Genomic DNA, 56025 nt, shown 5'->3' with positions numbered 1-56025 from the left:
TTCAAGACCGCCGCCTGATCCGCCGTCCCGCTTCAAGCCCCCGCTTCAAGCCCCGACTTCATGCACCGACGCCGCGCAAGACGGCGAACCTCAAGGGATACTCCATGAATCAGAATGCCGATGTGGTGGCGACGGGCGCAGGTGTCGCTGCCCATACGATCAGCGGGGGGCTCGTCGACCCGTTCGTCTTCCGCTTCGCGATCTTCGTGCTGGCGATCTTCGTGGGCTATTACGTCGTGTGGTCTGTCACCCCGGCGTTGCACACGCCCCTGATGGCGGTGACGAACGCCATCTCCTCCGTGATCGTCGTCGGCGCCCTGCTGGCAGTCGGGGTCTCGATGCACAGCGTGCTCGGCGGCCACTCCGGCGTCGCACGCTTCTTCGGCTTCATCGCCCTCATCCTGGCCTCGATCAACATCTTCGGCGGCTTCCTGGTCACCCAGCGCATGCTGGCGATGTATCGGCCGCGCGCCTCCATGACGCCCAAGAAGCACTGAGCGCCATCATGTCCCTGGATCTCGCCCAGCTTCTCTACCTCGTTTCCGCCATCCTGTTCATCCTGGCGCTTCGCGGCCTGTCCTCGCCGAGTTCGTCGCGGCGCGGCAACCGGATGGGCATGGCCGGCATGGCCATCGCCATCATCACCACGCTCGCCGCCGCAGCGCCGCACGGCTTCGGCGGCTGGGTGCTGGTCGTGCTCGGCCTCGCGATCGGCGGCAGCATCGGCGCCGTCGTCGCCCGCCGGGTCGAGATGACCGCCATGCCGCAGTTGGTAGCCGCCTTCCATTCGGGCGTCGGCCTCGCCGCCGTTTGCGTCGCCGCCGCCGCGAGCTACGCGCCACAGGCCTTCGGCATCGGCTTTCCCGGCCACATCGACAGCGGCTCGCTGGTCGAGATGTCGATCGGCCTCGCCATTGGCGCGGTGACCTTCACCGGCTCGGTCATCGCCTTCGCCAAGCTCAACGGCAACATGTCCGGCCGCCCGATCATGCTGCCGCAACGGCATGTCATCAACGCGGGCCTCGCCGCTGCGTTGGTGCTGCTGGTCATCCTCTTCATCGTGACCCAGTCGCATTTCTTCTTCTGGCTGATCGTGATCGCGGCGCTCTCGCTGGGCGGGCTCATCATCATCCCCATCGGCGGCGCCGACATGCCCGTCGTCGTTTCGATGCTGAACTCCTATTCCGGCTGGGCCGCCGCCGGCATCGGCTTCACCCTCGGCAACCTCGCGCTGATCATCACCGGGGCGCTTGTCGGCTCGTCCGGCGCCATCCTCAGCTACATCATGTGCTCGGCGATGAACCGCAGCTTCATCTCCGTCATCCTCGGCGGCTTCGGCGGCGAAACGGCGGCGGCGACCGGCGAGGTCGAGACGCGGCCGGTGAAGCAGGGCGCCGCCGACGACGCTGCCTTCATCATGAAGAACGCCGGGCAGGTCATCATCGTCCCGGGCTACGGCATGGCGGTCGCCCAGGCGCAGCACGCGCTGCGGGAGATGGCGGACCGGCTGAAGGAGGAGGGTGTGCAGGTGCGCTACGCCATTCATCCGGTGGCGGGGCGCATGCCCGGCCACATGAACGTGCTGCTCGCCGAGGCGAACGTCCCCTATGACGACGTTTTCGAGCTTGAGGACATCAACGCCGAATTCGGTCAGGCGGACGTGGCCTTCGTGATCGGCGCCAACGACGTGACCAACCCGGCCGCCAAGACGGACAAGAGTTCGCCGATCTACGGCATGCCGATCCTGGAGGTCGACAAGGCCAAGACCGTGTTGTTCCTCAAGCGCGGGATGGGTTCGGGCTATGCCGGCGTCGAGAACCCGCTGTTCTTCAAGGACAACACGATGATGCTGTTCGGCGACGCCAAGAAGATGGTGGAGCAGATCCTAAAGGCGCTCTGACGAAACCGCCTCCGCTGCTTCAGCGGCGGGGGCGCCGGCTCCTCAGCACAGCCTCGAATTGAGCCATGATGGGCGCGAAGTTGCCTCGCAGGCTATCGACCGTCATGCCGCTCCGGCGCATCCGCCAGAGTTGGACGCGAAGCGCCACATAACCCAGCAGCGCCGCGCCGATCGCCACGGGAACGAGCACCAGGGCAAGCGACAGTGCCAACCCGGCAACGACGACCGACCCGAATATTACGGCGGCGAGGGCGAAGCCTTTCGTCAGGGCGCCGCTGCGTGGCGGCACCCAGCCCGGCGGCCGCGTCTGGCGGTTAGCGTCCACAAACGTTCCATCGGGACGCATATCGATGTCAAAGGGGCGACGTTCGATCATGAATGGTAGATTGACCGCCGCCGGGACGCTTTTCAAGCGTCCTCTACGTGACGCCTTTGTAATGAACCCGACGGGTGCTCGATCGACGGCCTCTCCCGCACCGCCACCAGGCACAGCATCTCGAACAGCACCTGAGCCGCGATCTGCGCCGTGTTGCTGGTCGCGTCGTATTGCGGGGCGACCTCCACCACGTCGCCGCCGATGATGTCGAGCCCTCGCAGCCCCCGCAGCAGCGTCAGCACCTCGCGCGGCATGAGCCCGCCGACCTCCGGCGTGCCGGTGCCCGGCGCGAACCCCGGATCGATCGAATCTATATCGAACGACACGTAGACCGGCCCGTCGCCCGCCAGCCGCCGAGCGACCTCCACGTAGTGCCGCATGCCGTGTTCCTCGACCTCCTCGGCATGGACGACGGTCATCCCGCTGTCGGTCGAGAACTCGTAGAGATATTCGGCGGTGCCCCGGATGCCGATCTGCAGCGTCCGCCTTGGATCGACCATGCCGTCCAGGACTGCATGCCGGAACGGCCCGCCGTGATGGAAGCGCGACCCCTCGTAGGAGCCCGCGGTGTCCGCATGGGCATCGATATGGATGAGCCCGACCGGCCGCGTCTCGCCGACAGCCCGCAGGATCGCCTGGGTCATCGAGTGGTCGCCGCCGACCGACAGCGGTATCACGCCCGCCTGCACCACGCTCCGCAGCGCCGTCTCGATATCCTCGTGGCAGCTTTCGAGGCTATAGCGCGATCGCAGCGGCACATCGCCCACATCCGCCACGCGCAGCATGGCCTGCGGCGCGACCCTCAGCACATGCTCGTAGGGTCCGATCCGTTCGACCGCCCGCACGGCGCGCGGCCCGAGGCGGCAGCCGCTGCGGTTGGTGACGCCGAGGTCCATAGGCACGCCGATCAGCGCGACATCGAGGTCGGCGAACCCCTCCAGCGTCCCGAAGGCGTTCTGGCGATAAGGGGCGTTGAGGAAGGTCGCGGGGTCCGAGTAGGGCAGCTTGCGGCGGCCATCCGCGCTGATCGTCTTCGACGCGATGTCCTTGAAATGAGGGTCGAATACGTGCCCGCCGCTCAGTCCGGCATACTTGTCCCGCAGCCGCCGCAGGTTCGCATCCCCATCGTCATCCGCCATGATCCTGTCCTCCCCACGCCCGATCCTCGGTAGAGAGTTGAGCCTCAACGTTCAACCGGCGTCGCAGGTCAGGGCAGCCTTTCGAATGAGGACTGGCGCGGTCCGGAATGGGCCTGTAGAACTCGGCCCATGCTGAAGCTGTCGAAACTGACCGATTATGCGGTTGTGGTGCTGGTTCGTCTTTCGGAAGAAAGCGGCATCCAGACCTCGGGCGGTATTGCGGCTGCCACGGGCGTGCCGGAGCCGACCGTCGCCAAGGTTCTCAAGACCATGACCGCGGCTGCCCTCGTACTCTCGCAACGTGGTGCTCGGGGCGGTTACCGGCTTGCTCGCCCGCTCGCCACAATCTCGATTGCTGAAGTCATCGTGGCGATCGACGGTCCCATCGCTCTCACCGCCTGCGTCGAGCATTCGTCGACCGCCTGTGAGGCTTCCAGACTTTGCCCGGTCAAGGGGCGCTGGGACACGGTGAACACTGCCATCCAGGATGCATTGTCCGCCATCAGCCTGGCCGACATGCGCGCCCCTGTTTTCTTCCCGCTTCCCGCGCACCATGTGCCGGAACGCCCGCTTCCCGCTTCAACTACAGCTTTTGTCGAGTGAGGCCATGCCAGCAGTTGCAGAGACCCTAGAGACCGTCCGCTCCGTCACCGGCTCCACCTACAAATGGGGCTTCGAAACCGACCTTGAGATGGATGTGGCGCCCAAGGGCCTGACCGACGACACCATCCGGCTGATCTCGGAACGCAAGGGCGAGCCTGAATGGCTGCTCGCGTGGCGCCTGAAGGCGTTTCACGCTTGGCAGACGATGGAGGAGCCGCACTGGGCAAAGCCGGGCTATCCGACCATCGACTACCAGGACATCCACTACTATGCCGCGCCCAAGCGTGGTGGTGGTCCGAAGAGCCTGGAGGAGGTCGATCCCGAACTGCTCCGGACCTACGAGAAGCTCGGCATTCCTTTGAAGGAGCAGGCGATCCTGGCGGGCGTCGAGCCCGGCGACGAGGACCGTCTGCCGATGGCGGTCGATGCGGTGTTCGACAGCGTCTCGGTCGCCACCACCTTCAAGGCGACACTCGCCAAGGCCGGCGTGATCTTCTGCCCGATCAGCGAGGCGGTGCGTGAGCATCCCGATCTCGTGCGGCAGTATCTCGGCAGTGTCGTGCCGGCGGGCGACAACTACTTCGCCGCGCTGAACTCGGCCGTGTTCACCGATGGCAGCTTCGTCTACATCCCCAAGGGCGTGAAGTGTCCGATGGAGCTGTCCACCTATTTCCGCATCAATGCGCGGAATACGGGGCAGTTCGAGCGCACGCTCATCATCGCCGAGGACGGCGCGTCGGTCAGCTACCTCGAAGGCTGCACGGCGCCGATGCGGGACGAGAACCAGCTGCACGCCGCAGTTGTTGAACTCGTCGCGATGGACGACGCGAAGATCAAGTACAGCACGGTGCAGAACTGGTACCCCGGCGATGCGAACGGTCTTGGCGGCATCTACAACTTCGTGACGAAGCGCGGCGCCTGCCGTGGTGCGCGCAGCCGCATCAGCTGGACGCAGGTCGAGACGGGCTCCGCGATCACCTGGAAGTATCCGTCGTGCATCCTGATCGGTGATGGCAGCGTCGGCGAGTTCTACTCGGTCGCGGTCACGAACAATCATCAGCAGGCCGATACCGGCACGAAGATGATTCACATCGGGCGCAACACGAACAGCACGATCATCGCCAAGACGATCAGCGCCGGGCATTCGGACAGCACGTATCGCGGCCTCGTCCGGATGATGCCCAAGGCGCAGAACGCGCGGAACTTTACCCAGTGCGACAGCCTGCTGATCGGCGATCAATGTGGCGCGCACACGGTGCCCTACATCGAGAGCCGCAACGCGACTGCGAAGATCGAGCATGAGGCGACGACATCGAAAATCGCCGAGGACCAGTTGTTCTATTGCCGCAGCCGTGGGCTGTCGCAGGAGGACGCCGTCGGTCTCATCGTCAACGGCTTCTGCAAGGACGTGCTGAAGGAGTTGCCGATGGAATTCGCGGTCGAGGCGCAGAAGCTGCTCGCCGTGAGTCTCGAAGGTTCCGTCGGCTAATCGAGATGAAAGTTTTTCGTTCTTTTTCCAAAAAGAACATCGCTTGCTTCTACTGAGGACTGTTTGGACAAGATGCTGGAAATCAGAGGCCTGACGGCGACGATCGATGACAAGGAAATCCTGAAGGGCATCGATCTCACGATCCCCGAGGGTGAGGTTCATGCTGTCATGGGCCCCAACGGCGCCGGAAAATCGACGTTGTCTTATGTCCTGTCCGGCCGTGAGGGTTATGAGGTCACTGGCGGCACGGCGACCTTCTTCGGTCAGGACATCCTGGCGATGGAACCGGAGGAGCGTGCGGCTGCCGGCCTGTTCCTCGCCTTCCAGTATCCTGTCGAACTGCCGGGTGTCGGCAACGCCAATTTCCTGCGCACGGCCTTGAACTCCATCCGCCGCGCGCGGGGCGAGGCTGAACTCGACGCCGTGCAGTTCCTCAAGCTCGCCCGTGCCTCGGTGAAGGCTCTGGCAATGTCGGAGGATATGCTGAAGCGCAACGTCAACGTCGGCTTCTCCGGTGGCGAGAAGAAGCGCAACGAGGTGTTGCAGATGGCGGTATTGAAGCCGCGTCTCGCGATCCTCGACGAGACGGATAGCGGGCTCGACATCGACGCCCTTCGAATCGTGGCTGATGGCGTCAACGCGCAGCGCGGCCCGAACTTCTCGGCGCTGGTGATCACGCATTACCAGCGGCTGCTCGACTACATCGTGCCGGATCGCGTCCACATTCTGGCATCGGGCCGCATCGTGCGGTCGGGTGGCCCCGAACTCGCCAAAGAGCTGGAAGCGCACGGCTATGCCGGCCTCATCGGCGAGCCAGCGGAAGCCGCCTGATGCGCGCCCCGACTCACACGCCGGATGAGGCGCTGACCGGCTTCCTGACGCGCTACGACGGGCTTCGCGCGCAGCTGCCGGGCTCGGCGACGGCACGCGACGCCGCTGCCGAGGTGCTGCGTGAGCGTGGCTGGCCCACGCCGCGCGACGAGGCCTGGCACTACACCAACATCCGCGCGCTTGCCGGCCTCGACTTCCACGAGGCGCTGGACGGACCGGATCTCGGCGCACACCTGATCGGGCTGCTCCCGGCTGTGATTGGCCCCCGCCTAATCTTCGTCGACGGGCGCTTTTGCGCTGAACTCTCCATATTGCCACAAGACATCGAGGTTGGCTCGTTTTCGGGCGAGGGCACCTTTGGCACGCTCGCGCGCCCGGCGCGGGACCGGCTGGTGGCGCTCAACACCATGCTCGCCGAGGATGGCGCGATCATCGACGTGCCGGCCGGTTTCGACGGCGGCTTCCTGATGCTGGCGCAACTCACCAGCGGGCGGCATCGCCGCGTCGGCAGCCATCCGCGCCATCGGCTGCGGCTGGGCGTGGGCGCCAAGCTCGTGCTGCTGGAGGTGTCGGCTGGTGAGGGCGAATACCTCAACAACCCGGTCATCGAGATCGAGGTTGCGGAGCGTGCCCATCTCACGCATGGCCGTTTGCAGCAGGACTCGCAGGAGGCTTTCCACCTCGGCACGGTCTATGTCGATGTCGCGGCCGAGGGCGTCTACGACGGTTTTTCGCTGGCGCTTGGCGCCCGTCTCGGCCGCACGGAGATCCACGCGCGTCTTGGTGGGCCGGAGGCGGCCGTGCATCTCAACGCCGCGCAGATCATGGGCGGCACGCAGCTGAGCGACTTCACCACCGCCATCGCGCATGATGCGCCGAACTGCGCCTCGCGCCAGACGGTGAAGTCCGTGTTGACGGGCAAATCCCGCGCCGTTTTCCAGGGCCGGATCGAGGTCGCGCGCATCGCTCAGAAGACTGACGGCTACCAGATGAACCAGGCGTTGCTGCTCTCGCCCGATGCCGAGATCAACAGTAAGCCGGAGCTGGAGATCTACGCCGACGACGTGAAGTGTAGCCATGGCGCGACGGTCGGCGCGCTCGACCCCGAGCAGTTGTTCTATCTACGCAGCCGCGGCATTCCCGCGGATGCTGCCCGCATGATGCTCGTGCGCGCCTTCCTGACGGATGCTTTCGAGGCGGTCAGTCATGAGGGTCTGCGCGCGGTGTTCGAGCATGCGGTCGAGGGCTGGTGGAATACGACCGGCCACAACGCGGAGGTTTCCTCGTCATGAATGTGATCGCCCGTCCGGTGCCGCGCGACATCGCGAGCCTGCGCTCCGATTTTCCGATCCTGTCGCAGACGGTGCGCGGCAAGCCTCTGGTGTTTCTCGATAGCGCCGCCTCGGCCATGAAACCGCGCGTGGTGATCGACGCCATGGTGGGCGCGATGGAGACGCAATACGCCAACATCCATCGCGGCGCGCATTGGATGAGCGAGCGCACCACCGAGGCTTTCGAAGCGACGCGCGACTCCGTGGCGCGCCTCATGAACGCCGGTTCGCGCGACGAGATCATCTTCACCCGCAACAGCACAGAGGCGATGAACCTCGTCGCGCACAGCTATGGGCGCGGCGTGATGAAGCCCGGTCAGGCGGTGGTGATCTCGGAGATGGAGCATCACTCCAACATCATTCCGTGGCAGCTTCTGCGGGACGATCACGGCATCGAACTTCGCGTTGCGCGCGTCACCGACAGCGGCGAACTCGACATGGAGAGCCTTGCGGGCCTGCTGTCTGACGGCCGTGTGGGGCTGGTTGCGATCACTCATATGTCGAACGTTCTTGGCACCTACACGCCGGCGGAGCGGATCGTCGCGCTCGCTCATGAGCATGGAGCGAAGGTGCTGCTAGACGGCTCCCAGGCCATCGTGCATCGCAAGATCGACGTGCAGGCGCTGGATGTCGATTTCTATGCCTGGACCGGCCACAAGCTTTACGGGCCGACGGGCATCGGTGTGCTCTACGGCAAGCCGGAACTGCTGGAGGCGATGCCGCCCTTCATGGGCGGCGGCGACATGATCTCTTCCGTGACGTTTGAGCGCTCCACCTGGGCGCGGGTGCCGCACAAGTTCGAGGCTGGAACGCCCGCCATTCTCGAAGGCATCGGCCTCAACGCGGCGATCGGCTATGTGGAGGCCATCGGCTACCAGTCGATCGCGGCTCACGAGGCGGCGTTGACCGAGCATGCGCTGGCTAAGCTGGCGACAGTCGAAGGCCTGACGGTTCTGGGCCGCGCGCAGGACCGGGGAGGGGTCATATCCTTCACCCTGGAAGGTGCGCATTCGCATGACGTGGCAACCTTGCTCGATCGTTCGGGAATTGCCGTCCGGGCCGGTCATCACTGCGCGGAGCCGTTGATGCATCGCTTCGGTTTGGACAGCACCGCCCGGGCGAGCTTCGGGCTTTACACGACCACTGACGAGATCGACTTTCTGGCTGAAAGTCTCGGCCGTGTCCGGGCGTTCTTCGCCTGATGGACATGGAGGAGGAGGGGATGATGGATCAGACACCGAAGCTTGAGAGTGCTGCCGAGGATCAGGCCGTGCATCACGCCTGGACGCCGGAGGGCGAAGTGCCGCCTGCGCCCAAGGGTGTCGACGAGGACGAGGTCATCGGTGCGATCGCAACGGTCTATGACCCCGAGATCCCGGTCAACATCTACGAGCTTGGCCTGATCTACGCGGTCGACATCTCCGATGACGGCAAGATCAAGGTCGAGATGACCTTGACCGCGCCCGGGTGTCCGTCGGCGCAGGAGTTGCCGGTGATGGTGCGCGAGGCGATCATGGCCTTGCCGGGCGTCACCGCCTGCGAGGTGGAGACCGTGTGGGATCCGCCATGGGACATGACCCGGATGAGCGACGAGGCCCGCTTGGCCATGAACATGTTCTGATGGAGGCCGATATGAGTGCTTCAACTGAAACGACAACGGCTCCAGCGAAACCTGCCCGCCGCGCCTTGCCGCCGCTGATGCGCCTGACGGAAGCGGCCGCCGCGCGTCTGGCGAAGATGTATTCCGGGGCTCAGGCCGGGATGCTGCTGCGGATCAGCGTCAACACCAAGGGCTGTTCGGGCATGGCGTACGACATGAGCTGGGTCGAGGCCGCGGGTCCCACCGACGAGGTGGTCACCGACAAGGGGCAGACCGTGCTGGTCGACCGCAAGGCCAGCCTTTTCCTCATCGGCACGGAGATGGACTACGTGGTGGACAAGCTCACCTCGGGCTTCACCTTCACCAATCCGAACGAGAAGGGCCGTTGCGGCTGCGGCGAAAGCTTCCACGTCTAACGTGACGGCTGGATGAGGTCCCAACGGTTGCCCCACCGGTCCGCGAAGACGGCCACGCTCCCGTAGGCCTCGTGGCGTGGCTCCTCGAGAAACGTCACGCCCCGCGCCTGATAGGCGGCATAATCCCGCTCCAGGTCGTCAGTCATCAGCACGATGAGGACACGACCGCCGGCTTGTGAGCCGATTGCGTCCCTCTGCCTTTGCTCCCGCGCCTTCGACAGCCGGATCGCAGCGCCCCCTCCGGACGGCGTCACGACAACCCACCGGTCCCCATTGGCCCGCGGCTCGTCCGTCGTCAGCAAGAACCCCAGCGTCTCCGCAAAATAGCCAATCGCCGTGTCGTAGTCGTCCACGAGCAGCGTGACGGAGGCGATGTGCTGGAGCATGGGGCCCTCTCTTCTGTCCATCAGCCTGATACTGTCATGGTCTCGCGCCGGCCGAGCGGAATCACTCGCGAAGCGCTCGCATTAGTGCTATATAGAGTACCGTCTTTAGTACTGGATAGGTGCCATGGTAAATACCGTTCTATCGGAGACGACCGCCAGTGTCTCCGATCTGAAGCGAGATCCGATGGGCACCGTCGCCGCCGGGGATGGATTTCCCGTTGCCATCCTCAACCGGAACGAGCCGGCCTTTTACTGCGTTCCCGCCAAGGCGTTCGAAGCCATGATGGACCGGCTCGACGACATCGAGTTGAACGCGATCGCGGATGCCCGCAGCGCGGAAAAGGCCGTGAAACTCTCGATCGATGACCTATGAGCTGGCGTTTCTCGAACCGGCTCTGAAGGAGTGGCGCAAGCTCGACGGCCAGACCAAGGACCATTTCAAGAAGAAGCTCCGCGACCGCCTCGAACAGCCGCGCGTGCCGTCAGCCAAGCTCGTGGGCCATCCGGATCGCTACAAGATAAAACTGCGCCAGATCGGCTATCGCCTGGTCTACGAGGTGCGGGATAGGGAGGTCATCGTTCTGGTCATCGCGGTCGGGCGCCGGGACCGCGATGCAGTCTATCGTCTTGCCGCCCAGCGCGACGACTGATCCCCCCTGTCAGCTCACTCCCGGTGATGAGACGGCGCCAGCGCATAGACCGGCGTCGGCAGCCCCTCCATCCGCGCCTTCAACTGCAATGCCAGATACTGCGAGTAGTGCCGCGACTGATGCAGGTTGCCGCCCTGGAACCACAGCCCCGGCTGTTGCGTCGGCTTCCACATATTGCGCAACTCGCCCTCCCACGGGCCCGGGTCCTTCGTGGTGTTCGAGCCGAGGCCCCAGCATTTTCCAACGCGATCCGCGGTTTCCTGGTTGATCAGCTTCGCCGCCCAGCCGTTCATCGAGCCATACCCGGTAGCCGACACGACCAGATCCGCCGGCAACTCGCTGCCATCGCTGAACACCACCGAGTTCTCCGTCAGATGGTCGACCGCCACGCCGCTTTTCAGCTTGATGCGGCCATCCGCCACGAGTTCCGATGCGCCGACATCGATGTAGTAGCCCGAGCCACGGCGGACGTATTTCATGAACAGCCCGGACTCGTCATCGCCGTAATCGAGCATGAAACCGGCTTTCTCGAGCCGCGCGTAGAGATCGGCATCGTGCTCCCGGATCGCATCCGTCGTCGGCTTCTGGAATTCGTGCATGATGGCGTAAGGCACCGACGCGTTGATCAGATCGGCCCTCCACGTCGTGATGCCACGCTCCAGCGCGTCCTCCGAGTAAAGCTGGCTCGTGCCGAACTTGAACAGCGACTCGGACGGCGACACATGCGTCGAGGAGCGCTGCACCATCGTGACCGACGCCGCGCCATGCTCCCACAGATCCGCGCAGATATCGTGCGCCGAGTTGTTGGAGCCGATGACGACACAATTCTTGCCGCGATAGCCCTCGCCGCCGCGATGCTGGCTCGAGTGATGCAGCGTGCCCCGGAAATGAGACGCGCCGGGAACGTCGATTACATTGGGAATGCCGGACATGCCTGTCGCCAGCACAAGCTGCGTCGGATGCAGCGTGATGCTCTGGCCGGCGCGGTCGACGACGACCTCCCAGCGGCCTTCATCCTCGTCGTAGCGCGCGCCGGTCACTTCGCTGCCCGTCCAAACGTTCAGCTCCATGACCTTCGCATACATCTCGAGCCAGTCGCCGATCTTGTCCTTCGGCGAGTAGACCGGCCAGTCATCGGGAAACGGCAGGTAGGGCATGTGGTCGTACCAGACCGGATCATGCAGGCACAACGACTTGTAGCGGTTACGCCAGCTATCGCCGGCGCGCGGGTTCTTCTCGACGATGATCGTTGGCACGCCGAGCCGCCGCAGCCGCGCGCCGAGCGCCAATCCACCCTGACCGCCGCCGACGATCACGGTGTAGGGCTGGCGGCTGAAGCCGAGCGTCTCCTCCTCCTCAAGCCGGCGTTCCAGCCATGTGCTGCGGCCCTGATGGACACCGTGCTCGGCCCCGAAGGCGCGGTGGCGGCCTTTCTTTTCCTCGTGGCCGCGCAACTCCTCCATCGAGGTCAGCAGCGTCCAGGCGCGGCCGTCGCGCAGCCGGACATGGGCGACGCCGCGCGCCTGCGCCGTTTCGAACCGGAACCAGCCGGTGACGACGCCATTGGCCTCGGTCGCCTCGTCGATGACGGTGAGGTGGCTCGGCGCGGTGTCGGCCAGACGCGCGTCGAGCATGGCCTGGATCGCGGGACGGCCTTCGCTCGTGGTGATGTTCCAGGTGAAGGTCAGCAGGTCGCGCCAGTAGCCATTTTCGGTGAACAGCCCGGCAACCGCTGCGCTATCCCGCGCCTCGAACGCCTGGCCCAAGGCGGCCACCCAGGTTTCCACCTGTGCCCGTGGTTCGCTCATCCCTGTCTCTCCCGCTCTTGGCGACGTTTCTGAAACGGCAGCTTCAGCAGGCGGCCGAGGCTCGTCAAGCGCGCTGCACGCCCACCGGCTTTGCGGCGGCATTGAGCAGGCCGAGCGCCTCGATGGCGGGTGGGAAACACGGCCGGTCGATATAGCGCCCGGCGCCCCGCACTGTCCGCAGATCGCCCCTATGCCAGACGATGCGGCCCTGGCTGATCGTCGTTGCGGCGAGGCCGGCGACCTCCATCCCCTCGTAGACGTTGAAATCGATCTTCTGGTGGTGCGTCTTAACCGAGATGGTGCGGCTGCTGTCGGGGTCCCACAACACGAGATCCGCATCCGCGCCAACCTCGATGGCGCCCTTGCGCGGGTGGATGTTGAAGATCTTCGCCGTGTTCGTGGAGGTGATGGCCACGAACTCGGATGGCGTGAGCCGCCCGGTGCGGACCCCATGGTGCCAGAGCACGCTCATGCGGTCCTCGATCCCGGCCGTGCCGTTGGGAATGAGGGTGAAGTTGTCGCGCCCGCCGGCCTTTTGCGGTGCACAGAAGGCGCAATGGTCGGTCGCCGTCGTCTGCAATTGACCGGACACCAGACCGGCCCACAGCGCCTTCTGATGGTGCTTCGGCCGGAAGGGCGGGCTCATCACATAGGCGGCGGCGGTCGCGAAGTCCGTGTTCTGATACACGCTCTCGTCGATGACCAACTGTTGCGCCAGCACCTCGCCGTAGACGCGCTGACCCTCGGCACGGGCGCGGGCGATCGCCGCCGCCGCCTCCGCGGTCGAGACATGCACGATGTAGACCGGCGCGCCGAGCAGCCCGGCGATGGCGATGGCGCGTTGCGCGGCCTCGCCCTCCACCGCTGGCGGGCGTGACAGCGCATGGCCCTCGGGGCCGGTGATGCCTTGCGCGAGCAACGCCTTCTGCATGAAGGCGACGGCCTCGCCGTTCTCGGCATGGACGGTGGGGATCGCGCCCAGTTCCAGCGCGCGGCTGAAACTCCGCAGCAGGATGTCGTCATCCACCATGATGGCGCCCTTGTACGCCATGAAGTGCTTGAAGCTGTTCACCCCGTGCTCGCGGGCAAGAGTGCCCATCTCCGCATGCACCTGCTCGGACCAATGGGTCACGGCAACGTGGAAGCTGTAATCGGCGGCGGCTTTTTCGGCCCAGCCGCGCCAGGTGTGAAAGCTGTCGAGCAGCGAGGCGCCCGGCCCCGGGATCACGAAGTCGATGATCATCGTCGTGCCGCCCGCGACGCCCGCCGAGGTGCCCGAGAAGAAGTCCTCGCTCGCGACCGTGCCCATGAAGGGCAGTTCCATATGCGTATGCGGATCGATGCCGCCCGGCATCACCAGCAGGCCCCCGGCATCGAGCGTCTCGGCACCCGCCGGCGCCTCCAGATCCGGACCGATCGCCTGGATCATGCCTCCGTCGCACAGGACATCGGCCCGGTAGCGCCTGTCGGCCGTCACGACCTCGCCGCCGCGAATGAGAAGGGACATGGGGCTCTCCTGAAGGGAACTCTGCGACCCATCGTGGACCGCCGCACGAGGATTTGGAAGAAGGAGAGCCACTTGCGCAGTCGCCCGGATGACCATAGCGTCTGCCTCAAGAAGCGGCTCGTCAGAAGCCGCCGGCCGAGTTGGGCGATGGGGAAGCGAAACGTGGCCCAGCCTCTGCTGGCACTTTCGGCGATAGAGAAGCGCTACGGCGGCGTCCGAGCGCTACGCGGTGTGGACTTCACCCTCCACGCCGGCGAGAGCCACGTGCTGCTCGGCGAGAATGGCGCGGGCAAGAGCACGTTGATGGGGATCATCAGCGGCGCTGTGCAACCCGATCACGGACGCATGACCCTCGCCGGCGAGACGGTGAAGTTCCTGACCCCGCGCGATGCCCATGCGGCAGGCATCGTCATGATCCCGCAGGAACTCGACCTCGTGCCCGGCCTCGACATCGCGGCGAACCTCTTTCTCGGCCATGAGATCACCCGGCTCGGCGTCATGTCCCGCACCGAGATGGCGCGGCGGGCGCATGACCTTCTGCATCGCGCGGGTGTCCGGCTCGACCCCAAGCTCCTTGTGTCATCACTGCGGATGGGCGAGCGCCAGCTTGTGGCAATCGCCAAAGCCCTGGCGGCGGAGGCGCGGATTCTGATCCTCGACGAACCGACGGCTGCCCTCTCCGCCGCCGAGGCCGAGCATCTTTTCGAGACCGTTCGCCAGCTCAAGGCGCGTGGTGTCGGCATCATCTACATCTCGCATCGCCTCGAGGAGGTGCCGCTCATCGGCGACCGCGTCACCGTCATGCGGGACGGCCTCGTGGTGGGCGAGGCGCGGCCGGACGCGCCGCAGGCCGATCTCGTGCGCATGCTCGTCGGCAAGAGTTTCCAGGATCTGTTCCCGCCCCGGGCCGCGCAGATCGGCCGTCCGCTCCTGGCGCTCGACCACGCCCGCTTCGTGCCGGCGGTGGAGCGCGCCGGCTGGCAGGCGCCGCGCGATGTGTCGCTCACCGTGCATGAGGGCGAGGTGGTCGGCCTCGCGGGCCTCATGGGCGCCGGCCGGACCGAGTTGTTGTCGGCGCTCTATGGGTTCGAGGTGCGTGGCCGCTGGCAGGGCAGCGTTCTTGTGGACGGGAAGGCTGCGGCGCTCGGCTCCATCGCCGCCGCCCGCCGTGCCGGCATCGGCTATGTCACGGATGACCGGCGCAGCACGGGCCTCGTGCTCGGCCAGTCGGTTGCCCGCAACATTGTCATGTCGACGCTGGCCCGCATCACGCCCTGGGGTTTCGTGTCGGCCGCGCGCGAACAGGCGGAGGTGAGCGACGCGCTCAACCGCTTCGATGTCAGACCGCGCCTGCCGTCCGCGCGTGTCATCAACCTCTCCGGTGGCAATCAGCAGAAGGTCGTCTTCGCGAAGGAGTTGCTGGGCAGTCCGCGTCTCCTCCTGCTCGACGAGCCGACCCGCGGCGTCGATGTCGGCGCAAAAGCCGAGATCTACCGGCAACTGCGCGATCTGGCGGCGAGCGGTCTCGGCGTTCTGGTGGCCTCCTCCGAACTGCCGGAGTTGATCGGTCTCTGCGACCGCATCGTTGTCATGCACGGTGGCGTCACCGTCGCGAGCTTCCCGGCGGGTGTGAGCGAAGAGACGTTGCGGCATCATAGTCTGGGTGAGGCGCTGGTTGCATGACAGAGACGATCGCCACCACGGCGCCCGCCCCTCGGCCGAAAGAACCCTCTGAGCTACCTCATTCGTTTCCAGAGCCTGCTCGGGCTCATCCTGGTGCTCATTGGCGGCATTATCTTCTCGCCGCGCCGGCACGGCCATATCCTGTTTCTCCAGACCGAGAACGTCGCCAACATCGTGCGATCGATTTCGGAGACCGGCATTCTCGCGCTCGGCATGACCTTCGTGATCATTGCCGGCGGCATTGATCTTTCGGTCGGCGCCGTTCTCGGCCTTGCGAGCGTGCTGACGGCATCGCTGTTCATCAACCAGGGTTGGGGCTTGGGCAGCACGCTGCCGCTGGTCATCGTCGTCTGCACGCTGTTTGGCCTGGTGCAAGGTTTTCTGTCCACGCGCCTGCGTATCCAGGCTTTCATCGTGACCCTCGCGGGTTTGCAGGCGGCGCGCGGCCTCGCTCTGATCGCCTCCAACAACACCTTCATCAACATCAATTACGGCCAGGGGCCGGGCAACGCGCCGCCTGCGTTCGCGATCCTCGGCGAGCGTCTGCTCGGCGACACCTTCCCCGTCGCCACCCTGGTCTTCCTCGTTCTGGCGGCGCTCGCGACCTTCCTGCTCGATCAAACCCGCTACGGCCGTTACGTCTTCGCGGTCGGAGGGAACGAGCGGGCGGCGCGGCTGTCCGGCATCCCGGTGCGCTGGGTCAAGATTTCGGTCTACGGGCTGAGCGGGCTTTGCTCCGGCATCGCAGGCATCGTCCATGCCGGACAGTTCAGCTTCGGCAGTCCCAATGACGGGACGGGCTACGAGTTGAGCGCCATCGCCGCCGTCGTCATTGGCGGCACGGATCTCTTCGGCGGTGCGGGCAGCATGATCGGCACCATCGCGGGCGCCGTCATGCTCGGAGCGCTCGCGAATATTCTCCAACTCAACGATGTCAGCGCCGCCATGCAGCTTCTGGCGACCGGCGCGATCATCGTTTTGGCGGCGGGCCTGCAATCGCTGGTCGGCGTGCGCGACGGAAGCTCAAGATAAACCAAGAACAAGGAAAATAGCCGATGAAACGGTCCAAGATTCTCAGCACGACGGGCGTCGCCGCGATTGCGCTGGCCGCATTGTCCTTTGCGTCGCTCGCGCAAGCGGCCCAGCCTCTTGCCAAGACGTGCGGTCCCAACAACCAATATCTCATCGGCTTCAGCCAGGCGAACTTCAAGGAGCCGTATCGGGCGCAGGTCAACCACGAGATGCAGGCGCTGGTGAAGAACTACCCGCAGTTCAAGCTGGTGATCGCGGACGGGCAGGCCAACGACAATACGCAGGTCTCGCAGGTCGAGAACTTCCTCACCCAGCAGGTCGATATCCTGTTCATTTCGGCATACGAGGCGGCGCCGCTGACGCCCATCGTCAGCCGCGTCTACAAGTCCGGCATTCCGGTCATCGAGTTGGACCGCAGCACCGAGGGCCAGGACTATACGAGCTTCGTGAGCGGCGATAACCGCGCCATCGCCAAGCAGGCCGGCGAGTATGCGGCAACGCTTCTGCCGGATGGCGGCGACGTGGCCATTCTCGAGGGCTTGCCGAGTTCATCCCCCGCGATCGAGCGGCTGCAGGGCTTTGAGGCCGGCGTCGCGAGCAACCCCAAGATCAAGATCGTCGCGGTGCAGCCGGTCGACTGGATGCAGGACAAGGCCGTCACGGTATTCTCGGCGATGTTGCAGGCGCATCCCGATATCAAGCTTGTCTACACAAGCAACGACCTCGCGGCGTCCGGCGCGTACATCGCCGTCAAACAGGCCGGCAAGCTCGGCCAGGTGAAGATCATCGGCACCGATGGGCTACCCGGGCCGTCGGGCGGCATCCGGTCTGTCGCCGATGGCGAATGGGCGGCGACATTCGTCTATCCCACGGGTGCCGCTCAGGCGCTCGACCTCGCCAAGAAAATCCTCATCGACTGCGCAACATCGGTGCCGCGCCTCGTCACCGTGCCGACGATGCGGATCGATCCCAGCAATGCGAAGGCGATCTACGAAAAGGGCAGCTGACGCAGGTTTCCGCACTCCAGGCGACCGGAAAGGCGCGGAGCATTTCCACGCCCGCGCAGCCGAGCGCGCCAGCGTGGACCCGGTGCGGCAAGCACTTGTCCAGTTGCGGGCCTTGCAGGTCCGTTCGGCCGAACAACATTGGTAGTCCCGATGGTGCCCGAGGGAGTTAGGGCCCAGACAACAGGCAAAAGGACGACGACAATGGGTGACGGTATTCTTCTCTGGCTTCTGGGTATTCCCATTCCAATCATCATTCTTCTTCTGCTGTTCTTCCATTGATCGGACTCTGACCATGGCAGTCATCACCACGTCTGAGCCCCTGGCGGCCGGGCAGTACGGTAGCGCCGCGACAGCGCCGGAAGCGCCACTATCGGCCGTGTCCTGGCCGGCGGTGTTTGCCGGTGCCTTTATCGCTACCGCCTTCACCATCATGCTGCTCGCTCTGGGGTCGGGCTTTGGGCTCGCCTCGGTCTCGCCTTTCACCGGCAACCCGTCGGCCACCACGTTCACGGTGCTGGCGGCGATTTGGCTCATCATCGTTCAGTGGGTCTCGTCGGCGCTCGGCGGCTACATGACCGGCCGCCTGCGGACCCGCTGGACCGCGGTCCACACCCGCGAGGTTTTCTTTCGCGATACCGCCAACGGTCTGCTGAGCTGGGCCGTCGCCTCCGTGTTCGTTGTGGGCATCGTGGCAAGCGGCGCATCCTCTCTGCTCGGCACCGGCACGCATGCGGCCGCGACCGCTGCCAGCAGCACCGCGCCTTCCGCCTACATGCTCGACACGCTGTTCCGGCCCGCCAATCCCGGCGGCACGCAGGCGACAGCGCAGGACCGCAGCGAAGCGAGCGGCATTCTGGCGCAGGGCGTGACCGGCTCGGTTGACCAGTCGGACCAGACCTACCTCGCGCAGCTGGTGGCGGCGCGAACCGGCGTCACACTCGCCGATGCGCAGGGGCGGGTGACCAACGCCGTGGCGCAGGAGCAGGTAGCGGTGGCGAAGGCCAAGCAGGCGGCCAATGCCGCGCGCAAGGCGGCTTCCGGCTTCGCACTCTACACCTTCGTCTCGATGCTCATCGGCGCCTTCATCGCCGCGGTGTCCGGGGCGATTGGCGGGCGTCTCCGCGACCACGTCTGAGCCTTGATGTGAGGTTCGGGCGCTCCCGTCTGAACCTCACGCTCGGTTGATTTCGTTGACACCTCGTGCCGCTTTCAGCAGCATTCCCCTTTGGGGCGGGGCGGGGGTCGGATGTCGGCAGGGTTGGATGACCGTGTTGCAAACGGATTGACGGCGGCCGAGGTCGCCGCCCGGCTTGGCGAGATGACGCCGCCGCTGACGCCGGACGAGGCGCGGGTCGAGGCAGACCGCTGCTACTACTGCTACGATGCGCCCTGCGTCGAAGCCTGTCCCACCGGCATCGACATCCCCGGCTTCATCCGCAAGATCAGCACCGGCAACCTGCGCGGTTCCGCCGTCACCATACTCGAGAGCAATATTTTCGGCGGCAGCTGCGCTCGCGTCTGCCCGACAGAGGTTCTCTGCGAGGAGGTCTGCGTCCGCCAGGTCCAGCAGGGCAAACCGGTCACCATCGGCTCCCTGCAGCGCCATGCCACCGACTTCCTCATGGCGACGGGTGAGCACCCATTTACCCGCGCGCCGCTCACGGGCCGCCGCGTGGCGGTGGTCGGCGCCGGACCTGCCGGTCTCGCCTGTGCCCATCGGCTGGCGATGCTCGGTCATGAGGTCGTGGTGTTCGAGGCCAAGCCCAAGCCCGGCGGCCTCAATGAATACGGCATCGCCGCCTACAAGGTGGTGGATGATTTCGCCCGCCGCGAGGTCGAGTTCATCCTCGGCATCGGCGGGATCACCATCGAATACGGCACGCCGTTGGGGCCGGACCTCACGCTCGACCAGCTGAGGGGGCGGTTCGACGCGGTCTTTCTGGGCGTTGGCCTCGCAGACCCCAACACGCTCGGCATCCCGGGCGAGGACCTGCCTGATGTCGTCGATGCCCTCGGCTTCATCGAGACGTTGCGCCAGTCGCCTGCCGAGGCCGAGGCCGTCGTCATGGGGCATGTCGTGGTGATCGGCGGCGGCAACACGGCGATCGACGCCGCAACCCAGGCGCGGATGCTTGGCGCCGAGACGGTGACCATCGCCTATCGCCGCGGGCCCGAGCACATGGGTGCGACCAAAGTCGAGCAGGACTGGGCGCAGACGCATGGTGTGACGATCCGGCACTGGCTGACGCCGGTTGCAGTTCGCGGCGGCTTCATCACCTTCGCCAGGACGCAGCTTGAGGGCACCCGTCTGGTTGTCACGAAAGAACGCGTCCGCGCCCCGGCAGACCTCGTGCTGACCGCCATAGGACAGAGTTTATCCGACGGGCCGTTGATTGCCGGTCATGAACTACCCGCCATGGCTCGCGGCCGTATCACGATCGACGACGACTACCGGACCTCGCTGCCGGGGGTCTTCGCCGGCGGCGATTGCGTTGGGGAAGGCGAGGACCTAACGGTTCAGGCGGTTGCCCACGGCCGGGATGCCGCCCACGCCATCGACCGCTACCTGACCTGAACGGAGAACCAGAATGGCCGACCTCTCCGTCACCTTCGCCGGGATCAAATCTCCCAACCCGTTCTGGCTGGCCTCCGCGCCGCCGACCGACAAGGAGTACAACGTCGTCCGCGCGCTCCGCGCCGGTTGGGGCGGCGTGGTGTGGAAGACGCTCGGCGAGGACCCGCCCATCGTCAACGTCTCCAGCCGCTACGGCGCAATTGGCTATGGCGGCAAGCGGGTCATGGGCTTCAGCAACATCGAACTCATCACCGACCGTCCGCTGGCGGTGAACCTCGCCGAGATCAAGTCGGTCAAGCGCGCCTTCCCAGACCGCGCGATCGTGGTGAGCCTCATGGTTCCCTGCGTCGAGGAGGCCTGGAAGGCGATCCTGCCGCTGGTGGAGGACACCGGCGCCGACGGTATCGAGCTGAACTTCGGCTGCCCGCATGGCATGAGCGAGCGCGGTATGGGCTCGGCGGTCGGGCAGGTCCCCGAATACGTCGAGATGGTCACGCGCTGGTGCAAGCAGCACACGCGGATGCCGGTCATCGTGAAGCTCACGCCGAACATCACGGACATTCTGCAGCCTGCGCGCGCCGCCCATCGTGGCGGGGCCGATGCGGTGTCCCTCATCAACACCATCACCTCGATCGTCTCGGTCGATCTCGACCTCATGGCGCCGACGCCTGTGGTGGGCAGCATGGGCACTCATGGCGGCTATTGCGGCCCTGCGGTGAAGCCCATTGCGCTCCGCATGGTCGGCGAGATCGCGCGCCAGAGCGACATGGCGGGCTTGCCCATTTCCGGCATCGGCGGCATTTCCACCTGGAACGATGCGGCCGAGTTCATCGCCATGGGCTCGGGCACCGTTCAGATTTGCACCGCGGCGATGCATCACGGCTTCCGCATCATCGACGACCTCACCGAGGGGCTGTCGAACTGGATGGACAGCAAGGGTTACGCCCGCCTCAAGGACTTCCAGGGCCGCGCGGTGCCGAACTTCGTCCATTGGGAAGATCTCGACATCAACTTCAAGACGCTCGCCCGGATCGACCAGGACCTCTGCATCCAGTGCGGCCTCTGCCACATCGCCTGCGAGGACACCGCCCATCAGGCCATCGCCGCCTTACGCGTGGACGGACAGCGCCGCTACGAGGTCATCGACGAGGAGTGCGTCGGCTGCAACCTCTGCTCGCACGTCTGCCCGGTGGACAACTGCATCACCATGCACCCCGCCGAGACGGGACTGCCGTTCGCGACCTGGAAGGAGCACCCTAACAACCCGCTCCGGGTCGACGCCGACCCGCTGACCACGAAGGTTCTGGCATGAGCCTGCCCAACCTCGCGATCGACCCCGCCCGGCTCTGGGACACGATCATGGATACGGCGAAGATCGGCGGCACGGCCAAGGGTGGCATCAAGCGCCTGACGCTGACCGAACTCGATGCCGAGGTCCGGCGCTGGTTCATCGCGGCCTGCGAGGAGGCCGGCTGCACCGTCACCATCGACGACATGGGCAATATCTTCGCCCGCCGCCCTGGCCGCGACAACAGCCTGCCGCCAATCGCCATCGGCAGCCATCTCGATACGCAGCCGACCGGCGGCAAATATGACGGCATCATCGGCGTGCTCTCAGGGCTCGAACTGCTCCGCACGTTGCGCGACGCCGGCTACGAGACCACCCACCCGATCGAGGTCATCGACTGGACCAACGAGGAAGGCTCGCGGTTTGCGCCTGCCATGCTCTCCTCTGGCGTATTCGGCGGCCAGTTCACCCGCGACTGGGCCTATGCCCGTGAAGATCGCGACGGTGTCCGCTTCGGCGACGCCCTGACGGAGATAGGCTTCGTCGGCGAGGAGCCCTGCGGCCAGCATCCGCTCGCCGCGCATTTCGAGCTTCATATCGAGCAGGGTCCGATTCTGGAGGCCGAGGACCGCGTCATCGGCGTGGTCACCGGCGTTCAGGGGATGCGCTGGTATGAGGTGACGGTGACCGGCAACGACAGCCATGCCGGCTCGACGCCGATGCCGCTGCGGCATGACGCGCTGCTCGCCGCGGCGCGAATGATCGAGGCAGTCCATCAGATTGCCATCAGGAACGCACCAGATGCGGTCGGCACGGTGGGCCTCATCGAGGCGCGGCCCAACAGCCGCAACGTCATCCCGGGCGAGGTTTTCTTCACCGTCGATTTCCGGCACCCGGACGATGCGGTGCTGGCGAGCATGGAGCAGGCGCTGCACGCGGCTCTTTCAGGAATTGCCGAGGCGAGCGCGGTGACCCACGCCGTTAGCTGCATCTGGAACTCGCCCGCCGTGCGGTTCGATGCCGAATGCATCGGCGCGGTGCGTCATGCGGCGGAGCAGGGCGGCTTCCCGCATCGCGACATCATCTCGGGCGCCGGCCACGACTCCGCCTATGTCGCCGCCGTGGCTCCGACCTCGATGATCTTCGTGCCCTGCGCCCGCGGCATCAGCCATAACGAACTGGAAAGCGCCGAGCCCGAACACGTCGCCGCTGGCGCCAATGTCCTGCTACAGGCCGTGCTCGCCATGGATTCCACACTCGTCGAGCGTGCCCGGGCGTGAGCACGGCGACCCTCGCGGACCGGGAGGTCGAGACCCGGCCGGCGGTCCCCGCCATCGCCGTGGCCGCCGAGAAGCTCTCGGTCCAGTTCGGCGAGGGCGACCGCGCCACGCTGGCCCTGTCGGAGGTCGACCTCACCATTCGGCAGGGCGATTTCGTCTCGCTGATCGGGCCGTCAGGCTGCGGCAAGACGACGCTGCTGCGCGCCATCGCCGATCTGGTGCAGCCGTCCTCCGGGCTTCTGCGCGTCAACGGCATGACCCCGGAGGCGGCGCGGCTCGCCCGTGCCTATGGCTACGTCTTCCAGGCACCCGCGCTGCTGCCGTGGCGGACGGTTGCCCAGAACATCATGCTGCCGCTCGAGATCATGGGGTTGCGACCCGAGCGGCGGCGGGCAGAGGCCGCCCATTACATCGAGTTGATGGGCCTGAGGGACTTCGCCCGGAAGTTCCCCTGGCAGCTGTCGGGTGGAATGCAGCAACGGGTGTCCATCGCCCGCGCCCTCAGCTTCAAGCCAAGCCTGCTGCTGATGGACGAGCCGTTCGGCGCGCTCGACGAGATCACCCGCGACGGGCTCAACCTGCACATGCGCGAACTCTGGACGCGGACGGGCCTCACCGGCGTGTTCGTCACCCACTCCATCCCCGAGGCGGTGTTTCTCTCGACGCATATCGTGGTGATGTCCGCCCGGCCCGGACGCATCGTCGAGGTGATCCTGAGCGATCTGCCACGTCAACGCTCGTTGGAGGACCGGGATACGCCGGCTTTCCTGAGCGTCGCCCGCCGCGTGCGCGAGGCTCTTCACCTCGGCTACGGGCATGTCCCCTAGCCGATGTGGTCTCGCATCCTCCCGATCCCGGCCGTCGTCCTGGGCATCCTCATCCTCTGGTACGCGGGCGCGGTCTGGTTGAACGCGCCGCAGGCCGAGGCGCTCATGGACCCCAGCCAGCCCGCCGGCTGGTGGGACATCGCTCAGGCCTGCTGGTCGATGGACAGGCCGGTGCTGCCCGCGCCTGACCAGATCGCCAGCGCCCTGTTCAACAGCGTGTTCGGCTACCCCCTGTCCTCGCCGCGCAACCTGCTGCTCCAGGCGGGATATACCGCCGAGGCAGCCGGCGTGGGCCTTCTCTTCGGCCTCGCCTTCGGGGTAGCCCTCGCCATCGGCATCATCCACGTCCGCACGCTCGACCGCTCGGTCATGCCGTGGGTGATCGCGAGCCAGACCATCCCCATCCTCGCGATCGCGCCGATGCTCGTGGTGGCGCTGGGCGTCATGGGCATCACCGGCCTCACGCCGAAGGCCACCATCGTCGGCTATCTCACCTTCTTCCCCGTCACCGTCGGCATGGTGAAGGGCTTCCGCACGCCCGATCCGCTGCAACTCGACCTCATGCGGACCTACAGCGCCGGACGCGGGACGGTATTCGCCAAGCTGCGCTGGCCGGCCTCCATGGCGTTCCTCTTCCCGAGCCTGAAAGTCGCGGTCGCCCTGGCCGTCACCGGCGCGATCGTCGCCGAGATGCCGACGGGGGCTCAGGTGGGGCTCGGCGCCCGCCTGCTCGCCGGCAGCTACTACGGACAGACCATGATGATGTGGAGCGCGCTCGTCATGGCGAGCCTGCTCGCGGTCTTCGGCCTGCTGCTGGTGTCTCTCGCCGAGCAGGGCGTCACCGCCATCCGCGGTGGCCGGATGTGATGGCGCCTGTCGCCAGGGAGAACCAGCGGGGCGGCTCGCAATGGATCATGGCAGCCGCGGCGTTGCTGTTCTGCACGCTGGCGCGCACGAACGTCGACAGCTTCGGCACCGTGCCCTGGATCATGGCCGCGATCGGGCTGGTGCTCCTGGTGACCGCCATGTCGCTGTTCGCGCGGGGCGACACGCGGGCGGACCGGCTGGCGTCGCCGATCCTGTTCGGCCTCCTGGTGATCTGGCTGTGGGAAATGCTGGCGGTGGGCCTGCATGTCCCCTTCGTCATCCTGCCGCCGCCCTCGGCCATCGCGCGCGCCATCTGGCGGAGTGCGGCGGTTCTGCGGATCGATTTCGAACAGACCTACCTGCACTCGGTGCTGGCGGGCTACGCCATCGGCTGCGGCGCCGGCTTCCTTCTGGCTCTCGGCATCGACCGCTCGCCCTTTCTGCAGCGCGGCCTCACCCCCGTCGGCAACCTCGTCAGCGCCATGCCCATCATCGGCATCGCCCCGATCATGGTCATGTGGTTCGGCTTCGGCTGGCCGTCCAAGGCCGCCGTGGTCGTTCTGATGACGGTCTTTCCAATGCTCGTGAACACGCGGGCGGGGCTTGCCGCGACCGACGCCATGGAGCGCGACCTCATGCGTACCTACGCCGCCGGCTATTGGCAGACCCTGGTCCGGCTGCGTCTGCCGGCTGCCATGCCGATGATCTTCAACGCCTTGAAGCTCAACTCGACACTTGCCCTCATTGGTGCTGTTGTCGCTGAATTCTTCGGCACCCCGATCAGGGGCATGGGTTTCCGGATCTCGACTGAGGCCGCTCGCATGAACCTGGACATCGTCTGGGCGACGATCGCTGTCGCGGCGGTGGCGGGTTCGCTCAGCTTCGCCGTGCTCGTTTCAGTTGAGCGGCGGGTGACCTTCTGGCATCCGTCTCTGCGAAGCCGACGCAGATAGCGGCGGCATCAAACTTGCTCCTGCAATCTCGGTGCTAGCGCACCCAGCGGCTTCCTGTGGAGGGACTGTGATGATGCAACGGTTGAGGCGGCGGCTTGCTACAGCCGCTGTGGCCCTTCTGCTCGCGTTCGCGATGGCGCCGTTCCTGGCGGCGACCGCAGAAAAGGCTCATGCGGCGGATGCCCTCACGCTGCAGCTCAAATGGGTGACGCAGGGCCAGTTTGTCGGCTACTACGTGGCGCTCGCCAAAGGGTTCTACAAAGCCGACGGCCTCGACGTGACGATCAAGCCCGGCGGTCCCGACATCAACCCCGATCAGGTGCTGGCCGGCGGCGGCGCGGATGTCGTCATCGACTGGATGCCCTCTGCGCTGGCGACGCGCGAGAAGGGCGTGCCCATCGTCAACATCGCCCAGGTCTTTCAGCATTCGGGCATGGAGCTGACCTGCCGGCGCGACAGCGGCATCAAGACGCCCGCGGATTTCAAGGCCAAGACCCTCGGCGTCTGGTTCTCGGGGAACGAGTATCCGTTCCTGTCCTGGATGGCGAAGCTCGGCTACACGACCGACGGCCCCAAGCCGGACGTGACGGTGCTGAAACAAGGCTTCAACGTCGATCCGCTACTTCAGAAGCAGGCCGCCTGCATCTCCACGATGTCCTACAACGAATATTGGCAGTTGATCGAGGCAGGCATGAAGCCGTCTCAGCTGATCGTCTTCAAGTATCAGGCCGAGCATGTCGCGACGCTGGAGGATGGGCTTTACGTGCGCCAGTCGTCGCTGAGCAATCCGGCGTCCGTGGACAAGCTCGCGCGTTTCCTGAAAGCCTCTAAAGAGGGCTGGGACTATGCCTCTGCCCATCAGGCCGAGGCCGTGAACATCCTGCTTGCCGCCGACACGGCGGGCGTGCTGACAAAGCAACACCAGACCCGCATGGTGGCGGGCATCGTGCAGCTCATCGGCAACACGCCCTGGGGCTACCTGCAGCCGGCGGATTATCAGCGGACGGTAAACGAGCTTCTGTCGACCAAATCCACGCCTGTCATTTCGAAGGCTCCTGCCGGCGCTTTCAGCTACGTGGTCTGGGACAAGGCGTTCAAGCACTGATAGGACTGGAGCGCGAACGGACCGCTGCCAAAACGGGCTGTTTTCGCTGGACTTCGGCGACGGCCCGATGCTTGCTTGGCTTGGCCGGGCACGGCCTCGACGCAGCCGTAACAATGCGTGCACGTTTGACCTGGGAGATTTGAAATATGATTACGAGACGTTCCGCGGCAGGCCTGATCGCCGGCACCGCGCTGGGGGCGGCGTTCGGCCTGCCGACCATCGCGGAAGCCGATGACAAGACCATCATCATCGGCATCGACCTGCCGATTACGGGAGGCGACGCCGCCGGCGCCAAGCGCATCATGAACGGCGCGTTGCTCGGCATCAGCCAGGCGAACGACGCCAGCGCAATCCCAGGCTATTCGTTGAAGGGTCTGGTCCTCAACGATGCCACGGCGACCGCCGGCCAGTATGACCCGGCGCAGGCCGCGACGAACGCCCGCAAGTTCGTGTCCAATCCGAAGGTCCTCGCAGCTATCGGACCTGAGATGAGCGGCGCCGCCAAGGCAATGACGCCGATCCTCAGCGAGGGCAACCTCACCATCATCACGCCCTCGGCGACCAACCCCGACCTCACCAACCCCGAATTCGCCGCGCAGTACATGCCGGGCGGCAAGCCCGTCTTCTTCCGCACGGTCACGACGGACGCCTTCCAGGGCCCGAACATGGCGAATTTCTACGCCGAGGTTCTCAAGGTGCCGGACGTGTACGTGCTCGACGACAGCGGCGCCTATGGTGTCGGTCTCGCCGATGCCTTCCAGAAGCAGGCCGCGGCCAAGGGCGTAAAGGTACTCGGGCGCGACCGTCTCGACCCTACCGCATCCGACTACAGCTCCGTCATGACCAAGATCAAGTCGCTGAACGCGAGCTCGCTCTACTTCGGCGGCGTTGCCCTGGCGGGCGTCAAGGTCGTCAAGGCGTCCTACGCGACAGTGCCGAACATCAAGAAGGGCGGCGGCGACGGCATCTACTCGCCCGACATCACGACGGGTGCCGGCTTCCCAGCGGCGGAAGGCTGGTACATCACGAATGCCTCCCCGCACACGCTCGCGGACCCCAAGGTCACCGCCTGGATCAACGCCTACGCCTCGGCCTACAACGAGCAGCCCGACGACTACGCCATCACCGCCTATGACGGTGTCCTCGTCATCATCGCCGCGCTGAAGAAGGTGATCGCCGCCGGTCAGACGCCGAACCGCGAGAACGTTCGCACCGCAATCGCCAATTCGACGGTCGATACGCTACAGGGGCCGGTCTCCTTCGACGCCAATGGCGACATCAAGCAACGCGTCGTCAGCGTCTTCCAGATCGTCCACGACCCGGCCTATCCGATCGACGACGTGAACCACCAGTTCAAGTACGTCGGTGTGGCTCCGCAGAGCTGAGTTTTTCGATGAAGCTGGAGCGTTCTGACGCCGGAACGCTCCAGCGGCCATATCTCGCGCGACGGTGCGGCCATCGGTTGCGCGGTGCGGATAACCCGACCGTCATGTGGAACACAGACGCCAAAGCGTCCACGCCACAATTTACCTTCTTCTGATAGAGCCGGGATCAAAACGAAATGAGCCCCTTCGATCTCCTCCTTCAACAGATAATCAATGGGCTCAGCCTCGGCTCGATGTATGCCCTGCTGGCACTCGGCTTCACGATCGTCTACGGCATCCTGGAGCTCATAAACTTCTCCCACTTCAACGTCTTCATGATCGGCTCGTTCGTTGCGATGGGCGTGCTCAGCCTGTTCGGGCTCGACGGGCAATCGGTTCTGTTGCACGGCGCACCGCTCGTGGGCGTCCTGCTGGTGACCCTGATCGTGACTATGACCGCCTGCGGCTTCCTGGGCGTCATCATCGAACGGCTGGCGCTGCGGCCTTTGCGGGGCGTGCAGGGACCGATGGCGATGATCACGACGATCGGCGTCTCCTACGTCTTGTCGAACACCGTCATGCTGACGATGGGCGCGAACACGAAAAACTTCCCGAACCCTATCCCGTCGCTGACCTTCCACTTCGGCACGGCTCAGGTCACGATCTTCCAGGTCATCATCTGGGTGATGTCGGCGGTGCTGATGGGCGGGCTCTACATGTTCGTGCAGCGCAGCAAGCTCGGCAAGGCGATGCGTGCGACGGCGCAGGACCCGGACGCCGCGCTCATGATGGGGGTGAACGTCAACCGCGTCATCATGACGGCCTTCTTCCTGGGCTCGGCGCTAGCCGGCGCCGCCGGGTTCATCTTTGGCCTCTACTACAACTTCACCAATTTCGGCATCGGCTTCACCTCCGGGTTGCGCGCCTTCACCGCGGCCGTGCTCGGCGGCATCGGCAACATCCCGGGCGCCATGATCGGCGGCATCATCATCGGCCTCATCGAGGCGATGGCCGGCCAGTATGTCGGCGCGAAATGGGCCGACGTCATCATCTTCTCTCTGCTGGTCCTGGTGCTGATCGCCCGGCCCGCCGGCCTGCTCGGGCGCCTTGCGCCCACCAAGTCCTGAAGGAGCCGGATCATGGACACGATGGAGACGGCCAGCGCGCCCACCGATGCCAAGCCCGGGCATGAGAACACCAACGCGCTCCATACCGTGGGCGCGCCGCCGCCGCGATGGCACTGGCTCGCAGCGCCGTTCGACCGGCCCCAGGTGCGGGTCGGAACGATCACGCTCGTCGCGGTGCTGGCGCTCGCCTTCCCCTTCATCACCGGCGATCAGGCCAACATCGACGCCGCCGGCAACGCCACCGCCTATGCCTGCCTCGCCCTCGGCCTCAACATCGTCGTCGGCTTCTGCGGCCTGCTCGACCTCGGCTATGCCGCTTTCTTCGCAATCGGGGCCTATGCCTTCGGCATCCTGACCTCCTGGCAGATCACCCCGGCGTGGAGCGGCTTCTGGGCGCCCTTCGCCTACCTCGGCCTCGTCCACAAGGTGGTGCAGGACGGCGCGGCAATCGTCCACTTCACCGTCTCCTTCTGGATCATGCTGCCGCTGTCCGGCGTCATCGCCGCCTTCTTCGGCGTGCTGTTCGGCGCGCCGACGCTGCGGTTGAAGGGCGACTACCTCGCCATCGTGACGCTCGGCTTCGGCGAGATCGTGCCGATCATTGCGCGCAACTGGACCGGCCTCACCAACGGCGCCGCCGGGCTCAACGGCATCGCGAGCCCGACCATCTTCAGCTACCGTTTCGGCATCGACGCGACACCGTACTACTATGTCGGGATCGGGCTGGTCGCCTTCCTCATCTTCGCGAGCACGCGGCTGCGCGACAGCCGCATTGGCCGCGCCTGGATGGCGATCCGCGACGACGAAATCGCGGCGAGCGCGATGGGCATCAACCTGACCCGCTTCAAGCTGCTGGCCTTCGGCATCGGCGCGGGCTTCGCCGGCATGTCCGGCACCTTCTACATAGCGAAGCTGCAGACGGCGACGCCCGACATGTTCGGCTTCCCGGTCTCCGTCATGATCCTGGTCATGGTCGTGCTGGGCGGATTGGGCAGCGTCTGGGGCGTCGTCCTCGGGGCCGTGCTGCTGCAACTGCTTCAGACGTGGTTCCTCGCCGACCTCACGCAGTGGGTCAACGCCTTCGGGGATTCCATCCACAACAGCTACCTGAGTTCCGTCGACCTTACCCAGGCGAGCGAACTCCTGTTCGGCATCATCCTGGTGCTGATGATGCTCTACCGCCGGCAGGGGCTCATTCCGGCCAACCGCCGCCAGCGCGCGCTCAGCTTCGAGCAGCAGCACGCGACGGTGCAGATGCAGAAGCGGGCCAGCGACGTGACGCTGTCGCAGATCGGCGGCGACGGCTACCGGCACGAGGCCGGCGCGGTTCCGATGCTCGAGATAAAGGACGTGACGGTGCGGTTCGGCGGTCTGGTCGCCCTGAACAAGGTCAACATCACCGTGCCGGCGGGCGGCGTGGTCGCCGTCATCGGCCCCAACGGCTCGGGCAAGTCCACGCTGTTCAACACCATCACCGGTCTCACGCAGGCGGCCGAGGGCAGCATCCTGTTCAACGGGCAGGAGATCATCGGCCTGCCGCCGCACGATATCCTCAAGCTCGGCATCGCCCGGACCTTCCAGAACATCCGGCTGTTCGGCACGCTCACCGTCGCCGAGAACATCATGGTCGGACAACATGCGCGGCTGAAGGCCGGGCCGATCTCGGCCATTCTGCGCTCGCCCAAGAAGCTGCCCGAGGAAATCGCGGCCCGCGCCTGGATCCTCGAAATCGCCCGCGTTTTCGGCAACCGGCTGGTGCCGCGCCTCGGCCAGACAGTCGTCGGGCTGTCCTACGCGAACCGTCGCCGGGTCGAGATTTCGCGCGCGCTCGCCTCCAAGCCGCGCCTGCTCCTGCTGGATGAGCCGACGGCGGGCATGAACACGTCGGAGTCGCTGGAACTCGCCGAGCAGATCAAGGGCCTGCACGCGCTGGGGCTGACGATCCTCATCATCGAGCACAAGCTGGACGTGGTGACGCGTATCGCCGACAAGGTCGTCGTGCTCGATCACGGCGACAAGCTGACCGAGGGCCTGCCCGACGAGGTTCGCCGCAACGAGGCGGTGCTCGAAGCCTATCTCGGCCGAGGAGCCGCCGCGCATGCTTGAGTTCCGCAACGTCAACACGTACTACGGCGATCTGCACGTTCTGAAGAACGTCAACTACACCTTGGGCAAGGGCGAGATCATCTGTCTGCTGGGCGGCAACGCCTGCGGCAAGTCGACCACCATGAAGACCATCATGGGCATCGTGCGGCCCACCAGCGGCGAGGTCATCTTCGAGGGCCAGCGCATCGAGAAACTCTCCACCGCCGAGCGCGTGAAGCGGGGCATCGCGCCGGTGCTGGAGGCGCGGCGGCTGTTTCCGCGCATGACGGTTTACGAGAACCTCGAAATGGGCGCCTTCACCCGCAAGCGCGGCCCGGAGTTCGACGAGGATCTGGAGCGGGTTTATTCCTTGTTCCCGCGCGTGAAGGAGCGGCGGGAGCAGCAGGCCGGCACGCTGTCGGGCGGCGAACAACAGATGGTGGCCATCGGGCGGGCGCTGATGGCTCGGCCGAAGCTCATCTGCATGGACGAGCCGTCGATGGGGTTGTCTCCGCTGTTCGTCGAGCAGACGTTCGAGATCATCCAGACGATCAACCGCCAGGGCGTGACGATCTTCATGGTCGAGCAAAATGCCGCCATGGCTTTGTCGATCGCCCATCGCGCCTATGTGCTGCAGACCGGGCAGGTCGTGTTATCCGGTCTCGCCTCAGAGCTGCGCGAGAACGAGCAAATCCGCGAGGCTTATCTGGGCGAGATGCAGGTCGCGGCTGAATGAGCGGAAGTTTTTGCGCGCTTTTCTCAAAAAGCGCCGCTTGCTGTTTATTGTTGCGCGCGGCCGCTCCGCCAATCCCGCGCGCCGCCTAAATCTCGTTACATGACGATCCTCTACATCGACGGTGATGCTTGTCCGGTGCGCGAGGAGGTGTATCGCGTAGCTGACAGGCTCGGCCTTCGCGTTTTTGTCGTCGCCAACGGCTCGCGTCCAATCCGGCCAACCGGACGTCCGAATGTCGAGATGGTCACGGTCGAGGCCGGGGCCGATGTCGCCGACGACTGGATCGCCGACCGGATCGCGGCGGGCGACGTGTGCATCACCTCGGACATTCCTCTCGCCTCCCGCTGCCTCGCGAAGGATGCGCGGGCTTTGTCGCCCAAGGGCCATCATTGGACGGCGGACAACATCGGCAGTGCCCTTGCCGGGCGCGCGGTCGCCGAGCATCTGCGCGCGACGGGCATCAACACGGGCGGGCCGGCTTCGCTCACCAAGGAAGACCGCTCGCGCTTTCTGGCGGCGCTGGACGCTGCGATCCAGGCGGGCCGCCGGGCTCCGCGGCCGAAGCTCATCGTCCCGCCGGGCGGCTTCTAGGACACTAGCTTGGGCCGCGCGCTGACCGCCGGGAAGTTCATCGTCTCATTCATGAGGGCGCGGTCACGTCCGGCCTGCTTGGCGGCATAGAGCGCCTGGTCCGCCCGCTCGATGAGCCTGCCCGCGTCCATCGCAGACGTGGGAGATGACACGGCGAACCCAATGCTGACGGTGACGATGCCGCGTCCCCAGGCCGCATGGGCAATGTTCAGGCCACGCACGGCCTCGAGGAGGTCCGAGGCGACGGCATGGGCGCCGGACGCGTCGGTATCGGGGAGCAGGACGACGAACTCCTCGCCGCCATAGCGGGCAACGAGATCGCTCGGCCGCTGGACCGTGCTCTGCAGCGCCTCGGCGATCCGCTGGAGGCACATGTCACCGGCGGCATGGCCATAAAGGTCGTTGTAATCCTTGAACTTGTCCACATCGATGATGAGGAGCGCCAGCCCCTTCTTCATCCGCGTCGATCGCTTGAGTTCGCCTGCAATGGCCGCATCGAACTGCCTCCGGTTGGCGACGGAGGTCAGGCTGTCGGTCAAAGCGAGCTTCTCGAGGATCTCGGCCATGACGTTGACCGTCGTCGCCAGCCTCCGCATGTCGATCATCCGCATAAGGCCCACGTCGACACGAGAGCCGAGTTCACCCTCCGCCAGCCGGGAAGCGACGTGTGTCACGTGGCGCAGCGGACGCAGCACACGCGCCTCGACCGTCCGGAGCGTGACCAGAACCACGGTCACGATCCAGAGGCTGGCCAGGATGCCGATGATCGCGATGTGGGTGTAGGCGGCGGTCAGGAGGGCAGAGTGGCCATCCTGCTGAAGCACCGTGGCCGCGCCATACTCGCTGCGAAACGTGACAATCAGCAGAGCCATGAAAGGCAGCATGACGGCGATCATTGCCAGCACGGCGCGCACCCGGACGCTGGCCGGGATCAGTGCCAGACTGACGTGCCGATGCGAATGGGAGATGCGATCTAATGGCATGGTATTGGCAGATATCACGCCTCGCACGCCGCGGCATGATATTTTCTGTTCCGCACCAATGACGGAACCGTTTCAGGCGTGCCAGAGCTGCTTGATCCGGTCTCGTAGCAGACATGCTTCAGCCCATCGGTCGGATTGGTCACGGCCATCGGCGCCTGTAATGGCATAGGGCGCGGGCCCAAGCTCGCAGGTGAAGGCCAGTGTGGCGTCGTCTGCCGCCCGCTTGCGCCAACTGCGAAAACCCGCGGCCCACCAGTTCTCGAACTGGCTCAACCACGCCCGATGCTGCGGAAATGACAGCTCAAGCTGAACCTGATGCGACCCCGCAACGCGGCCATGGATAGCCCAGCCGTGATCCAGGATGCGGCCGACCAGCGTGTCGATGTCGTTCCGCACAGGCAAGTTTATTTCCCGTGCGACAACATAATGCGACAGATCAACCGTGAACTGCAGCGCGGGGAAGGCGTCGAGCAACCCCATGGCGAAGAGCAGATCGTTCGTCATGCGGCCACGATGCGTCTCGACATAGACCGGAACGCCGGCCTGCTCCGCCAGCCGCTGCCAGCCATCCAGGATCGGCACGCACTCGGCGACCGTCGTCGGACAGACATCGGCCTGGATCGTGATGTGGTGGCAGCCGAACTCCGTCGCCATCTCGAGTGCGGGCGCAAGTTCGTCGACGCTGCGCGGAAACACCTGCCCCTCGATGCGGAGGCCATGCTCGCGCAACAGCGCCATCAGCGGCGTCACATGGCGGCGGTCATAGAAGTGGTCGGTGACGCCGTCGAAGCCCGCCGCCGCGATGCGCCCGACCTTCTCGGCGAGGGTCAGCTCGCGCTCCTCGAAACGAAGCCGCTCCATGCCCCAGAGGGACTGGAAGACGAGCAGCTTCTGCATCGTCTCAGGCCGCCAGCGGGACGACGGCGAGCACCGACTTCAGCTTGACTGACGGATCGGCGAGGGCGTCGGGCGAGGGTTGGGCGCGCCTGGCGATGAGCATCTCCGCCAGCCGGATCTCGCGGGCGACGTTGCCGATAGGACCAAACGCGCTGGCGCCGACCAGCCGCCCGGCCTTCAGATGAAAATGCAGCGTGGCGCCGCCGAGGTCGCGCGTGACGGTGGCGTCGCCCTCGTCGGGCAGTCCGGCGATCTGCAACGTCTGGCCGTGCTGGTCGGACCAGAACCAGGGGATCGCGTCGAACTCCGCCGTCTCCCCGAGCATGGCGCGCGCGGCGTGGTTGCCCTGGTCCTGGGCATTGCGCCAGGCCTCCAACCTCAGTCGCCTGCCGTCGAACACCGGATGCGGGAAGGCGCAGCAGTCGCCGGCGGCGAAGATGTCGGGGTCGTCGGTCTGCAACCGGCCGTCGACGCGGATGCCGTTCTCGATCGTGAGCCCGGCCCTCCCGGCGAGCCCCGTCTCCGGAATGGCGCCAACGCCCGCGATGATCGCGTCGCAGTCGAGGCGGGTGGCGTCAGCCAGCACAACGCATCCAGCTTCGATCCCCTTGAGCCCGATGCCGGTGATCAGCCGGACGCCGGCAGCCTTATGGGCCTCGGCGACGAGGGCCGCGACCTCGGCGGGCACGGCGCGCCCGAGGATGCGCGGGGCCATCTCGACGACGGTCACCGAGCAGCCGCGATCCAGCGCGCTGGCGGCGATCTCCAACCCGATGAAGCCGCCGCCGATGACCACGAGGCGGATGCCGGGTTTCAAGTACGCCCGCATGGCGAGCGCATCGGAGAAGGTGCGGAGGTAGAGCACCGATGCCGCATCGGCGCCGGGCGTGGTGAGCCTGCGTGGGCGGGCGCCCGTCGCCAGCAACAGGCGGGAGTACGGGATGCGGCTGCCGTCATCGAGCAGCGCCAGATGGCCGGCGCGGTCGATCTCCGTCACCATGACGCCCGAGAGGTGGCGGATGCCGTGCGCGGCGAGCTGCTCCTCGCTCATGATCGTGGCGGCGGTCGGCTCGTCGGCACCGGTCATCGCGGCTTTGGAGAGGGGCGGGCGCTCGTAGGGGAGGTGGCGTTCCTCGCCGATCAGCGTGACCGGGCCAGCGTAATTGTTCTCGCGGAGGGCAGCGGCGGCGCGTGCCCCGGCTTCTCCCGCGCCGATGATGACGATGCCCGCATCCGTGCCCATGTTGCCCTCAACCGAGGTCGACGAAGACGCGTCCGGCCTCGACTTTGACCGGGTAGGTCTTGAGGTTGATGCAGGCGGGCGCGCCCTTGGCCTGGCCCGTCGGGATGTCGAAGCGCCCGTTATGCTTCGGACATTCGACGACGCGGCCCATCACGAGCCCGTTCGAGAGATGCACGGCCTCATGAGTGCAAAGGCCGGCCGTGGCGAAAAACCGGTCATCCTCGAGCCGGTAGATGGCGAGGGTGACCCCGCCGTGGTCGAAGCGGATCAAGTCCTCTTCCTCGATGTCGTCCGGTGCGCAGGCGTCGATCCAGGTGCTCATGGCGGCGTTTCCGAGGCTCGTTTCTTATTGCGTGAGGTTAGGCGGCGTCGGCGAGGCGATCGGCAGGCGGCAGTGTCGCCGAGGCCGGAAGCTCGCGGACCACGTGGTAATCAGGGTCCCGCACCTGGCGCAGGACGGCGGGGATGATCTCCCGGTAGGCCGCGAACAGGCTGGGGTAGGGCGTCGGGCATTCGGCCTTGATGGCCTCATGCAGCGCCGGCAACGCGTGATAGGGCACCATGGGGAACATGTGGTGCTCCACATGGTAGTTCATGTTCCAGTAGAGGAACCGCGACACCGGGTTCATGTAGACCGTGCGGCTGTTGAGACGGTGGTCGAGCACGTCCTCCGAGAGCCCGGCATGCTGCGTCACGCCGAACACGACGCTCAGCCAGCAGCCGTAGAGCGTCGGCAGCCCGATCAGCATCGCCGGCAGCCAGCTATGCAGCGCCACCGAAAGCACCGCGACCGCCGCCAGAAGCGCCAGATAGATGCGCGCCGTGCGGTAGACCTTATGGCGCTCCATCTCGGGGATGAAGGTCGCTTCCTCGGCGTCAAGCTTGCCGCGAGCGTGCAGTGCGAGCTTGCCCAGCGCCGCCCAACTCGTCTTGATGGCGAAAAGATTGAGCAGAAGGCCAAGGATGTTGGGCGGACGCTTTACCGCGATCTCCGGGTCACGACCGACGATGATGGTGTCGGTGTGGTGGCGCGTATGGCTCCAGCGCCAGACCGTCGGCTCGCGCATGATCATGAAGCAGGCGAGGTTGTAGACGGCGTCGTTCATCCAGCGGGTCTTGAAGGCGGTGCCGTGGCCGCACTCGTGCCACCGCGAATCCGACGATGAGCCGTAGAGCACGCCGTAGACGATGAAGCAGGGCACCGCGAGCCAGTGGCCCCAGAACAAGGCGCCCGCGCCACCGAACAGGATAAGCGCGCCGATCCAGATCGCCGTATCGCGGATGGCCGGGCCGTCCTTGCGCTTCATGAGTTCCTTGAGCTGCTTGCGCGGAACAGGCGCCGCATACCATTCGGCGGAAGCGAGACCGCGCTCTGCGGCGCGGCGAGACTCGTCGCCGACAAGACTGTAATCGCGGGGCTGAACCCTATGCGGCGGGGCGATCGTGGCGGCTTGGCTCATGCTCTTTTCTCCCTTGGAGGGATCTATAGCGCGGACGCGATCGTTGTTGATCCGGCGGGTTGGGGGTTTTCCCTCATTCCGTTACTGTGCTCGGGTGGAGCGTCAGAAATCACGCCTGGGACTGGAGGACGTCGCCCGCCGCGCCGGAGTCGGCTTGTCGACGGTTGATCGCGTTCTGAACGAGCGCGGCAGCGTTTCCGCCGCCACCGAGCGCCGCGTCATCGAAGCGGCCCGCTCGCTCGGCCTCCGCCGCGTGCTGCCGGTGCCGCATGCCCGGCAGGTGCGGATCGAGGTCATGCTGGCGCAGTCCGTAACGCCCTTCATGGCGCGTCTGACGCAGGCGATGGGGCAGGTGGCGGCGACGCTCGACCGTTCGATCGTCATCCTGCGCACCGGCATCGACATGCGCGACCCGGCCAATGTCGCGTCCCGCATCGCGGGTTCCGGCGCCGATGGCATCATCGTCTACTGTGAGGAGCATCCGGCCAATGTCGCGGCCATCGCGGCGGCCGAGGGCGCCGGGCGACCGGTGATCTGCGTGGTCACGGATGTGCCGGATTCGCCGCGCGCCGCATATGTCGGCATCGACCACACCAAAGCGGGACGAACGGCGGCATTTTTTGTCGCCCGCATGGCCCGGCCTGCCGGTGTCGCGCTCACGATCTCCACCAGCACCGGCTTTCGCGCGCACAAACAACGGATCGACGGCTTCCGGGAGGCCTTGGCCACCCGTCGCCCGGGCGTGGCGGTGGCGCCGGTGATGACCTCGGGTGACGAGCCCGACCGGGTCTATCATCTGCTGACGCAGGCCCTGCGGCGGACACCGGAGGCAGTCGCCATCTACAACACCGGGGGCGCCAATGCGGCCGTCGCCCATGCGGTCCGGGATGCGGGGCGCGCGGAGAACCTGCTGTTCGTCGGCCATGAATTGACTGACGAGAGCGCCGCCCTGCTAAGAGCCGGGGCTATGACCGTGGCGATCGATCAGGCGCCGGAATTGCAGGCTCGGCGCTCGATCGATCTCATGCTGAGCCGTTTGGGGATCACGCCGGCCGAGGCGATGGAAGGCGAAATCGCCTTCACGCTCCACACCGTCGAAAATTGCTGATCCGTGGCCTAAGCCTCCAATCCGCCAAATGCGTCGTTGTGAACTGGATCGATAAGTGTTTCGCTAACGCGATGGAACCCGCGCGCAAGCAATGTGGATTAGGGCCGCGTGAAGTCCTGCCGTATCGGCCGCGGTTTCCGGTCCTCGTCAATCGCGACAAAGGTGAAGACGGCTTTAGTGACGGGCACCGTCGCCGTCTGGAAGCGCGTGCGCCGTTCCGCCTCGACACTGATCTTCATCGAGGTCCGGCCCATCGAGATCAGATCAGCATAGAAGCTGACCTCGTCGCCGACGTGGACCGGCGCAAGAAATGCCATGGCGTCGACGGCGACCGTGACGCAACGGCCTTCGGCGACGCGCATCGCCATGTTGCCCGCCGCCAGATCCATCTGCGCCATCAGCCAACCGCCGAAGATGTCGCCCGACGGGTTGGTGTCAGCCGGCATGGCGATCACGCGGATCATCGGTTCGCGCAGAGCTTGGCGCGGGGGTTCGCGCGGGGCATCGCACGTCGCCATGCCGGGAACGCCTTAAAGGCTACGCTCGATCCAGGCCTTGAGGACGCTTTTGGGAGCCGCGCCGACCTGTGTCGCGGCCGGCTTGCCGTCCTTGAACAGGATCAGGGTCGGGATGCCGCGCACGGCGTAGTTGTTCGGCGTCTCGGGGTTTTCGTCGATGTTAACCTTCGCGATGGTTAACTTGCCCGCATACTCGGCGGAGATTTCTTCGAGCGCGGGCGAGATCGCGCGGCACGGACCGCACCACTCCGCCCAGAAGTCGACGACGACGGGACCGGTTGCCTTGAGCACATCGGTCTCGAAGCTTTGGTCAGTGACAGCTTTCGTGTTGCCAGCCATGGGAGCCTCATGCTGATGCCGCGCCGCGTGGCGCGGTTATGTTTGCGTTGCAGCGAAGGTGGGGCATCCGAAGCCGTTGAGCAAGCGTAGCCTGATGAGCCCCTGTCGTGTCGAAGGGGCTGATCTCCGTGTCATGCAAGGGAATGCAGGATTGGGCTCCACTACCATTCTCAACGGCTTTGGCATCAGCCTCGGCGACGGCATCATCGGCCTGCAGGCGCTGTTCGCGGCGCGCAGCCTGGGAGCCATTGAAGGGCGCGTGGTGCTCGGCCGGAAGGAGCCCCCGGCCAAGCCTCTGGTGCCGCAAATCTACCGCTTCGCCGCCGACTTCGCCGAAGTCGTGCCATTGCCGGAGGCGCCACTCTCCGGCCGCGTCATCGACATCAGGGACTTCGCCTTCGACCCCTTCTTCAGGCAGGTCGCGATGATCGACTTCTTCCTGACCCGCCTCGGCCTGCAACCCTCGAGCGTGCCCGCCAGCCTGAAACGGATGACGTGGCTCGCGCCGCGAATGGCGCCGCTGCCGCCGCTGCCGATGGCGCCGGGCTACGTGCTGGTCTGCCCCAACGCATCGATCCCGCTGCGGGACATGCCCGACGCGGTGCATGAGGCGCTGGTCGCTCAGCTCTTGGCACGCGGGTGGGGGCCGGTCGTCACTCAGGGAGCGGCACCGGCAGGTGCGTCCACCATGCCCCATTGCGCCACTATCGCCGAACTATGCGCCTTCGTGGCTGGCGCCCGGGCGGTGGTCTCGACCGACACCGCCATGGTCCATCTCGCCGACGCGTTTTCGGTGCCCTGCCTTGCCTTCATGACGACGCACCGGCCCGCGATGCGCGTGCGGGACTATCCGCTTTGCCGGGCGGTACACCTGCCCGTGGCCGGTCTGCCGGACAACACCGAGTTCGTCCGCAGCGAAGCCGATATCGCGGCGGCACAGTCGGCGTGGTTTCCGGAAGGCGAAGACTTCGCCTGGCTCGACTACGCGCTCGATCAGTTCGCCTCGGCGACGCTCCGCGGACGATGAGCGTCCAGCAGGGTATCGGGCAGCGTCGTCACCGTGGCCGTCTCGGTCCAGACCAGGGCGCAGCGGATGGCGCGGGATGGGAAGACCTCCCGCAGCAAGGCGCGATAGGCAGACATCTGGCGCAGATAGAGCACCGGGGTCCGGGCGACATCGGCGGGCGGCTGACGCCCGGTCTTGAAGTCGATTGCGATGACCTCCGTTTCCGACACCGCCAGCCGGTCGATGATGCCGCTGATGACGAGCCCGGCCACCTCGCCGGCCACAGGCGCCTCAGCCCGGCTGCCGGGCGCAAAGGCCGCGGCCAGCGCCGGATGGTCGAGAACGCCGAGGCATTGGTCGACGACGCGCGCGGCCTCCTCGGCGTCGAGGCCGGAGCCCGACCGGCCCAGGCTCCGGCCAAGGAAGGCGCGCGCCGCGCGGGCGCGATCCTCGCGTGGTAACTCCGGCAGATGCTGAAGCAGGTTGTGGATGAGCGTCCCTCTGGAGACATGGGACGTGAAACCCGAACCGGCGGGCGCCCCTCGCCGCACGGGTGAGTCCGCCTGCGGAACCGGGCCGAACGCCGCATCCTGAGGCCGGCTCGGCGCCAGGGGCCGCGGACGCGCGGGCTCCGTGGCCGGGGGTGCTGCCTGCCACGACGGGGCGTGGCCGATCCAGGGTGGCAGCGGCGTCGCGCTCGCTGTCTTGGCTATGGCCTGATTGGCCTGCACCAGCCGCCGTTGCGGATTGGCGAGCACCCGCCGCGTCTCCGGCCATGCCGCACTCGTCTCCCCCGCGAGCCTCTCCTCAACGGGCGTCTCCTCGACGGGCGCGGCCAGCAGGTTGAAGCCGCGTCCGATCAGCTCGTGCCAGCTCGGGGAGGTGCTGCCGGGCCCGCCGCTCTCCCAGCCGCAGACGATGAGCCGGTCCTCGGCCCGGGTCATGGCGACGTAGAGCAGGCGATGGTGCTCCTCCGTGCCGCGCCCCTGCATCAGAGCATGGAATTGCCGGCTCGCCTCGCAATGGGCGTCCTTGCGCGGGCAGAAGATCGGCAGGTCGAGGCCCGTCGTCTCGTCCCTCATCCAGAAGAGTTGGGTGCGATCGGCCGGCGGGCGGTTGGCGCTGTCGGCGAGAATGACGATCGGCGCCTGGAGGCCCTTGGAGGCGTGGACCGTCATGATGCGCACCGCGTCTCCCGCAGCGCCCGGTTCGCGCTTGGCCTCGGCGGTCGAGTGGCGCAGCCAGTGCAGGAAACCCTGCAGCGAGGGCGCGTGGCTGGCGGCATAGGCAAGTGCGGCGCCCAGCAGCTCGTCCACCGGTTCCGCCGCCTCGGCGCCGAGCCGGCGGAACAGCCGCGCCCGGCCGCCGAGCGCGCCCAGCGCCTGGCTGAACAGGGCGTGCGGGCTGGCGTAGTCGACGCGGTTCTGCAGCGCCTCGAAGAAGCTCCAGGCGGCGGTCCATTCAGGCCGTTCGGATGCGCGGGCACGCAGCGCCTCGTACAGATGCCGGGGGCCGCGCTCGGTCGCGAGCGCCATGAGGCTGTCGTCGGAGAGATCGCCCAGGGGGCTGGTCAGCCAGCAGGCGAAGGCGAGGTCGTCCTCGGGCAGCAGCAGGCTGTCGGCAAGGGCCATGAGATCCTGCACCGCCGCCTGGCCCGTGAGTTCCAGCCGGTCGAGCCCGGCGACGGCCACGCCCGCGGCCTTCAGTTCGCGCACCAGGATCGCAGCCAGGGGCGCGCGCTTCTGCAACAGCACCAGAACGTCCCCCGGCGTGACCGGGCGGCCCTGGCTCTCCAGTTGCGTGCCGCCATCGGTGAGCCGCGCGATCCACTGCGCGAGGCTGCGCGCCAGCCGCCCCGGCGCCGATGCCTGCCCGAGATTCGCCTCCGGGATGAGCCAGGGCTGCGGCGGCGGGGTCACCTCCCGCGGCATCAGCGGCCAAAGCTCCACGCGGCCGCCATCCTCGGGCCGCGCCGAGACATGCAGCAGCGGGTCGCCACCGGTTTCCACGACACCGCGCGCGGCCTCCGGATCGGCGAAGACCGCATCGACCAGGGCGAGGACCGGCACGACGGAGCGAAAGGAGACATCGAGCGCGCCATCGTGCCAGCGGCGCTTGCCCTTACGGACACGGTCGGCGAGGCGGCCGCGCCAGTCGTCGAAGGAGCGAAGGTCGGCGCCCTGGAAGCCGTAGATCGACTGCTTGCGGTCGCCGACGGCAAAGACCGTGCGGGCGACGGCATCGGGGGCGCCGCGTGCACCCACGCCGGCGAAGAACTCCTCGGTCATGCTGCCGGCGATGGTCCATTGTTCGGGCGCGGTGTCCTGCACCTCGTCGAGCAGCAAATGGTCGAGGCCGTGGTCGAGCTTGAACAGCACCCACGCCGCACCGGGGTCGTGCAGCAGCTTGTTGGAATGACGGATGAGGTCGCTGTAATCCATCAGCCCCTCCAGCTGCCGGCGCTGGGCCTGACGGCGCAGCACCGGGATGGCGATGCGCAGCAGCGCGGCCGAAAGCGAGGCGAGGCGGTCGGCGGCGAAGGCGTCGGTCAGCGCCAGCACGCGGAACTGCTCCGCCTCGATCGCCGACCAGAGGTCCGGCTCTGCGGTGTCGAGCTTCTTGCCGATAAGGGTGCTGCGCGCGCGGGGCTCGCCCTTGTCGGTCAGCAGCCCCTCGACCCAGAGAGGCCAGGTATGGCGGCGGGCCTCGTCGGGGCGAGCCAGCCAATCGAGCATCGTGAAAGCGCGGGCGGCGGCGGCCGGCGAACCACGCTGGGCGATCACGGCCCAGGCGGCGGCGAGGCCTTCCTGGTCGCCGCCGGCAAGGGCTTCGTCCCATAGTTCCGCCTCGGTGCGCGCCGCGCCGACCGCGCGCCGCTGGGCGGCCACGAGCGCGTCTAGATCGGTCGCGAGCAGGGCGTCCGAGCGATCCCGCGCCTGGTCGATCTGGCCGAGCAGGCGGTCGAGTTCCTCGGTGCCCATCTGCACGGCGAGGGCGTTCACCGCGGCGCTCATCCCATCTGCCGCGTCGTTTTGGATGCGGGAGAGAATGGCCTCCTGCTCCTCCCGCAGGCTGATGATCGCGTCCCGCTCCTCGATGAGGCGAAAGTGCGGGGAGATGCCGGCTTCCAGCGGAAAGCGCCGCAGCAGCGACTGGCAGAAGGCGTGGATGGTGTCGATCCGCATGCCGCCCGGCAGGTCGAGCACGATAGCGAACAGCGAGCGCGCACGTTGCCGGTTGGTCGTGGTCGGCAGCACGGAAAGATCCGCGAGCGCGCGGTCGAGCTCGGTATCGGGGAGGCTGACCCAGCGGCCAAGCCGGTCCTGCAACCGGAGCGCCATCTCGGCGGCGGCGTTGCGCGTGAAGGTGAGGCAGAGGATGCGGCCGGGATCGACGCCCGCGAGCATGAGGCGGAGCAGGCGGTCGGTGAGCAGCTTGGTCTTGCCCGATCCGGCGGAGGCGGCGACGAACGTGGAAACGCCAGGGTCGGACGCGGCCTTCTGATGGCCGCTGGCGCGCACACGGGCGTCATCGGCCGAGGGGGTCGGCGGCAGCGGCAGCGTAGGTTGGAGGCTGGTCAAAATGCGATCACGTTCCGGACTGAAGTGCTCGGTCATAGCATGCGCGGCGGGGGCGGGCACCGACTGCACGCGCGTCCGCGCTCATTGATCCTCGCCGGCGCCCGCCCATTCGGCCATGCGCGCCAGCCGGCCATACCCGGAATCGCGCGCCGCACGGCCAGGATGCGGCCGCGCCAGATATGGCCTCCCAGGATCGTCGAACATCGCGATCAAGTCGCGCAACGACGCCTCGGCCAGCGCCACCAGCGCCGCCAGCTCATCCGGATCGGTCACCGGCGTGCTGACCGCGCCGGGATCGGCGCCGCCACGCAGCCGCCAGTAGCTCATTTCAGCGGTGACGCCCGCGAACTCCGGGCCGAAGCCGCCCGCCAACGCCATCGCCGCCTCCAGCGGCAACTGCGGCGCATGACCTTCGCGCACCCGCTTCGCCTCCGGCACCGAGCCCGTCTTGTAGTCGATGATGCCGAGCCGCCCGTCCCGCCGCCGTTCGATCCGGTCGGCGCGGCCACTGAGCAGGAAATCCCCCGCCGGCCCCGCCAGGGTCCAGGCGCCCTTGATCTCGGCGCCGATCAGCGTCAGCCCCAAATGGGGCCGGCGCCCGCCCTCGACCGTCGCGATCCACTCCGCGATCCGCAACAGCCGCGGCCGCCACCAATTGGCGAGCGCCGGACGCAGCCGCGCCGCGCCCAGGGCCCGCTCCATCGCGACCGCCAGCCGGACCGGCGCATCCGGCCGCCATTCCGCCCCGGCCTCGGCCAGGAACAGATGCATGCCCGCATGCACAAGCTGGCCGTAATCCGCCGCGTCGGTCGCCTGATCGAGCGGATCGAGTTCCCGCAGACGCAGGATGTGGCGGGCGTGGATCGCATAGGGGTCGGCGAGCCATGTCTCGATCTCGGTGATGCTCAGCCGGCGAGGACGCAGCCGCACGGGCGGACGCGGCGCGGGCGGCGACACCGGCTGAGGTGCGCCCGCCGGCTGATCGAGCGCGCGCGCCCAGCCCAGCGCGGGATGCAATGGAAGCGCCCGGCCCATGCCGGACAGCATCGCCTCCAGCCGCTTCAGCCAGCGCGCAGGTACTGCCGGAGCGCCAGCCAAACGCCGTGGCGCGCTGAGAACGACGACAGGCGCCGCGCAGGCCACGCCCACGAAATCATGCGCCGCCTGGCCAATGATCTCCTCCGGCGAGGGCAACCCGGCCTCGGACCGCATCCGGCGGCTGAGCCAGGGGCCCGGGTCGGTCGAAGGTGGCCACACGCCCTCCACCAGGCTGCCGAGCACGATGACCTCGGCGCTCTGCAGGCGCGCCTCGACCAGGCCCCAGATCGAGATGCGCGGATGCAGGGTCGCGCCCGCACCCATGCCGCGCGTGGCCCGCCGGCTGCGCACGACATGGCCCTCGAGCAGAGCGTCGAGCAGACCGGGAAGCACCGCCGGATTGGCATCGGGCAGCGTCTCCAGCGCGGGCAGCGCCTCGGCGATCAGCGTCGCCAGGGCTTCGCCCTCCTCCCCCGACCAGAGGCGGTCCGCGCCGCTGTCTTCGTGCGAAGCCGCGAGCGCCTCGGCCGTCTCGGCAAGGGCCGAGAGGAGCGTCGCCGGGCTCTGGACTTTATAGCCTTCGATGACTCGCACGAGAGGCAGCAGGGCGGCGCCCAGCCGGTCGAGCACGGCCTCGGCCTCCGCCGGAGCCCCGCCTCTCGCCTGGGCAAGCGCGAGCTGCAGACCGGAGAGCCGCGCCGCCGGGCGGGGCCCGCGCAGGCAGGCGAGTTCCAGCGCGCGAGCCGCCGCACGACACGCCGCAGGCGGCAGATTCAGCGCCGCCAGCGGATGCTTGAGCATGGCGAGCAACGGCACCGGCGCCAGCCCATCCGCGACCGCGCGGGCGATAAGGCGGAGGAAGGTGGCCGGCGGCGTCTCCGCCAGCGGCTCGCCGGCGCTGTCATCGGCAATGACACCGAACCGGGCAAGTTCCGCCACCACCCGCGCGGCAAGCGCCCGGTCGGGCGTGACCAGCACGGCGCGCGCCGCCGGCGTCTCGATCGCGTCCCGCAGGATGGCCGCGATAGCCAGCGCCTCCTGCTGCTGGTCGGCCGGCGTCAGGACGGAAATGCCGTCGAGCGCCAGTTCGGTTGAGTTGCGCCAGTCGCTCAGCGCCTCGGCCGGCAGCAGGGCGCGGGCGAGCAGAGCCGCCCGCCCGCCCGCATCCTCGGTATTGTCCCAGGGTCGCACATCCTCGCGCCGGGCGCCGAGGCTGGCCAGCAGGCGCTGCATCCCCGCCTGCGGGTGGCCGTGCTGGAGGTTCTTCCAAACCTTGTCGTCCATGCCGCGGTCCAGCCCCTGGAGGATGACCGCCCCCTGCGGCAGCGCCGCCACCACGCGCGCCATATGCGCGACCGCCGGCCGCCCTGCCGTGATCCCGGCCATCCAGACCGGATGACCCGGCGGCGCCTCCTCCCATGCCTCGGCCTGCGCATGCAGCAGCCGGACCTGCCGCGCGACCGGGTCCATCAGCCCCTGCTCGGTCAGGATCGCCGGCCAGTGCTCCGTCGCGATGGCGAGGAAGGTCAGCGTCTTCTGCCAGTGAGCCGCCAGTTCCTCCGGCACCGTTGCGCGAAGGGCCTCGGCAAGCGGCACCTCGGCACGCTCGGCCTCATCCATCAACGAGGCGAGTTCACGGGCGAGGCGCCACGTCGCGTCCAGCCCGGCCGTCGCCTGGCCCGCTGCGCGCTCCAGCGCCAGGATCAGCCGTGAGAGAGCGGCGAGGCGTTGCGTCTCCGGCATCGCCGGCGGCAGGCGGAGTGCCGCTCCACCGAGCGACAGCGCGGCCTCATCCGCAGCACCGATCGCCGCGATGCGCGGCAGGAGCAGAGGGCGCCCGTCGGTCGCGCGCAGGAAGGCCTCGCCGAGGGCGCGTGCGGCGCGGCGGGTCGGAAGGAGGATAAGCCCCTCCGCCAAGGGAGCTTGGCCATGCTGGCTGAGCCAGCGGGCCGCGAGCGCATCGAGGAAGGGTGCGCCGGCGGGGATCGACCAGAGAGCCGGCCTCACCGGGTGTCGCCCGAGACGCGCTCCCGCAGGTCGGCCTCCGCCCTCGCGAGATCCGGCGGCGTCGAGAGGTGGAACCAGATGCCGTCATGGACGATGGCGCGCAGCCGCCCCGCCGCGATCGCCCGGTCCCAAAGCACGTTCATGCTGAAGGGGGCCGGGGGCGCACCCTCGAACAGGCGCGGGGACAGGACCTGGACCCCGGCGAACACGTAAGGAACCTGCTCGTTCTCATGCGGCCGGCGCGGAACGCCCCATTCGTCGACCGCGAAGTCGCCGGCACCCACGTCGCTGACGACCTGCGCTCCCCGGTGCAGGAGAAGGACCGCATCCGCGCCTTCGATCGCCATGGCACCGGCGAGCCGCGTCAGAGCGAGCGTCGGACCATCGAGCCAGAAGGCGTCGCCGTTGACGACGAAGAACGGCGCCTCTCCGAGCAGGCCCGCGGAGAGCGCCGCCGCAACGGCCCCGCCGGTGTTGAGGAGCATCTCCTCCCGCTGGACGACGATGCGCGGTCCGGTGGGGCGGGCCTTGAGATGGGCTTCAACCTTCTCGGCCTGCCAATGGGTGTTGACCACGACCTGCTCGACGCCCGCCTCGGCCAGCCGGTCGAGCGCATGGTCGAGCAGCGGGCGGCCCTGCAGCGCCAGCATGGGCTTTGCCGTGTCGGCCGTCAGCGGACGCATGCGCGTGCCGAGGCCAGCAGCCAGGATCATGGCGCTGCGCGGCCGGGGTTGGGGTTGGGGTTCGCGTAGCTGGGTCATGCGAGGTCCATCAACTGAGGCAACCGGTCGGGCCAGCCGGACAGCACGGCGCGCCGGGAACCGTCCGGGCGCGGGGTGAAGGTGATCGCGAGGGCATCGTCAGGAGTTTGCAGGCCCAGGCGATCCGGCCATTCGATCAAGGCGATGTCGCGGAAGGCGTCGTCCAGGCCAAGCTCCCGCAGATCAGGACCGGGCTCGACGCGCCATAGATCGTAGTGATGCACGACGCCCCGTGGCGTCTCGTAGCTTTGCACGAGCGTAAAGCTCGGGCTGGGCACCTCGAGCGCCGGGTCACCCACCAGGTCCCGCAGCAGGGCGCGGGCGAAGGCGCTTTTCCCCGCGCCGAGCGGACCGCTCAGCAGCACCGCGTCTCCCGGGCGGAGCAGCTGGCCGACCCGTCGCGCCAAGGCTTCGGTCGCGTCGAGGGACGGCAGCACCAGCTCGAGCGGTTCAGATGAGGCGGCATCCATGACGGGACCATGCCCCAAGGCTGGACGGACCGGAAGGCCGCCGCCTATGACCTCCCTCGTGTTTGTGGCGTTGCACATTTGGGCCAAGGGTGCGGTATGGCTGAGACCATCGAAACCGACGTGGCGATCGTGGGCGCGGGACCTGCCGGGCTCTTCGCCGTCTTCGAATGCGGGATGCTCAAGATGCGTGCGGTGCTCGTCGACGCGCTGGACGCCGTCGGCGGACAATGCACCGCGCTCTACCCCGAGAAACCGATCTACGACATCCCCGCCCATCCGGCGATCGAGGCAGCTGACCTCGTCGCAGGGCTGGAAGCGCAGATCGCGCCGTTCGCCGCGCCGAGGCTGCTGGGCCGCAGGGTAACAGGCCTCGCCGGTAGGGCCGGGAACTTCACGCTCGCGACCGACCGAGGCGACCGCATCACCGCCAGTGCCGTCATACTCGCCGCCGGAGCCGGAGCCTTCGGACCTAACCGGCCGCCGCTGGACGGGCTCGCTGGCTACGAGGCGACGGGCGGCGTGTTATATTATGTGCGCCGCCGGGAGGATTTCCGGGGTAAGCGCGTGGTCATCGCAGGCGGCGGCGACAGCGCGGTGGATTGGGCGCTCGCGCTGAAGGATATTGCGGCCTCCGTCGCCGTCATCCACCGGCGGCCGAAGTTCCGGGCGGCACCGGAAATGGCCGCGCGGCTGGACGAGGCGGCGAGGGGCGGCGCGATCGACCTCGTCATTCCCTATCAGCTGCACGGACTTCAGGGCGAGCAGGGCCGGCTGACAGCGGTGGAAGTCGCGACGCTTCAGGGTGAGGTGAGGGTCCTGCCGGCCGATGTGCTGCTGCCGTTCTTCGGCCTGTCGATGGACCTCGGGCCGATCGCGGACTGGGGGCTGGCGCTGGACCGCCACCATCTGCCGGTGACGCCCGCAACCTGCGAGACCAATATTCCGGGCGTCTTCGCCATCGGCGATGTCGCCACCTACCCGGGGAAGCTCAAACTCATCCTTCAGGGATTTTCAGAGGCGGCGGTGGCGGCCCACGCCATCCACCCCCTCGTCCATCCCGGAACCGCCCTGCACTTCGAGTATTCGACGAACAAGGGCGTCCCGGCTCAGTAACTACCTGCGCTTCGTCAACCTATGACAAGAAGCACGATGATGATGATGACGATGAGGCCAAGGCCGCCGCCGAGCCCGTAGCCGTAGGGGCTGCCGAATCCGCCGCCGACCAGGCCATAGCCGCCGCCGAAAAGCAGCAGTAGTATCAGGATGATAAGAAGAAGACGCATGACAGTGTTCCCGCTAGGTGACTTTCCGGTAACCTAGCTGGGGGTAGTTTTGGTTCTGCCAAGTGGAGCAACGGTCAGTCTAAGCAAGAAACGACCGCATCTTTTCAAGAAAACGCCAACTCGTCGTCAGCCAGGCATTGCCGGTGGGCTGGCGGTGTGCGTTGCCAGAACGGCCTCCGTCTCCGCATCGACCTCCTGCAGGCGAACCTCATACCCCCAGAGTGCCGCCACGTGACGCAATGTTGCCTCCGCATCGCGCTGGGCGAGCAACTGTCCTGGTTTGGTCCGGTGCTGGAGCATTAGCCGGCGATCGCCCGCCAGATCGACATCGACCACCTGAACGTCGGGATCGTGAACGGCGGGATCGTAGCTCGCGGCGAGCGTGCGGCGGATGGCGCGGTAGCCCGCATCGTCGTGGATGGCGTCGACGAGCAGCGTCGACTCGGACGTGTCGTCGAGCAGCCGGAACATGCGGAAACGCCGGATGACCGCGGGCGACAGATACTGCAGGACGAAACTCTCGTCCCGGAAATTGGCCCAGGCGTGGCGGAGCGTGCCGAGCGGATCGCCGTTTCCGGCCGTGTCCGGGAACCAGCGGCGATCTTCCTCGGTCGGGTCGAGGCAAACCCGCTCGATGTCGCTCATCATCGCGTAGCCGAGCGCATAGGGGTTGAAGCCCGGGCCGCCCGCCGGATGATCGAACCCAGGCTGCATGATCACGTTGCTGGTCGAGTGCAGCGTTTCCAGGAAGGCCGCATCGTTGATCTGCCCGGTCTCGTGCAGCCGCGTCATGATCCGCTGGTGAACCCAGGTGGCGCAGCCCTCGTTCATGAGCTTGGCCTGCGGCTGCGGATAGAAATACTGCGCGATGAGCCGGACGATGCGGATGATCTCGCGCTGCCAGGATTGCAGACGCGGCGCCACCTTCTCCATGAAGTAGAGCAGGTTTTCCTCGGGCAGGCCGAGACGCCGGCGGCGCTCCGCGACGGAGTCGGTGGCGCTTTTCGCCTTCCCGGCGGGGACGGTGCGCCAGAGATCGTCGAACATGCTCTCGTCGTAGTCGCGGCGTTCGCGCTCCCGCTTCTGGTCCATCTTGAGGTTGAGCGGCCGCGCCCCGCCATGCTTGTGCACGCCGTGCCGGGAGAGGGCATGCGCCGCGTCCAGCACGCGCTCGACCGCCGCCACGCCGTGCTGGTCCTCGCAGGAGGCGACATACGAGCGGGCGAACTCCAGGTAATCGAGGATCGCCGAGGCTTCCGTCCATTGCCGGAAGAGGTGGTTGTTGCGGAAGAAGTGGTTGTGGCCGAACGCCGCATGCGCGATGACCAGCGCCTGCATCGTCGCCGTGTTCTCCTCCATCAGATAGCTGATGCAGGGGTTGGAGTTGATGACCACCTCATAGGCGAGGCTGGAATAGCCGCGCCGGTAACTGTTCTCGTGCTGCAGGAACCGCTTGCCGTAAGACCAGTGGCGATAGGTCAGCGGCATTCCATGCGCGGTGTAGACGTCGAGCATCTGCTCCGAGGTGATGATCTCGATACGGTTGGGATAGACCTCCAGGCCAAGTTCCTCACAACCGATCCTTTCGATGGCGTCGTAGGTGCGCTGGAGAGTGCGAAAGTCCCAGTCAGTGCCGTCGTAGAGAAGAGGCGACTCCGTCACGCCTGTACCTTTCGCGCAAAAAGCTGGCGGAAGACGGAGAATATGTCGCGGCGATCGGAGACGCGGCTCATCGCGAGCCGCCCATTGCGCTGGGACAGGGGATGATAGCCCCGCCACAGCTCCGTCTCGCCGCGGATCACCGCCATCGTTCCGACCTCGATATAGGCAAAATACTGCACCAGCGGCAGAATGTCGTTTTCCAGCATGCCGACGGACTTGTGCGTGTCGCTGCCCGAATTGTCCCCGTCCGAGGCCTGCGCCGCGTAGATGTTCCAGCTATCCTCGGGATACCGCGCGCGCTGGATGCGCATGAACTCCGCCAGCGCCGTCGAGACGACCGTGCCGCCGGTGCGCGGATCGCTGAAGAACGTCTCCTCGTCGACCTCCTCCGCCGTCTCGGTGTGCCGGATGAAGACCAGATCCACATGCTTGTAGCGGCGTTCGAGAAAGACATGCAGCAGCAGGAAAAACCGTTTGGCCAGATCCTTCATCTGCTCCGACATCGAGCCGGAGACGTCCATGAGGCAGAACATCACCGCGCGCGCCGACGGCTTCGGCACCTGGGTGAACCGGCGGTAGCGGAGATCGACCGGGTCGATCCACGGCACCCGCCTCTGCCGTTGCAGGGCAGTCGCCAACTCGGCCTGAAGCGACAGCAGCCGGTCGGGCTCCTCGCCGCTTTCCTCGAGCGACGCGATCTCGGCTTCCATCGCTTCGAGTTCGGGAGTTTTGGGGCGGCGCAACCCGATCCGCCGCGCCATCGACTGGCGCATGCTCCGCGCCATGTCGATCTGCGAAGGCGAGCCGTCCGTGCTGAGGCCCGTCCGCTGCGGCGCCATCGTCTCGGTCGCGACGATCTGGCTTTTCACCAGATCCGGTAATTCCAGATCCTCGAAGAACAGGTCGAGGAACTCGTCGCGGGTGAGGACGAAGCGGAAGCCGTCCTCACCGCTCTCGCCGCCACCTTGCCCGTCCCCGTTGCCGGAGCCGCCCTTGCTCGCCGGCGGGCGAGAAAGACGGTCGCCCGCCGAAAATTCCTTGTTCCCCGACAGGATGACCTGGCGTTTGCCCTTGGTGAAGACCGTGTGGAAGCTTGGCTCATGCAGACTGTCGGCCGGGATCGTGACGGTCTGGTCGCGCCCGACCTCCCGGATCGTGCCCTGATCGATGGCACTTCGCGTGGCCCGGGCAACCGCCGCCCGCGCGCGCCCTAGGACGCGCTGGCGGTTCTCCAGGTTCTTGCCGTGCGGATTACGCCTGCGGTCGATGATCTCCAAGGATGCGCGCTCAGGCCGACTGCTTCACCCGCATATACCATTCGACCAGTCTGCGGACCTGTCGTTCGGTATAGCCACGGGAGACCATGCGGCTGACGAAGTCATTGTGCTTCCGTTCCGTTTCATTATCCTTCTTGGAGCCGAAGCTGATCACCGGCAGAAGGTCCTCGACCTGGCTGAACATGCGCTTCTCGATCACCTCGCGGATTTTCTCGTAGCTGGTCCAGGACGGGTTGCGTCCACCATTGGCGGCGCGCGTCCGCAGGGCGAACTTCACGACCTCGTTGCGGAAGTCCTTGGGGTTCGCAATGCCGGCCGGCTTTTCGATCTTGGTCAGCTCCGCATTCAGCAGTTCACGATTGAGCATCTGCCCGGTATCGGGATCCTTGAAGTCCTGATCCTCGATCCAGGCATCGGCGTAATCGAGATAACGGTCGAACAGATTCTGACCGTAATCCCCGTAGCTCTCCAGATAAGCTTTCTGGATCTCGTTGCCGATGAATTCGGCGTAACGCGACGCCAACTCGTCCTTGATCGTGGCGAGGTAGGCGGCTTCGGTCTCCGGCGGGAACTGCTCGCGGCGGATCGACTGCTCCAGAACATACATGAGATGGACGGGATCCGCCGCGACCTCTGCCGAGGAGTGGTTGAAGGTCGCCGACAGCACCTTGTAGGCGAAGCGGGTGGAGATGCCGTCCATGCCTTCGTCGACGCCCGCCGAGTCGCGGTACTCCTGCATCGTCTTAACCTTGGGGTCGGTCTCCCGGATGTTTTCCCCGTCGTACACGCGCATCTTGGCGAACGGCTTCGAGTTCGCGTGCGGCTTGAGGCGCGAGAGCACCGCAAACCGGGCCAGCATCTCCAACGTGTGCGGCGCGCAGGGGGCCTCCGCCAGCGCCGAGCCCGAGATCAGCTTGTGGTAGATTTTGCTCTCCTCCGTCACCCGGAGGCAGTACGGAACCTTCACCACGCTGACGCGGTCGAGGAAGGCTTCGTTGGTGCGGTTGTTGCGGAAGGTCTGCCACTCGGCCTCGTTCGAATGGGCGAGGATGATGCCCTGGAACGGGATCGCGCCGATGTTCTCGGTGCCGAGGTAGTTGCCCTCCTGCGTCGCCGTCAGCAGCGGGTGCAGCATCTTGATCGGCGCCTTGAACATCTCGACGAATTCGAGAAGCCCCTGGTTGGCGCGGTTGAGGCCGCCGGAGAAGCCGTAGGCGTCCGGGTCGTTCTGGCTGTAGCTCTCGAGCTTGCGGATATCGACCTTGCCGACGAGTGCCGAGATGTCCTGATTGTTGTCGTCGCCCGGCTCCGTCTTGGCGACCGCGACCTGCTTGCGGCGCGACGGGTAAAGCTTGACCACCCGGAAGCTCTGCAGATCGCCACCTGCCTGCTCCAGCCGCTTGAGCGCCCAGGGACTCGCGATCCCCGTCAGCACGCGGCGGGGAATGCCGTAGCTCTCGAGGAGCGTGTCGGCCATCGTATCGGGATCGAATAGACCCAGCGGGCTCTCGAAGACCGGACTTAGCTCTTTCCCAGCTTTAAGTACGTAGATAGGCTCCTTCTCCATGAGCGCCTTGAGCCGCTCGCCGAGCGAGGATTTGCCGCCGCCGACGGGCCCCAGCAGATAGAGCACCTGCTTCCGCTCCTCCAAGCCCTGCGCCGCGTGACGGAAGAAGCCGACGATGCGCTCGATCGTCTCTTCCATGCCGTGGAAATCGGCGAAGGCGGGGTAAAGGCGGATCGTGCGGTTCAGGAACAGCCGGCCAAGCCGGGGATCGCGCGAGCTATCGACGATCTCCGGTTCGCCGATCGCCCGCAACATGCGTTCCGATGGACTGGCATAGCATTTAGGATCTTCGCGGCAGGCGGAAAGGTAATCGGCAAGGCTCATCTCTACTTCGCGGGTTCGGTCGCGAAGAGTCGAGTGCAGCGAGAAGATGTCGTCCGGTCGATCCATAGCGCGTTCTCCAGCCATCATCGGCACCACAGTTGCTGCCGATGACCCTCTTCCTGAGCAAAGCCCTTCGAGAGGCGACGCGACAACCCGGGCAGCCTAGCGCAATGAACTCGAACTTTTCATCAACAACATTTTGTATCAAGCAGCAATAATGAGAGTTTTTGTCGAAAAGGCGCTTTCTTGAACGGTTCCATGGCGCTTTCCGGCCAGCGAGCGACCTCTCTTGTCATATTGTCACACCATGGGGAATTCGTTCTGGAGGACCCGAATCCGTGACACGTTCGCGCGATCATTCGTCGGGCTGAAGAACGCCTTTCTTCAAGATGACGTTCCCGTAAAGCCGCCGTTCCGCTGTGCTCACCACGGCGAAGCAGGTCCGCACGTGGTCATAGAAGGCGAAGCGCTCCAGCGGCGTGACGCTGAACTTCCCGTCGCTATACTTTTTGACCAGGGCTTCGAACTCCACGCAGACAGGTGCGGGCTCATCCGGGGAATGCACCTGCCGCATGGTGAAGGCGGACTCGTCCACGAAGGCGTCGAGCGGCATCAGCTTGAGGATGGCTTCCGCCATATGGGTGGCGGTTACCCCGGGGGCGCGCACAACGCGCTTGCCCATGGTGACGGCCGGAAAGTTGGCGTCGACGATGGCGATCTCGTCGCCGTGGCCCATCTCGCGCAAGATGGCGAGCAGGTCGGGCGAGAGGATCGGGTCTATATGGCGCAGCATCGGGCGTCTCCTGTGAGGGTTAGAGAGGCGATCAACGGCCTCGGGTGACTTCGGCGGCACGCTCCGGCTCACGGTGAACGAAGGCGGCGCGCGTGGCCAGGAGCGCGAGAACCGCCGTGGGTGCAAGCAGGCCGAGATATCCGGCTCGCACGGCAGCCAGCCCACCCGCGACGCCGCCAAGGCCGAAGAAGCCGACCGTCGTGCCGAACGTCCTCGCGCGGCCAAACAGCTTTCGCTTGTCCTCGGGCGACAGCTGCCGCCCAAATCCGATGACCCAGTGCGTCCATTGGACCGTCGCTTCCGTGATGTTGGTGGTCATGGCCGTGGTCGAGGGCAGCCTCTTCAACGGCAGCCGCATGATGGCGTTCTGCAGGGCCATGCTCATGATGAGAAGGGTGCCGACGCAGCAGCCGGTGAGGTCGTCGGTGAACCGGCACGGCGGCAGGACGCTGCCGGCGAACAGGCAAAGCAGCAGCAGCCCCGCCTCCATCAGGAGGGACCAGACGAGGCTCAGCCGCGAATGTCGGCCAAGCCCGGTGACGATGATCGTGCCGAGGCTGACGCCGGCCATGAACAGCGGCAGCGCGAGGAATTTCATCAGGATGTGAGGGCTGCCCTGGGCCAGCCCGACGGCCATGAACGCCAGGTTGCCAGTGATGTGCGCCGTCAACAGACCGTGCAGCTTGAGGTAGCCGAACGCGTCGGCGAACCCCGCCGTGGCCGCTAAAGAATATGGAAACAGGTGTTCGCTCGTTGCCGCCGCTTCATCGGGCTGGTCAGCATGGTCCTCAGGCATCGGTGCCGATGGTCGCGGCGTCGACGGCCGGCGGCCTGCTGCGCGTCTCCTGATCCCGCACGAGCCAGTAGACGATGCCGAGCGCCAGAATGGCCGCCGCCACTGCGAGCATCTCCAGCACGTTGATCTCTTTCAAGTCGAGCACGATGAACTTCCGCAGCGTCGCCAGCATGCCGATGAGGATGATCGACCGGATGCGCACGATGCTCGTCTGGCTGGCGGTGACGATCAGGAAGGATCGCTTGAACTCCAGGCCGATCAGAACGGTGAAGAACATGCCGAAGAGGCTGGGATAGACATCCCGGTTAGCGGGATCGAGTTGGCCCGCCACGATCAGACCGTAGGTCGTCAGCATG

General features: G+C 66.4%; 54 protein-coding genes (2 of these 54 cut by a window edge). 31 read left to right on the top strand and 23 right to left on the bottom strand.

The window, feature by feature from the left end:
- From ACOEQ1_RS12085 to ACOEQ1_RS12075, 3 genes are all read left to right on the top strand, one after another.
- Positions 1–18 carry the 3' portion of a Re/Si-specific NAD(P)(+) transhydrogenase subunit alpha gene (locus ACOEQ1_RS12085; protein ID WP_419759503.1) on the top strand. The gene continues 1119 nt to the left of window position 1, outside the view, so the window shows 18 of its 1137 coding nt (coding positions 1120–1137); its start codon lies off the left edge, out of view; the stop codon is at positions 16–18.
- A gap of 86 nt (positions 19–104) precedes the next feature.
- Positions 105–497: a proton-translocating transhydrogenase family protein gene (locus tag ACOEQ1_RS12080; RefSeq protein WP_419759502.1), complete on the top strand. Its 393-nt coding sequence runs from the start codon at positions 105–107 to the stop codon at positions 495–497.
- 8 nt (positions 498–505) lie between these two features.
- Positions 506–1900, top strand: a complete 1395-nt coding sequence (locus ACOEQ1_RS12075) for an NAD(P)(+) transhydrogenase (Re/Si-specific) subunit beta (RefSeq protein ID WP_419759501.1) — start codon at positions 506–508, stop codon at positions 1898–1900.
- A 19-nt stretch (positions 1901–1919) separates the two neighbouring features.
- On the opposite strand, the gene ACOEQ1_RS12070 is transcribed toward ACOEQ1_RS12075, so the two are convergent.
- Entirely contained in the window at positions 1920–2225 is a 306-nt protein-coding gene (locus ACOEQ1_RS12070) for a hypothetical protein (protein WP_419759500.1), read from the bottom strand.
- Between the two features lie 83 nt (positions 2226–2308).
- Positions 2309–3415: an agmatinase gene (speB, locus tag ACOEQ1_RS12065; protein ID WP_419759499.1), complete on the bottom strand. Its 1107-nt coding sequence runs from the start codon at positions 3413–3415 to the stop codon at positions 2309–2311.
- Between the two features lie 129 nt (positions 3416–3544).
- Between speB and ACOEQ1_RS12060 the strand changes: the two genes are divergently transcribed.
- The 7 genes from ACOEQ1_RS12060 (at position 3545) to ACOEQ1_RS12030 (ending at position 9685) form a co-directional block, all read left to right on the top strand.
- Positions 3545–4018 (top strand): SUF system Fe-S cluster assembly regulator, encoded by a 474-nt coding sequence (locus tag ACOEQ1_RS12060; RefSeq protein ID WP_419759498.1) that lies wholly within the window; start codon positions 3545–3547, stop codon positions 4016–4018.
- Between the two features lie 4 nt (positions 4019–4022).
- A complete protein-coding gene (gene sufB, locus ACOEQ1_RS12055) occupies positions 4023–5507 on the top strand; it encodes a Fe-S cluster assembly protein SufB (RefSeq protein WP_419759497.1) in 1485 nt (494 codons plus the stop codon).
- Between the two features lie 72 nt (positions 5508–5579).
- A complete protein-coding gene (gene sufC / locus ACOEQ1_RS12050; protein ID WP_419759496.1) occupies positions 5580–6338 on the top strand; it encodes a Fe-S cluster assembly ATPase SufC in 759 nt (252 codons plus the stop codon).
- Positions 6338–7630 (top strand): Fe-S cluster assembly protein SufD, encoded by a 1293-nt coding sequence (sufD, locus tag ACOEQ1_RS12045; protein WP_419759495.1) that lies wholly within the window; start codon positions 6338–6340, stop codon positions 7628–7630. The genes sufC and sufD overlap by 1 nt, the downstream gene beginning before the upstream one ends.
- Positions 7627–8871, top strand: coding sequence for an aminotransferase class V-fold PLP-dependent enzyme (locus tag ACOEQ1_RS12040; RefSeq protein WP_419759494.1), 1245 nt, complete (start codon positions 7627–7629; stop codon positions 8869–8871). The genes sufD and ACOEQ1_RS12040 overlap by 4 nt, the downstream gene beginning before the upstream one ends.
- A gap of 20 nt (positions 8872–8891) precedes the next feature.
- Positions 8892–9290, top strand: a complete 399-nt coding sequence (locus ACOEQ1_RS12035) for an SUF system Fe-S cluster assembly protein (RefSeq protein WP_419759493.1) — start codon at positions 8892–8894, stop codon at positions 9288–9290.
- A gap of 11 nt (positions 9291–9301) precedes the next feature.
- Positions 9302–9685, top strand: coding sequence for a HesB/IscA family protein (locus tag ACOEQ1_RS12030; RefSeq protein ID WP_419759492.1), 384 nt, complete (start codon positions 9302–9304; stop codon positions 9683–9685).
- Here ACOEQ1_RS12030 and ACOEQ1_RS12025 read toward each other — a convergent pair.
- On the bottom strand, positions 9682–10071 hold the full coding sequence (locus ACOEQ1_RS12025) for a VOC family protein (protein ID WP_419759491.1): 390 nt from the start codon (positions 10069–10071) through the stop codon (positions 9682–9684). The two genes, ACOEQ1_RS12030 and ACOEQ1_RS12025, sit on opposite strands and share 4 nt — an antisense overlap.
- 124 nt (positions 10072–10195) lie before the next feature.
- Between ACOEQ1_RS12025 and ACOEQ1_RS12020 the strand changes: the two genes are divergently transcribed.
- Together ACOEQ1_RS12020 and ACOEQ1_RS12015 are read left to right on the top strand one after the other, a co-directional pair.
- On the top strand, positions 10196–10444 hold the full coding sequence (locus ACOEQ1_RS12020) for a type II toxin-antitoxin system Phd/YefM family antitoxin (protein WP_419759490.1): 249 nt from the start codon (positions 10196–10198) through the stop codon (positions 10442–10444).
- Entirely contained in the window at positions 10434–10721 is a 288-nt protein-coding gene (locus ACOEQ1_RS12015) for a type II toxin-antitoxin system RelE family toxin (RefSeq protein ID WP_419759489.1), read from the top strand. The genes ACOEQ1_RS12020 and ACOEQ1_RS12015 overlap by 11 nt, the downstream gene beginning before the upstream one ends.
- A 14-nt stretch (positions 10722–10735) precedes the next feature.
- On the opposite strand, the gene ACOEQ1_RS12010 is transcribed toward ACOEQ1_RS12015, so the two are convergent.
- The gene (locus ACOEQ1_RS12010) at positions 10736–12529 is read right to left on the bottom strand and encodes an NAD(P)-binding domain-containing protein (RefSeq protein ID WP_419759488.1); all 1794 of its coding nucleotides are present in this window, start codon (positions 12527–12529) and stop codon (positions 10736–10738) included.
- Positions 12530–12593: 64 nt separating this feature from the next.
- Positions 12594–14036, bottom strand: coding sequence for a dihydropyrimidinase (gene hydA / locus ACOEQ1_RS12005; protein ID WP_419759487.1), 1443 nt, complete (start codon positions 14034–14036; stop codon positions 12594–12596).
- Between the two features lie 162 nt (positions 14037–14198).
- Here hydA and ACOEQ1_RS12000 point away from each other — a divergent pair, with 162 nt between their 5' ends.
- The 16 genes from ACOEQ1_RS12000 to ACOEQ1_RS11925 all read left to right on the top strand — a co-directional run bounded on the left by ACOEQ1_RS12000 (position 14199) and on the right by ACOEQ1_RS11925 (position 32556).
- Positions 14199–15719 carry a sugar ABC transporter ATP-binding protein gene (locus ACOEQ1_RS12000; RefSeq protein WP_419759486.1) on the top strand — a complete coding sequence of 507 codons (1521 nt, stop codon included), beginning with the start codon at positions 14199–14201 and terminating at the stop codon, positions 15717–15719.
- A gap of 93 nt (positions 15720–15812) precedes the next feature.
- On the top strand, positions 15813–16751 hold the full coding sequence (locus ACOEQ1_RS11995; protein WP_419759485.1) for an ABC transporter permease: 939 nt from the start codon (positions 15813–15815) through the stop codon (positions 16749–16751).
- A gap of 23 nt (positions 16752–16774) precedes the next feature.
- The gene (locus ACOEQ1_RS11990) at positions 16775–17758 is read left to right on the top strand and encodes a substrate-binding domain-containing protein (protein WP_419759484.1); all 984 of its coding nucleotides are present in this window, start codon (positions 16775–16777) and stop codon (positions 17756–17758) included.
- A gap of 292 nt (positions 17759–18050) precedes the next feature.
- On the top strand, positions 18051–18893 hold the full coding sequence (locus tag ACOEQ1_RS11985; protein WP_419759483.1) for a hypothetical protein: 843 nt from the start codon (positions 18051–18053) through the stop codon (positions 18891–18893).
- 111 nt (positions 18894–19004) lie between these two features.
- Entirely contained in the window at positions 19005–20333 is a 1329-nt protein-coding gene (locus ACOEQ1_RS11980; protein WP_419759482.1) for an NAD(P)-dependent oxidoreductase, read from the top strand.
- Positions 20334–20346: 13 nt separating this feature from the next.
- Positions 20347–21645 (top strand): NAD-dependent dihydropyrimidine dehydrogenase subunit PreA, encoded by a 1299-nt coding sequence (preA, locus tag ACOEQ1_RS11975; protein ID WP_419759481.1) that lies wholly within the window; start codon positions 20347–20349, stop codon positions 21643–21645.
- A complete protein-coding gene (locus tag ACOEQ1_RS11970) occupies positions 21642–22901 on the top strand; it encodes a Zn-dependent hydrolase (RefSeq protein WP_419759480.1) in 1260 nt (419 codons plus the stop codon). Before preA ends, ACOEQ1_RS11970 begins: the two co-directional genes overlap by 4 nt.
- Positions 22898–23728: an ABC transporter ATP-binding protein gene (locus tag ACOEQ1_RS11965; RefSeq protein ID WP_419759479.1), complete on the top strand. Its 831-nt coding sequence runs from the start codon at positions 22898–22900 to the stop codon at positions 23726–23728. Before ACOEQ1_RS11970 ends, ACOEQ1_RS11965 begins: the two co-directional genes overlap by 4 nt.
- Positions 23729–23731: 3 nt before the next feature.
- Complete coding sequence (locus ACOEQ1_RS11960; protein WP_419759478.1) at positions 23732–24595, top strand: ABC transporter permease; 864 nt, start codon at positions 23732–23734, stop codon at positions 24593–24595.
- On the top strand, positions 24595–25548 hold the full coding sequence (locus tag ACOEQ1_RS11955) for an ABC transporter permease (RefSeq protein ID WP_419759477.1): 954 nt from the start codon (positions 24595–24597) through the stop codon (positions 25546–25548). The genes ACOEQ1_RS11960 and ACOEQ1_RS11955 overlap by 1 nt, the downstream gene beginning before the upstream one ends.
- A 70-nt stretch (positions 25549–25618) precedes the next feature.
- Entirely contained in the window at positions 25619–26653 is a 1035-nt protein-coding gene (locus tag ACOEQ1_RS11950) for an ABC transporter substrate-binding protein (protein ID WP_419759476.1), read from the top strand.
- A 146-nt stretch (positions 26654–26799) separates the two neighbouring features.
- On the top strand, positions 26800–28038 hold the full coding sequence (locus ACOEQ1_RS11945; RefSeq protein WP_419759475.1) for a branched-chain amino acid ABC transporter substrate-binding protein: 1239 nt from the start codon (positions 26800–26802) through the stop codon (positions 28036–28038).
- Between the two features lie 176 nt (positions 28039–28214).
- On the top strand, positions 28215–29144 hold the full coding sequence (locus tag ACOEQ1_RS11940; protein WP_419759474.1) for a branched-chain amino acid ABC transporter permease: 930 nt from the start codon (positions 28215–28217) through the stop codon (positions 29142–29144).
- A 12-nt stretch (positions 29145–29156) separates the two neighbouring features.
- The gene (locus ACOEQ1_RS11935) at positions 29157–31250 is read left to right on the top strand and encodes an ABC transporter permease subunit (RefSeq protein ID WP_419759473.1); all 2094 of its coding nucleotides are present in this window, start codon (positions 29157–29159) and stop codon (positions 31248–31250) included.
- On the top strand, positions 31243–31965 hold the full coding sequence (locus tag ACOEQ1_RS11930) for an ABC transporter ATP-binding protein (protein ID WP_419759472.1): 723 nt from the start codon (positions 31243–31245) through the stop codon (positions 31963–31965). The genes ACOEQ1_RS11935 and ACOEQ1_RS11930 overlap by 8 nt, the downstream gene beginning before the upstream one ends.
- Before the next feature lie 99 nt (positions 31966–32064).
- Positions 32065–32556: a YaiI/YqxD family protein gene (locus ACOEQ1_RS11925; RefSeq protein WP_419759471.1), complete on the top strand. Its 492-nt coding sequence runs from the start codon at positions 32065–32067 to the stop codon at positions 32554–32556.
- Here ACOEQ1_RS11925 and ACOEQ1_RS11920 read toward each other — a convergent pair.
- The 5 genes from ACOEQ1_RS11920 to ACOEQ1_RS11900 form a co-directional block, all read right to left on the bottom strand.
- Entirely contained in the window at positions 32553–33539 is a 987-nt protein-coding gene (locus tag ACOEQ1_RS11920; RefSeq protein WP_419759470.1) for a GGDEF domain-containing protein, read from the bottom strand. The genes ACOEQ1_RS11925 and ACOEQ1_RS11920 overlap by 4 nt on opposite strands.
- 72 nt (positions 33540–33611) lie before the next feature.
- Positions 33612–34436 carry a sugar phosphate isomerase/epimerase family protein gene (locus ACOEQ1_RS11915; protein ID WP_419759469.1) on the bottom strand — a complete coding sequence of 275 codons (825 nt, stop codon included), beginning with the start codon at positions 34434–34436 and terminating at the stop codon, positions 33612–33614.
- 4 nt (positions 34437–34440) lie between these two features.
- The gene (locus tag ACOEQ1_RS11910; RefSeq protein WP_419759468.1) at positions 34441–35679 is read right to left on the bottom strand and encodes an NAD(P)/FAD-dependent oxidoreductase; all 1239 of its coding nucleotides are present in this window, start codon (positions 35677–35679) and stop codon (positions 34441–34443) included.
- 7 nt (positions 35680–35686) lie between these two features.
- The gene (locus tag ACOEQ1_RS11905) at positions 35687–36001 is read right to left on the bottom strand and encodes a MocE family 2Fe-2S type ferredoxin (protein WP_419759467.1); all 315 of its coding nucleotides are present in this window, start codon (positions 35999–36001) and stop codon (positions 35687–35689) included.
- 37 nt (positions 36002–36038) lie between these two features.
- Positions 36039–37139, bottom strand: coding sequence for a fatty acid desaturase family protein (locus ACOEQ1_RS11900; RefSeq protein WP_419759466.1), 1101 nt, complete (start codon positions 37137–37139; stop codon positions 36039–36041).
- A gap of 94 nt (positions 37140–37233) precedes the next feature.
- Here ACOEQ1_RS11900 and ACOEQ1_RS11895 point away from each other — a divergent pair, with 94 nt between their 5' ends.
- Positions 37234–38247 carry a LacI family DNA-binding transcriptional regulator gene (locus ACOEQ1_RS11895; RefSeq protein ID WP_419759465.1) on the top strand — a complete coding sequence of 338 codons (1014 nt, stop codon included), beginning with the start codon at positions 37234–37236 and terminating at the stop codon, positions 38245–38247.
- Positions 38248–38345: 98 nt separating this feature from the next.
- On the opposite strand, the gene ACOEQ1_RS11890 is transcribed toward ACOEQ1_RS11895, so the two are convergent.
- A complete protein-coding gene (locus ACOEQ1_RS11890; protein WP_419759464.1) occupies positions 38346–38765 on the bottom strand; it encodes an acyl-CoA thioesterase in 420 nt (139 codons plus the stop codon).
- A 12-nt stretch (positions 38766–38777) separates the two neighbouring features.
- Positions 38778–39104 carry a thioredoxin TrxA gene (gene trxA, locus ACOEQ1_RS11885; protein WP_419759463.1) on the bottom strand — a complete coding sequence of 109 codons (327 nt, stop codon included), beginning with the start codon at positions 39102–39104 and terminating at the stop codon, positions 38778–38780.
- A 94-nt stretch (positions 39105–39198) separates the two neighbouring features.
- Between trxA and ACOEQ1_RS11880 the strand changes: the two genes are divergently transcribed.
- Positions 39199–40131 carry a glycosyltransferase family 9 protein gene (locus ACOEQ1_RS11880; RefSeq protein ID WP_419759462.1) on the top strand — a complete coding sequence of 311 codons (933 nt, stop codon included), beginning with the start codon at positions 39199–39201 and terminating at the stop codon, positions 40129–40131.
- On the opposite strand, the gene addA is transcribed toward ACOEQ1_RS11880, so the two are convergent.
- From addA to tsaE, 4 genes are all read right to left on the bottom strand, one after another.
- Complete coding sequence (gene addA / locus ACOEQ1_RS11875; RefSeq protein WP_419759461.1) at positions 40098–43691, bottom strand: double-strand break repair helicase AddA; 3594 nt, start codon at positions 43689–43691, stop codon at positions 40098–40100. The two genes, ACOEQ1_RS11880 and addA, sit on opposite strands and share 34 nt — an antisense overlap.
- 81 nt (positions 43692–43772) lie before the next feature.
- A complete protein-coding gene (gene addB / locus ACOEQ1_RS11870) occupies positions 43773–46736 on the bottom strand; it encodes a double-strand break repair protein AddB (RefSeq protein WP_419759460.1) in 2964 nt (987 codons plus the stop codon).
- Positions 46733–47497 carry a nucleotidyltransferase family protein gene (locus ACOEQ1_RS11865; RefSeq protein WP_419759459.1) on the bottom strand — a complete coding sequence of 255 codons (765 nt, stop codon included), beginning with the start codon at positions 47495–47497 and terminating at the stop codon, positions 46733–46735. The genes addB and ACOEQ1_RS11865 overlap by 4 nt, the downstream gene beginning before the upstream one ends.
- A complete protein-coding gene (tsaE, locus tag ACOEQ1_RS11860) occupies positions 47494–47967 on the bottom strand; it encodes a tRNA (adenosine(37)-N6)-threonylcarbamoyltransferase complex ATPase subunit type 1 TsaE (RefSeq protein ID WP_419759458.1) in 474 nt (157 codons plus the stop codon). Before tsaE ends, ACOEQ1_RS11865 begins: the two co-directional genes overlap by 4 nt.
- A gap of 96 nt (positions 47968–48063) precedes the next feature.
- On the opposite strand from tsaE, the gene ACOEQ1_RS11855 reads away from it, so the two are divergent.
- A complete protein-coding gene (locus tag ACOEQ1_RS11855) occupies positions 48064–49080 on the top strand; it encodes an NAD(P)/FAD-dependent oxidoreductase (protein WP_419759457.1) in 1017 nt (338 codons plus the stop codon).
- A 14-nt stretch (positions 49081–49094) separates the two neighbouring features.
- Here the strand turns inward: ACOEQ1_RS11855 and ACOEQ1_RS11850 are convergent, their stop codons facing one another.
- The 7 genes from ACOEQ1_RS11850 to ACOEQ1_RS11820 all read right to left on the bottom strand — a co-directional run.
- Positions 49095–49250 (bottom strand): hypothetical protein, encoded by a 156-nt coding sequence (locus ACOEQ1_RS11850; RefSeq protein ID WP_419759456.1) that lies wholly within the window; start codon positions 49248–49250, stop codon positions 49095–49097.
- 126 nt (positions 49251–49376) lie between these two features.
- On the bottom strand, positions 49377–50912 hold the full coding sequence (locus ACOEQ1_RS11845; protein ID WP_419759455.1) for a SpoVR family protein: 1536 nt from the start codon (positions 50910–50912) through the stop codon (positions 49377–49379).
- A complete protein-coding gene (locus ACOEQ1_RS11840) occupies positions 50909–52189 on the bottom strand; it encodes a YeaH/YhbH family protein (protein ID WP_419759454.1) in 1281 nt (426 codons plus the stop codon). Before ACOEQ1_RS11840 ends, ACOEQ1_RS11845 begins: the two co-directional genes overlap by 4 nt.
- Positions 52190–52199: 10 nt before the next feature.
- Complete coding sequence (locus ACOEQ1_RS11835) at positions 52200–54146, bottom strand: PrkA family serine protein kinase (protein ID WP_419759453.1); 1947 nt, start codon at positions 54144–54146, stop codon at positions 52200–52202.
- A 289-nt stretch (positions 54147–54435) separates the two neighbouring features.
- A complete protein-coding gene (locus ACOEQ1_RS11830) occupies positions 54436–54873 on the bottom strand; it encodes an RbsD/FucU family protein (RefSeq protein ID WP_419759452.1) in 438 nt (145 codons plus the stop codon).
- A 31-nt stretch (positions 54874–54904) separates the two neighbouring features.
- Positions 54905–55669: a YoaK family protein gene (locus ACOEQ1_RS11825; protein ID WP_419759451.1), complete on the bottom strand. Its 765-nt coding sequence runs from the start codon at positions 55667–55669 to the stop codon at positions 54905–54907.
- Positions 55662–56025: the 3' portion of a phosphate-starvation-inducible PsiE family protein gene (locus ACOEQ1_RS11820; RefSeq protein WP_419759450.1), read on the bottom strand. It continues 167 nt past the right edge of the window; the window shows 364 of its 531 coding nt (coding positions 168–531); its start codon lies beyond the right edge, outside the window — the gene reads right to left on this strand; the stop codon is at positions 55662–55664. Before ACOEQ1_RS11820 ends, ACOEQ1_RS11825 begins: the two co-directional genes overlap by 8 nt.

Source organism: Acidisoma sp. (assembly GCF_965199065.1).
GTDB lineage: Bacteria > Pseudomonadota > Alphaproteobacteria > Acetobacterales > Acetobacteraceae > Acidisoma.
Note: the sequence above shows the minus strand (reverse complement) of the source record. Positions and strands in the feature narration are given on the sequence as shown.

Coding starts and splice junctions, on each gene's coding strand:
- ACOEQ1_RS12035 (WP_419759493.1), top strand. CDS start 8,892: ATGATGGATCAGACACCGAAGCTTGAGAGTGCTGCCGAGGATCAGGCC.
- ACOEQ1_RS11925 (WP_419759471.1), top strand. CDS start 32,065: ATGACGATCCTCTACATCGACGGTGATGCTTGTCCGGTGCGCGAGGAG.
- ACOEQ1_RS12030 (WP_419759492.1), top strand. CDS start 9,302: ATGAGTGCTTCAACTGAAACGACAACGGCTCCAGCGAAACCTGCCCGC.
- ACOEQ1_RS11945 (WP_419759475.1), top strand. CDS start 26,800: ATGATTACGAGACGTTCCGCGGCAGGCCTGATCGCCGGCACCGCGCTG.
- ACOEQ1_RS11985 (WP_419759483.1), top strand. CDS start 18,051: ATGGCAGTCATCACCACGTCTGAGCCCCTGGCGGCCGGGCAGTACGGT.
- tsaE (WP_419759458.1), bottom strand. CDS start 47,967: ATGGATGCCGCCTCATCTGAACCGCTCGAGCTGGTGCTGCCGTCCCTC.
- sufD (WP_419759495.1), top strand. CDS start 6,338: ATGCGCGCCCCGACTCACACGCCGGATGAGGCGCTGACCGGCTTCCTG.
- ACOEQ1_RS11960 (WP_419759478.1), top strand. CDS start 23,732: ATGTGGTCTCGCATCCTCCCGATCCCGGCCGTCGTCCTGGGCATCCTC.
- ACOEQ1_RS11880 (WP_419759462.1), top strand. CDS start 39,199: ATGAGCCCCTGTCGTGTCGAAGGGGCTGATCTCCGTGTCATGCAAGGG.
- ACOEQ1_RS11920 (WP_419759470.1), bottom strand. CDS start 33,539: ATGCCATTAGATCGCATCTCCCATTCGCATCGGCACGTCAGTCTGGCA.
- ACOEQ1_RS11835 (WP_419759453.1), bottom strand. CDS start 54,146: ATGGATCGACCGGACGACATCTTCTCGCTGCACTCGACTCTTCGCGAC.
- ACOEQ1_RS11900 (WP_419759466.1), bottom strand. CDS start 37,139: ATGAGCCAAGCCGCCACGATCGCCCCGCCGCATAGGGTTCAGCCCCGC.
- sufB (WP_419759497.1), top strand. CDS start 4,023: ATGCCAGCAGTTGCAGAGACCCTAGAGACCGTCCGCTCCGTCACCGGC.
- ACOEQ1_RS11950 (WP_419759476.1), top strand. CDS start 25,619: ATGATGCAACGGTTGAGGCGGCGGCTTGCTACAGCCGCTGTGGCCCTT.
- ACOEQ1_RS11930 (WP_419759472.1), top strand. CDS start 31,243: ATGCTTGAGTTCCGCAACGTCAACACGTACTACGGCGATCTGCACGTT.
- ACOEQ1_RS11980 (WP_419759482.1), top strand. CDS start 19,005: ATGTCGGCAGGGTTGGATGACCGTGTTGCAAACGGATTGACGGCGGCC.
- ACOEQ1_RS12010 (WP_419759488.1), bottom strand. CDS start 12,529: ATGAGCGAACCACGGGCACAGGTGGAAACCTGGGTGGCCGCCTTGGGC.
- ACOEQ1_RS11890 (WP_419759464.1), bottom strand. CDS start 38,765: ATGGCGACGTGCGATGCCCCGCGCGAACCCCCGCGCCAAGCTCTGCGC.
- ACOEQ1_RS12015 (WP_419759489.1), top strand. CDS start 10,434: ATGACCTATGAGCTGGCGTTTCTCGAACCGGCTCTGAAGGAGTGGCGC.
- ACOEQ1_RS11955 (WP_419759477.1), top strand. CDS start 24,595: ATGGCGCCTGTCGCCAGGGAGAACCAGCGGGGCGGCTCGCAATGGATC.
- ACOEQ1_RS11825 (WP_419759451.1), bottom strand. CDS start 55,669: ATGCCTGAGGACCATGCTGACCAGCCCGATGAAGCGGCGGCAACGAGC.
- ACOEQ1_RS11905 (WP_419759467.1), bottom strand. CDS start 36,001: ATGAGCACCTGGATCGACGCCTGCGCACCGGACGACATCGAGGAAGAG.
- ACOEQ1_RS11990 (WP_419759484.1), top strand. CDS start 16,775: ATGAAACGGTCCAAGATTCTCAGCACGACGGGCGTCGCCGCGATTGCG.
- speB (WP_419759499.1), bottom strand. CDS start 3,415: ATGGCGGATGACGATGGGGATGCGAACCTGCGGCGGCTGCGGGACAAG.
- ACOEQ1_RS11915 (WP_419759469.1), bottom strand. CDS start 34,436: ATGCAGAAGCTGCTCGTCTTCCAGTCCCTCTGGGGCATGGAGCGGCTT.
- ACOEQ1_RS11830 (WP_419759452.1), bottom strand. CDS start 54,873: ATGCTGCGCCATATAGACCCGATCCTCTCGCCCGACCTGCTCGCCATC.
- preA (WP_419759481.1), top strand. CDS start 20,347: ATGGCCGACCTCTCCGTCACCTTCGCCGGGATCAAATCTCCCAACCCG.
- ACOEQ1_RS12020 (WP_419759490.1), top strand. CDS start 10,196: ATGGTAAATACCGTTCTATCGGAGACGACCGCCAGTGTCTCCGATCTG.
- sufC (WP_419759496.1), top strand. CDS start 5,580: ATGCTGGAAATCAGAGGCCTGACGGCGACGATCGATGACAAGGAAATC.
- trxA (WP_419759463.1), bottom strand. CDS start 39,104: ATGGCTGGCAACACGAAAGCTGTCACTGACCAAAGCTTCGAGACCGAT.
- ACOEQ1_RS11940 (WP_419759474.1), top strand. CDS start 28,215: ATGAGCCCCTTCGATCTCCTCCTTCAACAGATAATCAATGGGCTCAGC.
- ACOEQ1_RS12060 (WP_419759498.1), top strand. CDS start 3,545: ATGCTGAAGCTGTCGAAACTGACCGATTATGCGGTTGTGGTGCTGGTT.
- ACOEQ1_RS11935 (WP_419759473.1), top strand. CDS start 29,157: ATGGACACGATGGAGACGGCCAGCGCGCCCACCGATGCCAAGCCCGGG.
- ACOEQ1_RS11855 (WP_419759457.1), top strand. CDS start 48,064: ATGGCTGAGACCATCGAAACCGACGTGGCGATCGTGGGCGCGGGACCT.
- ACOEQ1_RS11910 (WP_419759468.1), bottom strand. CDS start 35,679: ATGGGCACGGATGCGGGCATCGTCATCATCGGCGCGGGAGAAGCCGGG.
- ACOEQ1_RS11865 (WP_419759459.1), bottom strand. CDS start 47,497: ATGACCCAGCTACGCGAACCCCAACCCCAACCCCGGCCGCGCAGCGCC.
- ACOEQ1_RS12025 (WP_419759491.1), bottom strand. CDS start 10,071: ATGCTCCAGCACATCGCCTCCGTCACGCTGCTCGTGGACGACTACGAC.
- ACOEQ1_RS11850 (WP_419759456.1), bottom strand. CDS start 49,250: ATGCGTCTTCTTCTTATCATCCTGATACTACTGCTGCTTTTCGGCGGC.
- ACOEQ1_RS11970 (WP_419759480.1), top strand. CDS start 21,642: ATGAGCCTGCCCAACCTCGCGATCGACCCCGCCCGGCTCTGGGACACG.
- ACOEQ1_RS12075 (WP_419759501.1), top strand. CDS start 506: ATGTCCCTGGATCTCGCCCAGCTTCTCTACCTCGTTTCCGCCATCCTG.
- ACOEQ1_RS12080 (WP_419759502.1), top strand. CDS start 105: ATGAATCAGAATGCCGATGTGGTGGCGACGGGCGCAGGTGTCGCTGCC.
- hydA (WP_419759487.1), bottom strand. CDS start 14,036: ATGTCCCTTCTCATTCGCGGCGGCGAGGTCGTGACGGCCGACAGGCGC.
- ACOEQ1_RS12040 (WP_419759494.1), top strand. CDS start 7,627: ATGAATGTGATCGCCCGTCCGGTGCCGCGCGACATCGCGAGCCTGCGC.